Annotated in this window: 50 protein-coding genes and 2 tRNA genes (2 of these 52 running past the window's edge); 20 read left to right on the top strand and 32 right to left on the bottom strand. The window is 73.6% G+C overall.

All coding sequences use genetic code 11. The features are described from left to right. A protein-coding gene (gene macS, locus OG559_RS16695) for a MacS family sensor histidine kinase (protein WP_405104860.1) crosses the window boundary here: on the bottom strand, positions 1-905 show its 5' portion. 223 nt of this gene lie to the left of the window's left edge; the window shows 905 of its 1128 coding nt (coding positions 1-905); it begins with the start codon at positions 903-905; its stop codon lies off the left edge, out of view. Between the two features lie 121 nt (positions 906-1026). Between macS and OG559_RS16690 the strand changes: the two genes are divergently transcribed. Then, a complete protein-coding gene (locus OG559_RS16690; RefSeq protein ID WP_405104858.1) occupies positions 1027-1482 on the top strand; it encodes an ATP-binding protein in 456 nt (151 codons plus the stop codon). Positions 1483-1494: 12 nt separating this feature from the next. On the opposite strand, the gene OG559_RS16685 is transcribed toward OG559_RS16690, so the two are convergent. Beyond that, complete coding sequence (locus tag OG559_RS16685; RefSeq protein WP_405104856.1) at positions 1495-2433, bottom strand: ribose-phosphate diphosphokinase; 939 nt, start codon at positions 2431-2433, stop codon at positions 1495-1497. A gap of 63 nt (positions 2434-2496) precedes the next feature. Between OG559_RS16685 and glpK the strand changes: the two genes are divergently transcribed. Further along, the gene (gene glpK, locus OG559_RS16680; protein WP_405104854.1) at positions 2497-3981 is read left to right on the top strand and encodes a glycerol kinase GlpK; all 1485 of its coding nucleotides are present in this window, start codon (positions 2497-2499) and stop codon (positions 3979-3981) included. 37 nt (positions 3982-4018) lie between these two features. Here the strand turns inward: glpK and OG559_RS16675 are convergent, their stop codons facing one another. Then, positions 4019-4852, bottom strand: coding sequence for a phosphoribosylaminoimidazolesuccinocarboxamide synthase (locus tag OG559_RS16675; RefSeq protein WP_405104852.1), 834 nt, complete (start codon positions 4850-4852; stop codon positions 4019-4021). A gap of 239 nt (positions 4853-5091) precedes the next feature. Here OG559_RS16675 and OG559_RS16670 point away from each other — a divergent pair, with 239 nt between their 5' ends. Continuing rightward, entirely contained in the window at positions 5092-6420 is a 1329-nt protein-coding gene (locus OG559_RS16670) for an ABC transporter substrate-binding protein (protein ID WP_405104850.1), read from the top strand. A gap of 57 nt (positions 6421-6477) precedes the next feature. On the opposite strand, the gene OG559_RS16665 is transcribed toward OG559_RS16670, so the two are convergent. The 3 genes from OG559_RS16665 to OG559_RS16655 form a co-directional block, all read right to left on the bottom strand. Further along, a complete protein-coding gene (locus OG559_RS16665; protein WP_405104848.1) occupies positions 6478-6726 on the bottom strand; it encodes a hypothetical protein in 249 nt (82 codons plus the stop codon). 216 nt (positions 6727-6942) lie between these two features. After that, positions 6943-7016: transfer RNA gene (locus OG559_RS16660), tRNA-Met, on the bottom strand. Positions 7017-7078: 62 nt separating this feature from the next. Further along, positions 7079-7765: a TetR/AcrR family transcriptional regulator gene (locus OG559_RS16655; RefSeq protein ID WP_405104846.1), complete on the bottom strand. Its 687-nt coding sequence runs from the start codon at positions 7763-7765 to the stop codon at positions 7079-7081. A gap of 100 nt (positions 7766-7865) precedes the next feature. On the opposite strand from OG559_RS16655, the gene OG559_RS16650 reads away from it, so the two are divergent. Next, complete coding sequence (locus tag OG559_RS16650) at positions 7866-8900, top strand: NADP-dependent oxidoreductase (protein WP_405104844.1); 1035 nt, start codon at positions 7866-7868, stop codon at positions 8898-8900. Positions 8901-9050: 150 nt separating this feature from the next. Here the strand turns inward: OG559_RS16650 and OG559_RS16645 are convergent. From OG559_RS16645 to OG559_RS16635, 3 genes are all read right to left on the bottom strand, one after another. Continuing rightward, positions 9051-9124, bottom strand: a tRNA-Met gene (locus OG559_RS16645). A gap of 71 nt (positions 9125-9195) precedes the next feature. After that, positions 9196-12168, bottom strand: a complete 2973-nt coding sequence (locus OG559_RS16640) for a UPF0182 family protein (protein WP_405104842.1) — start codon at positions 12166-12168, stop codon at positions 9196-9198. A 104-nt stretch (positions 12169-12272) separates the two neighbouring features. Beyond that, positions 12273-13286 (bottom strand): PDZ domain-containing protein, encoded by a 1014-nt coding sequence (locus OG559_RS16635; protein WP_405104840.1) that lies wholly within the window; start codon positions 13284-13286, stop codon positions 12273-12275. Positions 13287-13468: 182 nt separating this feature from the next. Here OG559_RS16635 and OG559_RS16630 point away from each other — a divergent pair, with 182 nt between their 5' ends. After that, positions 13469-14701, top strand: a complete 1233-nt coding sequence (locus OG559_RS16630) for a zinc-dependent metalloprotease (protein ID WP_387015448.1) — start codon at positions 13469-13471, stop codon at positions 14699-14701. Positions 14702-14762: 61 nt separating this feature from the next. Here the strand turns inward: OG559_RS16630 and OG559_RS16625 are convergent, their stop codons facing one another. Beyond that, entirely contained in the window at positions 14763-15362 is a 600-nt protein-coding gene (locus OG559_RS16625; protein ID WP_405104839.1) for a hypothetical protein, read from the bottom strand. A gap of 67 nt (positions 15363-15429) precedes the next feature. Further along, on the bottom strand, positions 15430-15960 hold the full coding sequence (locus OG559_RS16620; protein ID WP_396670173.1) for a M48 family metallopeptidase: 531 nt from the start codon (positions 15958-15960) through the stop codon (positions 15430-15432). A 514-nt stretch (positions 15961-16474) separates the two neighbouring features. On the opposite strand from OG559_RS16620, the gene OG559_RS16615 reads away from it, so the two are divergent. From OG559_RS16615 to OG559_RS16605, 3 genes are all read left to right on the top strand, one after another. Beyond that, a complete protein-coding gene (locus OG559_RS16615; RefSeq protein ID WP_198347997.1) occupies positions 16475-16642 on the top strand; it encodes a DUF5679 domain-containing protein in 168 nt (55 codons plus the stop codon). Between the two features lie 205 nt (positions 16643-16847). Next, positions 16848-17900 (top strand): hypothetical protein, encoded by a 1053-nt coding sequence (locus OG559_RS16610; RefSeq protein ID WP_405104836.1) that lies wholly within the window; start codon positions 16848-16850, stop codon positions 17898-17900. Positions 17901-18141: 241 nt separating this feature from the next. Further along, positions 18142-19473 (top strand): ABC1 kinase family protein, encoded by a 1332-nt coding sequence (locus OG559_RS16605; protein WP_405104834.1) that lies wholly within the window; start codon positions 18142-18144, stop codon positions 19471-19473. A 369-nt stretch (positions 19474-19842) separates the two neighbouring features. Here OG559_RS16605 and OG559_RS16600 read toward each other — a convergent pair whose 3' ends face one another. The 3 genes from OG559_RS16600 to OG559_RS16590 all read right to left on the bottom strand — a co-directional run bounded on the left by OG559_RS16600 (position 19843) and on the right by OG559_RS16590 (position 22881). Further along, positions 19843-20208: a WhiB family transcriptional regulator gene (locus OG559_RS16600; protein WP_396670176.1), complete on the bottom strand. Its 366-nt coding sequence runs from the start codon at positions 20206-20208 to the stop codon at positions 19843-19845. A gap of 129 nt (positions 20209-20337) precedes the next feature. Then, on the bottom strand, positions 20338-20592 hold the full coding sequence (locus OG559_RS16595; RefSeq protein ID WP_396670177.1) for a hypothetical protein: 255 nt from the start codon (positions 20590-20592) through the stop codon (positions 20338-20340). 123 nt (positions 20593-20715) lie between these two features. Further along, a complete protein-coding gene (locus tag OG559_RS16590) occupies positions 20716-22881 on the bottom strand; it encodes an ATP-dependent DNA helicase UvrD2 (protein WP_405104832.1) in 2166 nt (721 codons plus the stop codon). A 90-nt stretch (positions 22882-22971) separates the two neighbouring features. Here OG559_RS16590 and OG559_RS16585 point away from each other — a divergent pair, with 90 nt between their 5' ends. Next, positions 22972-23214: a mycoredoxin gene (locus tag OG559_RS16585; protein WP_405104830.1), complete on the top strand. Its 243-nt coding sequence runs from the start codon at positions 22972-22974 to the stop codon at positions 23212-23214. A gap of 117 nt (positions 23215-23331) precedes the next feature. Here the strand turns inward: OG559_RS16585 and OG559_RS16580 are convergent, their stop codons facing one another. Then, complete coding sequence (locus OG559_RS16580; RefSeq protein ID WP_405104828.1) at positions 23332-24615, bottom strand: MFS transporter; 1284 nt, start codon at positions 24613-24615, stop codon at positions 23332-23334. A gap of 203 nt (positions 24616-24818) precedes the next feature. On the opposite strand from OG559_RS16580, the gene OG559_RS16575 reads away from it, so the two are divergent. The 3 genes from OG559_RS16575 (at position 24819) to OG559_RS16565 (ending at position 26627) form a co-directional block, all read left to right on the top strand. Then, positions 24819-25796: a helix-turn-helix domain-containing protein gene (locus OG559_RS16575; protein WP_405104826.1), complete on the top strand. Its 978-nt coding sequence runs from the start codon at positions 24819-24821 to the stop codon at positions 25794-25796. 76 nt (positions 25797-25872) lie between these two features. Next, positions 25873-26112 carry a DUF397 domain-containing protein gene (locus OG559_RS16570; RefSeq protein ID WP_405104824.1) on the top strand — a complete coding sequence of 80 codons (240 nt, stop codon included), beginning with the start codon at positions 25873-25875 and terminating at the stop codon, positions 26110-26112. 245 nt (positions 26113-26357) lie between these two features. Further along, complete coding sequence (locus OG559_RS16565) at positions 26358-26627, top strand: hypothetical protein (protein ID WP_396670182.1); 270 nt, start codon at positions 26358-26360, stop codon at positions 26625-26627. Positions 26628-26783: 156 nt separating this feature from the next. Here OG559_RS16565 and nudC read toward each other — a convergent pair whose 3' ends face one another. From nudC to OG559_RS16545, 4 genes are all read right to left on the bottom strand, one after another. Next, complete coding sequence (nudC, locus tag OG559_RS16560) at positions 26784-27749, bottom strand: NAD(+) diphosphatase (protein ID WP_405116708.1); 966 nt, start codon at positions 27747-27749, stop codon at positions 26784-26786. Between the two features lie 14 nt (positions 27750-27763). Further along, positions 27764-29107 (bottom strand): M16 family metallopeptidase, encoded by a 1344-nt coding sequence (locus OG559_RS16555; RefSeq protein ID WP_405104822.1) that lies wholly within the window; start codon positions 29105-29107, stop codon positions 27764-27766. 115 nt (positions 29108-29222) lie between these two features. After that, complete coding sequence (locus tag OG559_RS16550; protein ID WP_405104820.1) at positions 29223-30533, bottom strand: M16 family metallopeptidase; 1311 nt, start codon at positions 30531-30533, stop codon at positions 29223-29225. A 56-nt stretch (positions 30534-30589) separates the two neighbouring features. Next, positions 30590-31684, bottom strand: a complete 1095-nt coding sequence (locus OG559_RS16545; RefSeq protein ID WP_405104818.1) for an LLM class flavin-dependent oxidoreductase — start codon at positions 31682-31684, stop codon at positions 30590-30592. Between the two features lie 184 nt (positions 31685-31868). On the opposite strand from OG559_RS16545, the gene OG559_RS16540 reads away from it, so the two are divergent. From OG559_RS16540 to OG559_RS16525, 4 genes are read left to right on the top strand one after another with little or no spacing between them, the layout of a single operon-like run. Next, positions 31869-32933, top strand: a complete 1065-nt coding sequence (locus OG559_RS16540; RefSeq protein ID WP_405104816.1) for an ABC transporter substrate-binding protein — start codon at positions 31869-31871, stop codon at positions 32931-32933. Next, complete coding sequence (locus OG559_RS16535) at positions 32930-33709, top strand: ABC transporter ATP-binding protein (protein WP_161685524.1); 780 nt, start codon at positions 32930-32932, stop codon at positions 33707-33709. The genes OG559_RS16540 and OG559_RS16535 overlap by 4 nt, the downstream gene beginning before the upstream one ends. After that, entirely contained in the window at positions 33699-34583 is an 885-nt protein-coding gene (locus OG559_RS16530) for an ABC transporter permease (RefSeq protein ID WP_405104814.1), read from the top strand. The genes OG559_RS16535 and OG559_RS16530 overlap by 11 nt, the downstream gene beginning before the upstream one ends. A 1-nt stretch (position 34584) precedes the next feature. Further along, a complete protein-coding gene (locus OG559_RS16525; RefSeq protein ID WP_405104812.1) occupies positions 34585-35103 on the top strand; it encodes an RrF2 family transcriptional regulator in 519 nt (172 codons plus the stop codon). Positions 35104-35148: 45 nt separating this feature from the next. Here OG559_RS16525 and OG559_RS16520 read toward each other — a convergent pair whose 3' ends face one another. The 7 genes from OG559_RS16520 to OG559_RS16490 form a co-directional block, all read right to left on the bottom strand. Beyond that, a complete protein-coding gene (locus OG559_RS16520; RefSeq protein ID WP_396670190.1) occupies positions 35149-35370 on the bottom strand; it encodes a hypothetical protein in 222 nt (73 codons plus the stop codon). 167 nt (positions 35371-35537) lie between these two features. Beyond that, positions 35538-36914: a DEAD/DEAH box helicase gene (locus OG559_RS16515; RefSeq protein WP_405104810.1), complete on the bottom strand. Its 1377-nt coding sequence runs from the start codon at positions 36912-36914 to the stop codon at positions 35538-35540. Between the two features lie 230 nt (positions 36915-37144). After that, the gene (locus tag OG559_RS16510; protein ID WP_161685538.1) at positions 37145-37348 is read right to left on the bottom strand and encodes a cold-shock protein; all 204 of its coding nucleotides are present in this window, start codon (positions 37346-37348) and stop codon (positions 37145-37147) included. A 248-nt stretch (positions 37349-37596) separates the two neighbouring features. Beyond that, complete coding sequence (locus tag OG559_RS16505) at positions 37597-40977, bottom strand: UvrD-helicase domain-containing protein (protein WP_405104808.1); 3381 nt, start codon at positions 40975-40977, stop codon at positions 37597-37599. Continuing rightward, on the bottom strand, positions 40974-44708 hold the full coding sequence (locus tag OG559_RS16500) for a PD-(D/E)XK nuclease family protein (protein ID WP_405104806.1): 3735 nt from the start codon (positions 44706-44708) through the stop codon (positions 40974-40976). The genes OG559_RS16505 and OG559_RS16500 overlap by 4 nt, the downstream gene beginning before the upstream one ends. Before the next feature lie 156 nt (positions 44709-44864). Continuing rightward, positions 44865-45410, bottom strand: a complete 546-nt coding sequence (locus OG559_RS16495; RefSeq protein ID WP_405104804.1) for a TIGR00730 family Rossman fold protein — start codon at positions 45408-45410, stop codon at positions 44865-44867. Between the two features lie 4 nt (positions 45411-45414). After that, entirely contained in the window at positions 45415-46266 is an 852-nt protein-coding gene (locus OG559_RS16490) for a TIGR00730 family Rossman fold protein (protein WP_405104802.1), read from the bottom strand. A 178-nt stretch (positions 46267-46444) separates the two neighbouring features. On the opposite strand from OG559_RS16490, the gene OG559_RS16485 reads away from it, so the two are divergent. Beyond that, positions 46445-46612, top strand: coding sequence for a hypothetical protein (locus OG559_RS16485; RefSeq protein WP_387015379.1), 168 nt, complete (start codon positions 46445-46447; stop codon positions 46610-46612). A gap of 151 nt (positions 46613-46763) precedes the next feature. Here OG559_RS16485 and dapE read toward each other — a convergent pair whose 3' ends face one another. Then, a complete protein-coding gene (gene dapE / locus OG559_RS16480) occupies positions 46764-47837 on the bottom strand; it encodes a succinyl-diaminopimelate desuccinylase (RefSeq protein ID WP_405104799.1) in 1074 nt (357 codons plus the stop codon). A 24-nt stretch (positions 47838-47861) separates the two neighbouring features. Here dapE and dapD point away from each other — a divergent pair, with 24 nt between their 5' ends. Continuing rightward, the gene (gene dapD / locus OG559_RS16475) at positions 47862-48821 is read left to right on the top strand and encodes a 2,3,4,5-tetrahydropyridine-2,6-dicarboxylate N-succinyltransferase (protein ID WP_405104797.1); all 960 of its coding nucleotides are present in this window, start codon (positions 47862-47864) and stop codon (positions 48819-48821) included. A gap of 113 nt (positions 48822-48934) precedes the next feature. Here the strand turns inward: dapD and OG559_RS16470 are convergent, their stop codons facing one another. Continuing rightward, positions 48935-52309, bottom strand: coding sequence for a S8 family serine peptidase (locus OG559_RS16470; RefSeq protein WP_405104796.1), 3375 nt, complete (start codon positions 52307-52309; stop codon positions 48935-48937). 142 nt (positions 52310-52451) lie between these two features. On the opposite strand from OG559_RS16470, the gene OG559_RS16465 reads away from it, so the two are divergent. Beyond that, positions 52452-53009, top strand: coding sequence for a sugar O-acetyltransferase (locus tag OG559_RS16465; RefSeq protein WP_396670198.1), 558 nt, complete (start codon positions 52452-52454; stop codon positions 53007-53009). A 49-nt stretch (positions 53010-53058) separates the two neighbouring features. Here the strand turns inward: OG559_RS16465 and OG559_RS16460 are convergent, their stop codons facing one another. The 3 genes from OG559_RS16460 to OG559_RS16450 form a co-directional block, all read right to left on the bottom strand. Continuing rightward, a complete protein-coding gene (locus tag OG559_RS16460) occupies positions 53059-53703 on the bottom strand; it encodes a nucleoside/nucleotide kinase family protein (RefSeq protein WP_405104794.1) in 645 nt (214 codons plus the stop codon). Next, positions 53703-54347, bottom strand: a complete 645-nt coding sequence (locus OG559_RS16455; RefSeq protein WP_396670200.1) for an SIMPL domain-containing protein — start codon at positions 54345-54347, stop codon at positions 53703-53705. Before OG559_RS16455 ends, OG559_RS16460 begins: the two co-directional genes overlap by 1 nt. A 123-nt stretch (positions 54348-54470) precedes the next feature. After that, positions 54471-55490 carry a prephenate dehydrogenase gene (locus OG559_RS16450; RefSeq protein ID WP_405104791.1) on the bottom strand — a complete coding sequence of 340 codons (1020 nt, stop codon included), beginning with the start codon at positions 55488-55490 and terminating at the stop codon, positions 54471-54473. Between the two features lie 213 nt (positions 55491-55703). On the opposite strand from OG559_RS16450, the gene OG559_RS16445 reads away from it, so the two are divergent. After that, positions 55704-57581 (top strand): M48 family metallopeptidase, encoded by a 1878-nt coding sequence (locus OG559_RS16445; RefSeq protein WP_405104789.1) that lies wholly within the window; start codon positions 55704-55706, stop codon positions 57579-57581. Between the two features lie 49 nt (positions 57582-57630). Here the strand turns inward: OG559_RS16445 and dapC are convergent, their stop codons facing one another. Continuing rightward, positions 57631-57671: the 3' portion of a succinyldiaminopimelate transaminase gene (gene dapC, locus OG559_RS16440; RefSeq protein WP_405116706.1), read on the bottom strand. The gene runs 1075 nt beyond the window's last position; 41 of the gene's 1116 nt are visible here — the last part of the coding sequence; its start codon lies off the right edge, out of view; the stop codon is at positions 57631-57633.

The following is a 57671-nucleotide window of genomic DNA, read 5'->3' as shown; positions in this document are numbered from 1 at the left end:
CAGGCCCGCCCGCCGGCGTGTCGGGTCACGTTGTCCAGCGCCGCGCCGACGGCGGCTGCCAGCTCGGCGGCCACCCACCCGGGCAGCGGCACCGGGGTGGCCGGCGCGGAGACCGCGACCGTCGCCGAGGCGTACCGGTCGAGCATGGCCCGCAGGTCGCGGGTGTTCCCGTCCCCGGCCGGAGCGACGATGCCCGCCCGCCCGATCAGGGCACGCAGGGCGGCCTCCTGCTCCCCGGCCAGCCGGGCCAGCTCACCGGCCTCCCCGTCGAGATGGGCGCCGCGCCGCTGCACCAGCGCGAGCACCTGGAGCACCGAGTCGTGGATGTCCCGGGCCAGTCGCTCCCGTTCCCGGGTGGCCGCCTCCAGCTCCACCGCCCGGTGCAGCCGCTGCTCGGCCGTCACCGCGAGCCGGGCGACGTGGCCGACCACCGCGCCGGCCAGCAGCAGCAGGATCACCCCGGTGAAGGTGGACTGGCCGATCCGGTCCCGGGTCGCCAGGTCGACCCCGCCGACCAGCAGCGCGGCCACCGTGCCCCGGCGCCGGCCGCCGGAGACCGCCCAGGCGAGCACCGGCCCGGCCAGCCAGACCACCGCGAGGATGGGCGCGCCGGTGGCGAGCGCCGACCGCCCCTGCACCCACGGGCTGACCAGCAGGACCCCGAGCACGACCGCGAGGTCGGCCACCAGCAGCGGCCAGCGCCGCCGGGCCGGGCGGGCGTAGCCGTACGCGGTGGTCACCGTCCAGCCGAGCATCGCGAGCAGGACCACCCCGGCCGGCACCGGGTGGGCGTACCGGTCGGCGTCGCGCAGGGCCAGCAGGCCGACGTACGCCAGGGCCGCGAACCGGAACACCGCTACGGCCCGCCAGAGCGGGACCTCGAATCCACCGGGCGGCGACGGCACGCCCGTCACGATGCCACAGCCGGGTACGGGGCCCGCAGGGGTGGCGGATGCGCGACCACCAATCCTGGCGTACGGTGGAAAAGCCGCAAATCAGGTCCGCGACCCACCCCCGGACGGGGCCATGACGAACGTAGAACTGCCCGCACCGCGTACGGTTGTGCCCATCGACACTTCCCCCCTGATCGCCGAGGCCTTCGAGCAGGCACAGGTGACCGAGCTGCGTCACTCGGTCACCTCCTGCGCGCACGCGGCCGGCCTGGACGGGCAGCGCCTCGACGACTTCGTGCTGGCGGTCAACGAGCTGATCACCAACGCGGTACGCCACGGCGGCGGGCAGGGCTGGCTGCGGATGTGGCGCCATCCGGGGCGGCTGGTCTGCGAGGTCGCCGACCACGGGCGGGGGATCAGCGTCCGCCGGCTCGACGATCGCGACCGCCCCGCGCCCGACACCGCCGGGGGCTGGGGCCTCTGGCTGGCCCGCGAGCTGAGCGACGCCATGGAGGTCGAGACCGGCACGGCCGGCACCACGGTCCGGATCAGCGCCACCCTCGGCGCCCTCCGGCGCGCCGAGGGCTGACCCCGCGCCGACTCAGCCGAAGAGGGCGCTGACCGACTCCCCGTTGTGAATCCGACGCATCGCCTCGGCCAGCGCCGGCGCGACCGAGAGCACCTCCAGCTTGGGCACCCGCTTCTCCGCCGGGATCGGCACCGTGTTCGTGCAGACGATCTCCAGCACCCCGTCCTGCCCGCTGAGCCGGTCCAGGGCGCCGCTGGAGAAGAGGCCGTGGGTGCAGGCCAGCCGGATCGAGCGGACCTTCAGCTCGCGCAGGTGGGCCATCAGCTCGATCACCGTGCTGCCCTTGGCGATCTCGTCGTCGAGCACGATCACGTCCCGGTCGGCCACCTCACCGATCACGGTGCTGATCTTGACCAGGTCGTCGCTGAACCGCTGCTTCGCGCCGGCCGCGACCGGAGTGCCGAGCATCCGGGCGAAGGCGGCGGCCTCCTTGGCGTTGCCCAGGTCGGGCGAGACCACCACGGTGTTGCTCAGGTCGTACCGCTGGAAGTGGCCGGCCAGCTCGCGCAGCGCGTGCAGGTGGTCCACCGGGACGCTGAAGAACCCGTGCACCTGCGGCGAGTGCAGGGTCATCGCCAGCACCCGGTTCGCGCCGGCCGAGGTGAGCAGGTCCGCGACCAGCCGGCCGCCGATCGAGATGCGCGGCGCGTCCTTCTTGTCCGACCGGGCGTACGCGTAGTGCGGCAGCACCACCGTGATCCGGCCGGCCGACGCGCCCCGGGCCGCGTCGATCATGAGCAGCAGCTCGACCAGGTTCTCCTGCACCGGCGGCACCAGCGGCTGGATCAGGAAGACGTCCCGCTCCCGGCAGTTCGCCTGCAACTGCACCTCCAGGCAGTCGTTGGCGAACCGGGACACCCGCACGGGGTGCAGCGGCACCCCGAGATGAGCGCAGATCTCGGCGGCGAGGTCGGGATGGGCGGTTCCACTGAAAACGGCGATGTCGCGCACGTTGACCAATCGTACGGCCGTCGGCGGACGACGGACGCGGGGCCGGCCGGGTACGGTGCTGCCGTGACCGGAGAGTACGTCGCCGCCATCGACCAGGGCACCACCTCCTCGCGGTGCATCGTGTTCGACCGGGCCGGGGAGATCGTCGCCGTGGCCCAGCGCGAGCACCGGCAGATCTTCCCCCGGCCCGGTTGGGTCGAGCACGACGCCGAGGAGATCTGGGACAACGTCCAGCTCGTGGTGCGGGAGGCGCTGGACGCCGCCGGCACCGGCCCGGAAGGGCTGGCGGCGGTCGGCATCACCAACCAGCGGGAGACCACCGTGGTCTGGGACCGGGCCACCGGCCGTCCGGTCGCGCACGCCGTGGTCTGGCAGGACACCCGCACCGGGCCGCAGCTGCGCGCGCTGGCCGACGCGTACGGCGAGGAGCGGCTGCGCGCCCGCACCGGGCTCACCCTGGCCACCTACTTCGCCGGCCCGAAGCTGCGCTGGCTGCTCGACCACGTCGACGGGCTGCGCGAGCGCGCCGAGCGGGGCGAGGTGCTGTTCGGCACCATGGACAGCTGGCTGATCTGGAAGCTGACCGGCCGGCACGTCACCGACGTGACCAATGCGAGCCGGACCATGCTGATGGACCTGGAGACCCTCGACTGGGACCCGGAGCTGCTCGACGCGCTCGGCGTGCCGGCGGCGATGCTGCCGGAGATCCGCTCCTCGGCCGAGGTGTACGGCACCGCCGACGGGCTGCTCGCCGGGGTGCCGGTGGCCAGCGCCCTCGGCGACCAGCAGGCCGCCCTGTTCGGGCAGACCTGCTTCCAGCCGGGCGAGGCGAAGTGCACCTACGGCACCGGCAGCTTCCTGCTGCTGAACACCGGGGCCAGCCCGGTCACCTCGACGCACGGCCTGCTGACCACGGTGGCGTACCGGATCGACGGCCAGCCGGCCGCGTACGCCCTGGAGGGGGCGATCGCGGTCACCGGCTCGCTGGTGCAGTGGCTGCGGGACAACCTCGGGCTGATCTCCTCCGCCCCGGAGGTGGAGGACCTGGCCCGCACGGTCGACGACAACGGCGGCTGCTACGTGGTGCCGGCGTTCTCCGGGCTGTTCGCCCCGCACTGGCGCAGCGACGCGCGCGGGGTGATCGCCGGGCTGACCGGCTACATCACCAAGGGGCACCTGGCCCGGGCGGCGCTGGAGGCGTCCGCCTGGCAGACCCGCGAGGTGGTCGACGCGATGAACGCCGACTCGGACGTGGCGCTGCGCCGGCTGCGGGTGGACGGCGGCATGACCGCGAACGGCCTGCTGATGCAGTTCCTCGCCGACGTGCTGGACGTGCCGGTGGTCCGCTCCCGGATCACCGAGACCACCTGCCTCGGCGCCGCGTACGCGGCCGGGCTCGCCGTCGGATTCTGGCCGGACCTGGCCACCCTGCGCGCCCAGTGGCGCTCCGACGCCCAGTGGACCTCCGCCATGGATGCGGAGCACCGCGAGCGGGAGCTGCGCCAGTGGCGCAAGGCCGTACAGCGCACCCTCGACTGGGAAGACTGATCGAGCAGGAGCGGCGGAACGCGGTTACGGGTCGCGTTCAGGCCCAGGTGTCGCCGGTGAGCTTCTCGTAGACCTCGACGTAGCGGGCCCGGGTCGCCTCGATCACCTCGGCGGGCACCTCGGGGGCCGGCGGCTGCCTGTCCCAGCCGCCGCCGGTCGCCCAGTCCCGGACGTACTGCTTGTCGTAGGAGAACTGCGCCCGGCCCGGCTGGTAGGACTCGGCCGGCCAGAACCGGGACGAGTCGGAGGTGAGCACCTCGTCGCCGAGAACCAGCGTGCCGTCCGCCGCCCAGCCCAGCTCGATCTTGGTGTCGGCGACCAGGATGCCCCGCTCGGCGGCGAGCTCGGCACCACGGCAGTAGACGTCGATGGTGATCTGCCGCAGCCGCCCGGCGGTCTCCGCGCCGACCTTGTCCGCCACCTGCTGGTAGGTGATCGGCTCGTCGTGCTCGCCCTTGGGCGCCTTCGTCGAAGGGGTGAAGATCGGCTCGGGCAGGATCGACGCCTCGACCAGCCCGCGGGGCAGCTCGACGCCGGAGACCGCGCCGGTGCGCTCGTACTCGGTGAGGCCGCCGCCGGTGAGGTACCCCCGGGCGACGCACTCGACCGGGACCATCTCCAACCGCCGGCAGCGGATCGCCCGGCCGGCGAACTCCGCCGGCACGTCGGTGGCGGAGACGACGTGGTTCGGCACCAGGTCGGCGAGCTGCTCGAACCACCACAGCGACAGCGCGGTCAGCAACCGGCCCTTGTCCGGTACGGGGGTCGGCAGCACCACGTCGTAGATCGAGATCCGGTCCGAGGCGACCAGGATCAGGTCGTCGCCGTCGGCGTAGACGTCCCGGACCTTGCCCGAGTGCAGAAGTTCCACGCGGCCTAGTACACCACGGCCCCCGAAACGCCCGGGCCGGCCACCCGGGAGGGTCCACCGGCCGCGGCCGGCCGGCGCCCGGATCGGGACGCCGGGAGGAACGGACCGACGAGCCGCCCGGCGAGGCCGGTCGATCTCCGGGTCGCCTCGGCCCGATCCCGGCCGGACGGCCGTTGACACCCGCCCGCGCCGGCTGTGTAAATGGTCCGACCGCCCGCCGGACGACCAGGAGAAGCCCCGTGCCCACCGCCCGCCCCCCGCTCCCCCACGTCGGCGCCGACCCGGGCCGCCGGCGACTGCTGGGGGCGCTGTTCGGGGCGCCGCTCGCGGCGACCGGCCTGACCGGGTGCGGCGACGCGGAGGAGACGCCCGTCGACGACGGGCTGATCGAGCTCTCCGTCTTCTGGTACGGCAGCACGAAGCGGGCCGAGCTGACCGAGAAGGCGCTGCGGCTCTACTCCGCGCGCAACCCCCGGGTCAGCTTCCGGGTCACCTGGCAGGGCCTCGACGGCTACTACGACCGGCTGGCCACCCAGGCGGCCGGCGGAAACGTGCCCGACCTGATCCAGGTCGACGACACCGTCCTCACCGAGTACGCCCGGCGGGGCATCCTGCTCGACCTCGGCGGGTACGTCGCCGACAACCGGCTCGACCTGCGCGGGCTTTCCCCGGGCCTGGTCCGCTACGGCGAGGTCGACGGCCGCACCGTGGGCGTGGCGGCGGCCCAGACCACCGCCGCCGTGGTCTACAACCGCGCCCTGCTGCGCCGGCTGAAGGTCCCGGAGCCCCGCACCGGGATGTCCTGGCAGGAGTACGTCGACTGGGCTGCGCGGGTCACCCGGGCCGCCGACGGCCGGGTGGCCGGCACGATGGACCCGTCCGGGGACCACCGGGCGCTCTGGCTCTGGCTGCGGTCCCGGGGCGGCGAGCTGTACCAGGGCCGGCAGCTCGGCTTCACCGCGGCCGACCTGGTCGACTGGTTCGAGCTGTGGCAGACCGCCCGGACCCGTCGGGCCACCCCGAGCGCCGCCCTGGTCGACCAGGCCGACAGCGGCGAGCCGAACCGCCAGCTGGTGGTGACCGGGCACACGGCCGCCTCGTTCGCGTGGGCCCACCAGCTCCCCGAGCTTCAGCGCTACACCGACGACGAGCTGGCACTTGCCGCGTTCCCCGGCCCGCCGGGCGCGCATTGGGCGCGGGCGTCGATGTACTGGGCGGCGTTCCGTGGCACGCGTCGACCCGACGTGGTGGCGGAAGTGATCAACTTTCTCACCACGAACATGGAGGCGGGCGTGGCCCTGGGCCAGGAGCGGGGGGTCAACCCGAACCTCGCCAACCGCCGGTACGTCAAGGAGAGCGTCACCGACGCCGGACAGCAGCGGGCCGCCGCCCTCGCCGAGGCCCTCGCCGACGCCCTCGGCCCCGCGCCCAGCCCACCCCCGAAGGGGCACGCCCGGGTGCGGGCCCTGCTCGTCGCCACGGCCGAGGGGGTCCTCTCCGGCCGGTCCGGCATCCGCCCGGCGACGTCCCGGTTCATCGCCCGGGCCAACGCCGCGCTGGCCGAGTGACCCGACCCGCCGCCCTCGGGCGCGGCGGGTCGACCCCACCCGGTCAGCGCGGACCGGTCAGCGCGGCGGCCGGTTACGCCGGTTGCGCATCAGCATCAGCACCAGTAGGACGATCCCGCCGACGACGACGAGGCAGCAGAGCAGCCCCAGGAAGCCGAAGCCGCCGCCCCGGCGCCGCTTGGCGGCCTCGACCACCAGCTCGCCGGGACCGGTGGACGCCCAGGCCGCGACCGGGACGAAGACCGACAACACGACCGCACCGAGGACCGTGCTCAGCCGGCCCCACCACTTGTTCAACGAAGACATGCCCCTCATCCTCGCCGAGCGGCGCAACAGCGGCACCCGGGACGGATGGGATTTCACCGACGCGCTCCGGGCGGACCGCCCACCGTGGCGAGGAAAGCCCGGTCGGGGACATGAAACCGAAGACCTGGACAGGGGCGGCACGCCGAGCCCGGCCACGGTCAGCGCGGACGGGACATGCGAAATGGCCCGGAGTTTCCTCCGGGCCATTTCGGTTCGTAGCGGGGACAGGATTTGAACCTGCGACCTCTGGGTTATGAGCCCAGCGAGCTACCGAGCTGCTCCACCCCGCGTCGACTTCTAGAGACTAGCGCATCCCCGGAACGGAGATCAGCCGGCCCCCCGAGTTGGGTCGTCAGACGGCGCCCTGCCGCTGAGGCGAAGCATGGTCAGCCCTGCTCCGAGCCTTGGGCTGGGACAGGCCGGAGGCGTTGCGGGCGGCGGCGGTGAAGTCGCCGGTCGTGGGGGCAGCGACCGGAATCTCGCGCGCGCACTCCGGGCGCAGCCCGTCGAAGATCAGATACAGGTAGCGCCGCCACAGGCCGGGCACCGTGTCGCCGAGTGGTGCCGCAGCCTGGACGGCGGCGTTGAAGAGCAGCACGATGTCGTGGCCGGTGACGTCCGCTCGGATCACGCCGGCATCGCGGGCCCGCCCGGTCAACGCCTCGGCAATCTGCGCCAGGCGCTCGCTCGCGGCGCGCACCCTGGGGTCGGCCCGTGAGATCGCGGTGGCTGCCTCGCAGAACGAGCGATCGTTGGCCTGCAACTCGATGCCGGCGGTCATGAACCGCAGTAGCGCGGACTCCGGGTCGACTTCTTCCCGTAGCTGCTCCCCGAGCGCAACCAGACCGGCGACGCGGTCGCCGAAGATCTCCGCGACCAGGTCTTCCTTCGTGGGGAAGTGGTTGAAGACCGTTCCCTTCGCCACGCCGGCCCGGGCCGCGATCCGGGCGATGGAAACCTCCAGGCCGTGCGCGGCGAGTTCCGCCGAGGCGGCGTCCAGCAATGACTGTCGGTTGCGAGTGGCATCGGCGCGGGGCACCTACCCAGCCTAACTCAACTTGACCATGCGGTCACCTTCTCTGCTACGGTCGAGACAATATGACCCTGCGGTCAGGTTGCTGGATGCATGGAGGCTGGCGATGAAGGCAGTGGTTGCCCGGGAATACGGCGGCCCCGAGGTGCTGGCGGTCGAGGAGATTCCCGTTCCCCGGCCGGGACCCGGTCAGTTCCAGGTACGGATACGCGCGGCCGGGCTCAACCCCGCCGATCTGCGGACCCTCAGCGGAGTGCTGCACCGCCTGACCCCACTGGAGTTCCCGTACGTGCTCGGCAGCGATTTCGCCGGCACGGTCACCGAGGTCGGTCCGGACGTTGCCCGGTTCGCGGTTGGCGAGGAGGTGTTCGGGGTCGGGCTGCCGCGTGCGACGGGAGAGATGGCCACGATGCTGTCCACTCCGCCGTCCCTGACCACCGGCACCATGGCGGAGTACGCGGTGTTCGCGGCGGACACGCCGGCCATCGCCCGACGCCCGGAGAAGCTCGACGCGGAGCAGGCCGCCACCCTGCCGATCGCCGGGCTGACCGCGCTGTCGCTGCTACGCGCCGGCGGCTTCGACCCGGCCGACGGGCAGACCCCGCTCACGGGCGGCGGCAGGGCACTGGTCACGGGCGCGGCGGGCGGGGTCGGTGGCGTGGTGGTCCCGCTGCTCGTAGCCGCAGGACTAGAGGTGATCGCCACGGCAATTCCCGACGATGAGCAGTACGTGCGCGACCTGGGCGCCGCCGACGTGATCGATTACCGCAGCGTCGACACCATCACCGAGACACTGCGGCGCCATCCCCGTGGCGTCGACACCCTGATCAACCTCGCGCTCCCAGGGCCCGCACTGATCGAGGCGAGCCGCGTGCTCCGACCCGGAGGCCACCTGCTCAACGCGGCCTTCCCGAGCCCCGACCCGTCGGCGTTCGACGGTGCCGATCTGACCGTGAAGACGGCCTACAGCACTGCCCGCCCCGGCGACCTGGACCGGCTCGCCGCATACGCTCTCGACGGGACGCTGACCTCCACCATCAGCCGGCGGTACGCCCTGACACAGGCGCCCTGCGCGTACGCCGACCTGGTGCACACGCACGTACGCGGCAAGCTCCTCGTCACCGTCGCACCCACGGCCTGACCCGGTGACGCGGCGGGCATTGAGCCCGCTGCTACCAGACACCGATCTACCCACAGACCATGTTCCGTCTGCCCGGACCATGCCCGGAAGGAGATCAAAAGCCCGGCCCCCACAATCTGGGGGCCGGGCTTTGCCTTGCACTTTCATTTGTAGCGGGGACAGGATTTGAACCTGCGACCTCTGGGTTATGAGCCCAGCGAGCTACCGAGCTGCTCCACCCCGCGTCGACTTGTAAAGACTAGCGCACCGCCCGGGCGGACCGCAAAACGGCCCCACCCGGGCGGCTCTGCGCAGGTCAGCCGCCCGCCGAGGGCGACGGGGCGGGACTGCCACTCGGCGAGGCACCCGGCGTCGGCGAGGCCGGCGAGGCCGCCCGCTGCGCCTGCTGGAACGCCGTCATCGCGTCGTCCAGGGCCTTGAGCGCCCGGCCGTACCGCTCGAAGTCACCGGACGTCTGCGCGGCCTTGACCTCGACGATGGCCGCCTGCACCTTGCCCGCGGCCTCGGCCAGCTCGCCCGTCAGCGGCGGCGCATTGGTCCCGCCGCCGGGCGGCGGCGTGCCTCCGGACGGCGGGGTGCCACCCTGGGCGGCCTCCTTGCCCTGCTCGACGAGCTGCTTGATGCCGTCGGTGATGTTGTTGGCCAGCACCACGTACGAACCGCCGTCGCCGTACGACAGCAGCACCTTCTGCAGCAGCGGGTACGCGTCCTGCTGGTTGCTCTTCACGTACACCGGCTCGACGTAGAGCATCCCGTTGCCGAACGGCAGCGAGAGCAGGTTGCCGTACTGCACCTGGGCCTGGTTCGAGGAGAGCAGGTTGAGCTGCTGCCGGATGTTGGCGTTGTTTGTCATCTGCTGGTGCACCTGCACCGGGCCGGAGATCCGGGTCTGGTCCGGCAGCTCCAGCACCTCCAGCTGCGGCTTGCCGTCCACGTACGAGCCGGAGATCAGCGCGGCGAGGTTCTGCCGGCCGTTCGGGGTGACCGCCGAGGTGAGCTGGAAGCGCGGCGCGTCCTGGCCGGGGAACTGGGTCCACAGGTAGAACGGCGGCTGCTTCTGCCCGCCGTCCGGGTTGTCCGGCACGTTCGGCACCTGCCAGAAGTCCTGCGCCGAGTAGAAGTCGCCCGGGGCGGTGACGTGGAACTTGGTCAGCAGGTTGCGCTGCACCTTGAACAGGTCGGCCGGGTAGCGGAGGTGCTCCCGCAGCTCGGCCGGGATCTTGTCGTTGGGCAGCACCAGGTCCCCGCCGAACGCCTTGTTCCACGCCTTCAGCACCGGGTCCGTCTGGTCGAACTCGTACAGCCGGACCGTGCCGTCGTACGCGTCGACCGTGGCCTTGACCGAGTTGCGGATGTAGTTGACGTTCTCCCGGGCGAGCTGGAACGTGCCCCGTCCGGTCAGCTCGTCGGTCGTCTCGGCCTGGAGGTTCACCCGCTCGGCGTACGGGTAGGTCGCGGCCGTCGTGTAGCCGTCGACGATCCACTGCACCCGGCCACCGACCACCGCCGGGTACGGGTCGCCGTCGACGGTGAGGAACGGCGCGACCTTCTCCACCCGGTCCCGGGGGTTGCGCACGTAGAGCAGCTTCGAGTTGTCGTTGACCGCCTCGGAGAGCAGGAAGTTCGACTCCTGCTGCTTGATCGCGTACAGCAGCCGGCGGGTGAACGAGCCGATCTCGACGCCACCCTCACCGGTGTAGGTGTAGTACTGCTCGCCGCCGGTCTGGGTCGGCCGGTCGAACTCCGCGTTCCGCTCCGGGTTCGCCTGCCCGACGATCGCGTAGTCGTCCGGGCCCATCCGCTCGCCGTAGTAGATGCGCGGCTGGCTGGCCGGGATCTGCTCGACCTGCGAGGAGCACGCCTCCTGGGTCTTCTCGCCGAGGAAGCCCGAGACGAAGTACGGCTGACCGCCGCAGACCACCTGGTTGGCCGGCGCGGCGACCAGGCCGTAGCCGTGGGTGTAGACGGTGTGCCGGTTGATCCAGGTGTTCTGCTGGTCGGTCAGCTCGTTGTAGTTGACCTCCCGGACCCCGACCACGTAGTCGGAGGTCTTGCCGGACACGGCGTACCGGTCGATGTCCAGCTTGGGGCCGAAGTCGTAGAAGCCCCGGACCTGCTGGAGCTGGGTGTACGTCTCGGAGACGAGCTGCGGGTCGAGCAGCCGCACGTTCGGCACCACGGAGGTGTCGGTGGCCAGGCTCCCCGGTGGAGCGAGGTTGCTCGCCGCGTACGGCGAGGTCTTCGTGTCGGCCAGCCCGAACGACGACCGGGTGGCCCCGATGGCGCGCTCGATGTACCGGGCCTCCTTGTCCTTGGCGCTCGGCTTGACCTCGAAGGTCTGCACCGCCCAGGGGTAGATGCCGCCGATGGCGACCGCGGAGACGCCGAGCAGAGCCAGCGAGATGCCCGGCCAGACCAGGTTCCGCATCACCGCGTTGGAGAACACGATGATCGCGATGGCCACCACGACCGAGATGTAGGCGAGGATCTCCTTGGCCGGCAGCAGGGCGTTGATGTCGGCGTACCCGGCGCCGTAGAGCTTCGCACCCTCGTTGTAGTCCAGCAGCATGGAGCGCCGGTCCAGCACGTACGCGACGGCCTTGAGCAGGACGAAGACGGCCACGAGCGTGCTCAGGTGGGCCCGCGCGGCGTTGGTCATCCGATCCCCGACGCCCTGCAGCCGCACGCCGCCGAAGATGTAGTGCACGGCCAGCGCGCCGAGCAGGGCGAGCACGACGGCGGTGAAGCCGATGCCGAGCAGGTAGCGCCAGAACGGCAACTGGAAGACGTAGAAGCCGATGTCGATGCCGAACTCGGGGTCCTTGACGCCGAAGTCGCCACCGTTGCGGAACAGCAGCCACTGGTTCCACCGGCTCTGCGCCGAGAGCCCGGCGAAGAGCCCGACCACCACGGCGACCAGGCTGATCCACAGGCCGAGCCGCGGGCCGAGCACCATCCGGTACCGCTCCAGGGTGGCCTGCTCCAGCGAGTGCGGGCGCAGCCGGGGCCGCAGCCGGTGGGCCAGCCACAGGTTGCCGCCGACGATCACCGCCATGGCGAGGCCGACGACGAGGAAGAGCAGCACCCGGGTGGTGAGCACCCCGGTGAACACCTTGGTGTAGCGGACCTCGTCGAACCAGAGCCAGTCGGTCCAGGCCTGCACCCCCCAGCCCAGCAGGGTGAAGAGCACGAACACCCCGATCAGCACCCCGATCGTGACGCGTCCGCGTCGGCTCATCCTCGGCAGGGGGCTGCTACGCATGACCACTCTTGGCTCCGCACGCTCGATGTGATCGGCTCCGACCAGGCACCCAGCGTACGGGGTGTTCCTGAAAGCGACGGCCCACGGTCACGCCGGCAGCGGCCGGTCGGTCAGCAGCGGGTCGGCTCACCGCCCTCGCGCAGCGCCGCCAGGGCCGTCAGCGCGTCGTCGATCGTGCCCACCTTGAGCAGCGGAAGGCCGGGCTGCGGGTTGCGGACCGCCTCGGCGCAGTTGGCCTCCGGCACCAGGAACACCTTGGCCCCGGCCTGCTTCGCGCCGACCAACTTCTGGGCAATCCCGCCGATCGGGCCGACCCGCCCCTCGTCGTCGATCGTGCCGGTGCCGGCGATGATCTTCCCGCCGGTCAGGTCGGCCGGCTCCAGCTTGTCCACGATCCCCAGGGCGAACATCAGGCCGGCGCTCGGGCCGCCGATGTCGTTCAGGTCGATGGAGAGGGTGAACGGGTGCGGCTGCTGCTGGTCGATCTCGACCCCGATACGCGGCCGACCGTCCTGCTCCCGGCTGGTGACCTGCGCCGTGGCGGCAGCGCCGTCGCGGGTGTAGCCGATGGTCAGCGCGGTGCCCGCCGGCTTGGCCCGGATCAGCTCGGTGAGCCGGCCGGCGCTGGTCACCGGCGTGCCGTCGACCGAGGTGACGACGTCGCCGACCCGCAGCGCCCCGGCCGACGGGCCGCCCGCCGTCACGGTCTTCACCTGCACCCGGACCGGGTACCCCAGCTTTCGCAGGGCCGCCGTCTCGGCGCTGGTCTGGGAGTTGCGGAAGTCCTCCTCGTTGCGCTGCTCCACCTCCTGCTGGCTCTCCCCCGGCGGGTAGACCAGCTCGCGCGGCACCACCGCCTCGTCGGAGGAGAACCAGCCGGACAGCGCCGAGCGCAGCCGGACGGTGGGCTGCACGCCGACCGTGGTCAGCCGGAGCTGGCCGGCGGAGGTGGACGTCGCCCGCCCGGACACCTGGATGACCTCCTTGCCGTCCGCGGTGCCCAGCGTGTTCACCGTCGGCCCGGGGCCGAGCACCACGTACGGGATGGGCGCGTTGAGCACACCGAAGCTCAGCAGGGTGGTCAGCAGGGCACCCAGGAGGACGGTCACGCCGCGACGTCTCATGGCGCAGAGCGTACCGACCGGTCCGGCGAGGCCCCGGACGGTGACGACGACTTCGCCCTCAGCGCAACGCCGGTGGCGGCTACCTGGGGCGCAGCCCGCGTACCGTAGACGTCGTGCCTGATATTCCGTTCGGTTTCGCGCTTCCGGGTGGGCAACCACCAGATCCCAACGATCCCGCGCAGATGCAGCAGTTCATGTCGCAGCTGCAGCACCTGCTCTCCGCGCCGGGCAGCGGGCCGGTCAACTGGGACCTGGCCCGGCAGGTGGCCGCCAGCCAGCTCGCCGCAGCGGGCGACCCGGCGGTCTCGCCGCACGAGCGGCACTCGGTCGAGGAGGCGCTACGCCTCGCCGACCTCTGGCTTGAGCCGGTCACCGCCTGGCCGACGGGCATCCGCACCTCGCTGGCGTGGAACCGCAACGAGTGGATCTACAAGACCCTGGACGTCTGGCGCAAGCTCTGCGACCCGGTGGCCAGCCGGATGGTCGGCGCGATGGGTGACCTGGTGCCGCCGGAGGCGCGGGCCCAGCTCGGCCCGATGCAGTCGATGATGGCCACCCTCGGCGGCGCGCTGTTCGGCGGGCAGCTCGGGCAGGCCCTCGGCTCGCTCGCCGCGGAGGTGCTCTCCGCCGGCGACATCGGGCTCCCGCTCGGCCCGGCCGGCACCGCCGCGCTGATCCCGGCCAACATCCGGGCGTACGGACAGGGCCTGGAGCTGCCCGAGGACGAGGTGCGCCTCTACGTCGCCCTGCGCGAGGCGGCCCACCAGCGGCTCTTCGAGCACGTGCCGTGGCTGCGCGGGCACGTGTTCAACGCCGTCGAGACGTACGCGTCGGGCATCCGGGTCAACCGGGAGGCGATCGAGGAGGCCATGGGGCGGGTCGACCCGACCGACCCGGAGTCCATGCAGGCGATCGCCCTGGAGGGCATCTTCACCCCGGAGGACACTCCGGCGCAGAAGGCGTCGCTGGCGCGGCTGGAGACCGCGCTCGCACTGGTGGAGGGCTGGGTCTGCCACGTGGTCGACAACGCCGCCGGCGAGCGGCTGCCCAACGTCGTCCGCCTCGGCGAGGCGTTCCGGCGGCGGCGGGCGGCCGGCGGGCCGGCCGAGCAGACGTTCGCGGCGCTGGTCGGGCTGGAACTACGCCCGCGCCGGCTTCGCGAGGCGGCGGCCCTGTGGGCGGCGCTGACCGAGCACCGGGGCATCTCCGGCCGGGACGCCGTCTGGGGCCACCCGGACCTGCTGCCCTCCGACGACGACTTCGCCGACCCGGCGGCGTTCGCCACAGCCCGGCTCGACCTCGACGACGAGCTGGCCAACTTCGACTTCAGCGCGCCGGGCGGCCCGGAGGAGCAGGCCCCGGGCTCCCCCCGTCCGCGCCCCGAGGGCACCGGGGACGACGCCGAGGAGTCCTGACCCACGTTCTCCCGAGCACGCCCGGGGGCCGCCGACGCGCCGCGTCGGCGGCCCCCGTCCGTCAGCGGCGGCCGGAGAGCAGGGCGCGGGTCGTCTCCCAGCCCTCGACGGCGGGGTCGAGGGTGGCCAGGTCGGCTGGGCCGCGCAGCCGCCGCCAGGCGGCGGTGACAGCCACGTCCCCGGGTTGCGGGGCGACCCGCCGCACGTCCGCCGGGAGCGCGGTGTCCAGGTCGACCTCCGGCATCCATCCCGGCACGGGCAGCCTGGACGCGACGCCGAGCAGGCCGGGGCCGGCCCCCTCGGCGGGGGCCACCGCCACCGACCGGGTGGTCAGCGGGCGGAGCAGCTTGCCGACGGTCAGGCCGGGCAGGTCCGGGGCGTCGGCGGCGACGACGGCCGCCTGGTCGTAGCCGGTCAGCGCGGCCAGGACGGCGGTGACGGTGGCCTCGGGCACCTCGTACACGGCCATCCCCGGCCAGACGATGGCCTCGGCCAGCGACCTGTCCTGCGGGGTGGCCGCGATCGCCGTCTCCACCTCCTGGAGCGTGGCGAGCAGGTCCACCACGTCCTCGGCTAGCGCGGCCCGCCAAGCCACCGGGTCGATCCCCGGCGGCGCCCACGCCACCGGTCCGAGCAACGCCACCACCACACGTCGGGCCACGCCCCGACCCTAGGCCGTCGGCCACACCACCGCGCGCCCGGTGCCGGGCCGTGGCTAACCGACGCGGTCAGTCCGTCAGCGGGCCGCCGGAGGCGGCGGCGACGCCCTCCAGGTACCCACGGGCCCGCTCGGCCTTGGGACAGCGCCCGACCAGCGCCCAGAACCGGGCGTTGTGGCTGGGCACGATGAGGTGGGCCAACTCGTGCAGCAGGACGTAGTCGATCACCCAGTCGGGCATGTCCTGGATCCGGTGCGAGAGGCGGATGGTCCGGTCGGCCGGGGTGCAGGAGCCCCAGCGGCCGTTCTGGTTGGTCACCCAGCGGACGCTCGACGGCACCGCCCGGTCGCCGTACTCGGCGAGGTAGAGGCTGCGCAACCGGGTGGCGCGGCCGAAGAGCTCGTCGTCGGAGCGGGCGAGGCGCCCTTCCCGGGCCTCCAGCCGGGCCAGCATCCGGTCGACCCACTCGGTCTCCTCGGCCCGGGAGAACTGGTCGGGGATGAGCACCACGACTCGTTCACCATCGCGGTAGGCGGACACTGTGCGTCGCCGGCGCTGGCTGCGCCGTACTTCGACGACCGGCTTCCGCACCCCTGCCATCAGTGGGCCGCGCAGCCTCGTTTTGCTGTCACGAAGGAAAGCTAATGGGTACTGACCAGGGGTCCGCAAGAGTCAACACCACGACACGCGCCTGAAAAGTCATGGTTGGTGGTCAGAAGTCCCGAAAAAAAACCTTGCAGACTGTCACGAAGACGCTCCGTCACGGTCCAGAGGACCGTGTCGGGCTGCCCGAGGGCTCGATCCCCACCGTAGGTGATCACCGTCCCGACCGCCTCCCCAGGGCCGCCCCGTGGGGCATCTGGGTGCTTTCACCCGGCGTGTCCCCGCCAAACTGACTTATCCGACCTTATTCGGCATGCACACTCTCGACGTCGACTTGCTCACAGTGTCGAAGCACAGCTGACATGGAACCGCCCGCACCTGGGTAGGGTCCGCGGACCAGCGGTCACGAGGGTGGCCGCGGAGAAAGACCCAGCGTCGGCGCCCCGCGTGGCCCGCCGCCGGGCAACCGCCGGAGCCAGATCGACCGGCGGACGAGACGAGGAGGGCACCCGTGGCCGACAAGGCCCAGACCTACAACGGTTACTGCGTCAAGTGCAAGGAGAAGCGGGACTTCGAGGGGCACGTCGAGGTCTCGAAGACCGGGATGAACATGGCCAAGGGCAAGTGTCCGGTATGCGGCACAACAGTGAACCGCATCCTGGGCAAGGCGAAGGTCTGACCTGTACGGGTCCGGCACGGGGGAGGGCGGCTGCGGCCGCCCTCCCCCGTACCGTTTCGGCGCCCGCCCGGGTGTCGGCTGGCCGACACGGTTACCGACCGGTTGTGGATAACCCGGCCTTTTCTGTGGACAACCCCGGGCAGGGCGATGCGCACCTGTGGACAACGATCGACGGACAGCAGGGACTCGGTAACGATTCGTCGTCATGAGCCGTCCCGCGCTGCCCCGGCCCGTTCTGCTTCCCGGCCTGACCCGCCTGTGGCGGGACCGGCACACCCTCCAGCTCGGGCTGGGGTCGAGCCGCGCCGTCCTCGTCGAGGTGGCCAACCCCCGCGCCGTTCGGTTGCTCGACCTGCTCGACGGCTCCCGCAGCGAACGGCTCGTCCTGGCGGACGCCGCCGGCGTCGACGTGCGCCAGGACGAGGCGCGCGGGCTGCTCGACGCGCTGCGCGACGCCGGGCTCGTCGTACCAGCGCACACGCTGCTCCCCCGCGACCTCGCCGGCCCGGCGCGGCACCGCCTCGCCGCGGAGGCCGGGGCGCTGGCCCTGGCCGCGCCCGACCTGCCCGGCACGCCGGCCCAGGTGCTGCGGCGACGCCGGGCCGCGCGGGTGCTGGTGACCGGCGGTGGCCGGCTCGGCGCCCCCGTCGCCGTCGCGCTCGCCCAGGCCGGGGTGGGACACGTACACGCGAACCTCTCCGGGTCGGTGCGCCCCGCCGACCTGGTCGGCACCGGGCTGGCCGCCACCGACCTGGGGCACCCGCTCGCCCCTGCGGTACGCGCCGCGGTGGACCGGGCCGCCCCCGGCACCGCCACCTGGCCGCTGCCCCGTAACCGGCCCGACCTCGTGCTCCAGCTCGGCATCGACCGGCCGGCAGCCCTGCTCGCGGCCGGGTTCGCCCAGCGTCGCCAGCCGCACCTGCTGCTCACCCTGCGCGAGGGGGTGCCGACGATCGGCCCGCTCGTCCGTCCGCCCGTCGGGCCCTGCCTGCGCTGCGTCGACCTGTACCGCACCGAGCGGGACCCGGGCTGGCCGGCGCTCGCGGCCCAGCTCGCCGCCGATGCCTCGGACCAGTCCTGCGGCACGGCCACCCTGCTCTCCGCAGTCGGGTACGCCGTCGCCGAGGCGCTGGCCCACCTCGACGGCGGCACGCCGGAGACCCTGGGCTGCGCCGTGGAGGTGACCAGCCCCGGCCGGCTGCGCCGGCGCACCTGGCCGCCCCACCCGTCCTGCCGCTGTGCCGGACGGGGCCGCTGACAGGCCGCGACGGCTCCCCCCGGGGGTCGACGGGCGAGGTCGGGGGGACCGGCCGTCGGTCCGGCACGACCGCCGGGCAGGGACCGCCGGGCAGGAACCCTGGATCGAAGGCCGGGCGGGCCGACGGGCAGGGCATTGCGGGCCGACCGGCAGGGCACGGCGGCCACCGATCCGGGGGGTCGGGCGACCCGGCCCGGCCACGGAGCAGCCGCGAGGCCGCCGAGTCGGTAACAATGGCCGAGTGACCGACATCCCGCGCCGGGCCGTGTCCCGGACCGCCAAGCTCGCCGCTCTGCCGCTCGGCTTCGCCGGCCGGACCGTCCTCGGCATGGGTAAGCGCGTCACCGGGCTGGCCTCCGAGGTGATCTCCGCCGAGATCCAGCAACGCACGGCCGAGCAGCTGTTCAGCGTCCTCGGGCAGCTCAAGGGCGGGGCGATGAAGTTCGGCCAGGCGCTGTCGGTGTTCGAGGCGGCCCTGCCCGAGGAGGTCGCCGCCCCCTACCGGCAGGCCCTCACCAAGCTCCAGGAGGCGGCGCCGCCGCTGCCCGCGGCCACCGTGCACAAGGTGCTCGCCGAGCAGCTCGGCCCGGCCTGGCGGGAGCACTTCGACAGGTTCGACGACACCCCGGCCGCCGCGGCCAGCATCGGGCAGGTGCACCGGGCCGTGTGGCGGGACCCGGACGGTGGAGCGTCCCGCGACGCGGCCGTCAAGATCCAGTACCCGGGGGCCGGCGACGCGCTGCTCACCGATCTCAAGCAGCTCTCCCGCCTCGGCGGGATGTTCCGGGCGATCCAGCCGGGGCTGGACGTCAAGCCGCTGCTGGTCGAGCTGCGCGAGCGGATCACCGAGGAACTGGACTACGAGCTGGAGGCCGAGTCACAGCGCGCCTTCGCCGCCGCGTACACGGACGACAGGGAGATCTTCATCCCGGCGGTGCTCGCGGCCACCCCTCGGGTTCTGGTCACCGAGTGGATCGAGGGCACCCCGCTGGCCGAGATCATCCGAGCGGGCACGGAGGAGCAGCGCGACGAGGCCGGCCGGCTGATGGCCATCCTGCACCTGTCCGCGCCGGCCCGGGCCGGCCTGCTGCACGCCGACCCGCACCCGGGCAACTTCCGGCTGCTGCCGGACGGCCGGCTCGGCGTGATCGACTTCGGGGCGGTGGCCCGGATGCCGGAGGGCACGCCCGAGCCGATCGGCCGGCTCGCCGGGCTGGCCCTACGCGGCGAGGCCGCCGGCGTGGTCGAAGGGCTGCGCGAGGAGGGCTTCGTCAGCCCCACCGAGCCGATCGACGCCCAAGCCGTACTGGACTTCATCCGGCCCATGCTGACCCCGGTCGCGGAGGAGGAGTTCCGGTTCACCCGGGCCTGGCTGCGGGCCGAGGCGACCCGGCTGGCCAGCCCCCGCTCACCGGCGTACCAGCTCAGCCGGCAGCTCAACCTGCCCCCGTCGTACCTGCTGATCCACCGGGTGACGCTCGGCTCGATCGGGGTGCTCTGCCAACTCGAGGCCAAGGCGCCGTACCGGTCGATCCTGGAACGCTGGCTGCCGGGCTTCGCCCCGGTGGCCTGAACCGGCCGCTCGAACGAGCGGCCGGCACCGGCGGCGCGAACCACAGGCCGGAACCCGCGGGCCGGACCGCCGACGACGCGGGGGCGTGTCGGCCGGTCGGCCGACACGCCCCCGCGTGTGTCGTGTTCGGTTACAGAACGCCCAGGTCGCGAGCCGACTGGCTGCGGCTGCTGATCGCGACGGTACGGGCGGATCGGGTTGCCTCAGTGCTCGTGGTGGTACGACCGGCCTGAGGCCGGGGCATTCGGGCCCGGGACAACGCTTCGTGGAGTAGTTGCATCTCGACGGCTCCAATGGACAGGTGCATCATGCGTCTCGACTCTCTCGTGGCCGGTGTGGCACCGGCGGGGATGGTGCGGATCGGGTGTGTCAGGCAGCAAGCCGGACGGTGTTGCGCGACGAGGACAGCCCACTGGCCGCCAGGCGCGCCTCGGCCTCGACCTTCAGCGCGGCGTCACGGGCGACATCCTCCTTGCGCGGGCGGCCCCGGGGCCGCTTGCGCGGAACGACCGCGCCACGCTCGAAGATCTCGCCGCCCCAGACGCCCCAGGGCTCGGCCCGCTCCACCGCCCCGGCGAGGCACTCGACGCGCAGCGGGCAGTCCCCGCAGAGCGACTTGGCCAGCTCGAGCTCGGTGGGCGAGTCGGAAAACCACAGGTCAGGGTCGAACTTCCGGCAGGACAGGTTCGCCTCCATTTCGACGTTCACGTCGACGGGGGCCAACGCCAGACTCATCTCCCGGTCACCTCTCTCTCACATCGATCTCGTGGATCAGACTTCCGACATACTTTGGCGGGCAAAAAACTGAGGCCGCGGATCCCAGTAGCGGGTTCCGCGGCCTCGAGGTGAGCCGGAGTCTGAGGATCAGACCGGTCTACCTCGAGGTGGAACGCCGCGGACATCCGTGCGCTTCTTAGCGCCATCGATATCCATGCCCGTGAAGCCACTGGCCCCCTCAACTCCGGTCAGCGGCGCGACGGTCAGATTCAGCTCGGCCTGAACCCGGACCTGGTGCGCTTGCGGAGCCGACGGTCGAGCGGCGAGGGCCACCCGGACAGCCGACAGCGGAGTAACGGTTGCGGGCATCCCCGCCGGGGGCTCATAGGTGAAGATCTCCATTGGTGACACCTCCCTCACGTTCCTCGAAGTCGACTGGTCTCTACCCCCTGAGCAGCCGGAATGGCGCTGCTCGCGAGGTGTGTCCCGAGGCTATTCCTCGCCCGGGGGCGAGGGCAAACGAATTTACGGCTTGATTTCGAAAGTTTTCTCAGAGCAGACGTCGTCGACCGCCGCACCCTCCACGAGGGCCAGCACCGGCTCGCCGTACAGGCCGAGTTTGCGGGGGCCGATGCCGGCGATCGCGATCAGCTCCTCGGGCCGGCCTGGTCGCCGTTCCGCCAACGCGACGAGGGTGGCGTCGGTGAACACCACGTACGCCGGGACCTTCTGCGCCCCGGCCACCCGCGCCCGCCAGTCGTGCAGCCGCTCGTACAGGCCCTGGTCGATGTCGGACGGGCAGCTCGGGCAGCGGCCGAGCTTGCGGTCCGGGCCGGCGAGCAGGGCCGCGCCGCAGATCCGGCAGGGGACCATCTGGGGACGGCGGCGCTCGACCCGCCGGGTCGCCGGGCCGGCCCCGGCCCGCTCGGTCCCGCCGCCGGAGCGGTCGAGCTGGGGCAGGAACCGCGACGGCCGCCGGGCCCGCCCACCGGGCGAGCGGGCCACCGCGTACGACAGCCAGAGCCACTCGCGGGCCCGGGTGATCCCGACGTAGAGCAGGCGGCGCTCCTCCTCGACCTGCTCGGCGGTGCGGGCATACGTGGTGGGCAGGGTGCCCTCGGAGAGTCCGACCAGGAAGACCGCATCCCACTCCAGGCCCTTGGCCGAGTGCAGGGACGCCAGGGTCACCCCCTCCACCGTCGGCACGTGCTGCTGGGCGACCCGGCGGGCCAGCTCGTCGTTGAAGTCGGCCAGCGTCACCGGGCGCTCCACGGCGGCGGCCTCGCCGATCGGCAGCACCGGCGGGCTGGCCCCGTACTCCTCGGCGAGCTGGACCAGCGCTGCCAGGGCCTCCCACCGCTCCCGCGCCGCGCCCCCGGCCGGGGCGGCGTCCGGGGCCCAGCCGACCGCCGACAGGCCCTCCACCACGGCGTCACGCAGCGGGGTGTCGCCGGGGATCGAGCGGGTCGCGGCCCGCAGCGCCACCATCGCCTGGCGCACCTCGGGCCGCTCGAAGAACCGCTCGGCGCCCTGCACCACGTACGGCACCTCGGCGTCGGTGAGCGCCTTCTCGTACGCCTCGGACTGGGCGTTGGTGCGGAACAGCACGGCGATCTCCCGGGCCGGGGTGCCGGCGTCGACCAGCGCCCGACAGCGGGTCGCCACGGCGGCGGCCTCGGCCGGCTCGTCGGTGAAGATCCGCAGCTCCGGTTCGGGCCCGGTCGGGCGCTGCCCACGCAGCTCCAACCGCAGCCGGGCCTCGGCGCCCCGGGCCTGGGAGATGACGGCGTTGGCCAGCCCGACCACCTGCGGGGTGGAACGGTAGTCCCGGACCAACCGGACCACGGTGGCGCCGCGGTGCCGGCGGGGGAAATCGACCAGGTACGCCGAGGTGGCCCCGGTGAACGAGTAGATCGTCTGGCTGGCGTCGCCGACCACGGTCAGGTCGTCCCGGCCGCCGAGCCACGTCTCCAGCAGCCGCTGCTGCAAGGGGTTGACGTCCTGGTACTCGTCGACCACGAAGTGCCGGTACTGGCCGCGAACCTGCTCGGCCACGTCCGGATGCTCCTCGATGCCCCACACGGCGGCGCGCAGCATGTCCTCGAAGTCGATCACCCCGTTGGACCGCTTGAGCCTCTCGTACGCGGCAAACACCTCGGCCACCCTCGCCGGCTCGTGTGGCGTGTCGCGCAGCGCCTTGGCCGCCGCGACGACGTACTCCCCTGGCTCGACCAGGGACGACTTGGCCCACTCGATCTCGCCGGCCAGGTCCCGGGCGGCGGCCCGGTCGGTCCGCAGGCCGACCCGGGCGGCGGCGAGCGTGACCACCCGGGCCTTGCTGTCCAGCAGCTCGGGCATCGCCCGGCCCGCCAGTAGCCGGGGGGCGAAGTAGCGCACCTGGCGCAGCGCGGCAGCGTGGAAGGTGCGCGCCTGCACGCCCTGCGCCCCGAGGGCGGTGAGCCGGGCCCGCATCTCGGCGGCGGCGCGGGCGGTGAAGGTGACCGCGAGCACGTGCCGAGGTGACACCTCGCCGGTCAGCGCCCGGTGGGCGATGCGGGAGGTGACCGCCCGGGTCTTGCCGGTGCCGGCGCCGGCCAGGACGCAGACCGGGCCGGCGGGGGCGGTCACCGCGGCGCGCTGCTCCGGGTCCAGCCCGGCGAGCACCAGTTCCGACGCTGAGTGAACCCCCACAGCGAGGAATCATCTCAGCTCCATCTGATGTTGCAACGGTTAGCCTGGCCTGACCGGACGGGCGGAACGGACCTTGGAGGACACCCGATCATGTTGACGATGTACTCGACCCCGTGGTGCGGCTACTGTCACCGGCTCAGGTCGCAGCTCGACCGGGAGGGCATCGCGTACCAGGTGGTCGACATCGAGCAGGACACGAAGGCCGCCGAGTTCGTGATGAAGGTCAACGGTGGCAACCAGACCGTCCCGACGCTGCACTTCGCCGACGGCAGTGCCCTCACCAACCCGTCCATCACCCAGGTGAAGCAGCACCTGGCCGCCCTACCCACCTGACCATCACACCGCGCCCCCTCCCTGTGGGGCGCGTGCACTTTCACGGAAAGAGTGGCCATTCCAGGAGGAATGGCCACTCTTTCCGTGTATTTGCAGGGCGGATGGGGTGGGTGGGGGTCAGGGAGTGAGGCGGGGGTCGGGGGTGGCTGGCGCGGGCGGGCGGCGTTGGTGCGGGATGCGGACCGCAGGGGCAGGGGCGGGGGCGGGGGTGGGGGTGGGGGTGGGGGTGGAGAGGCGGCGGCCCTGCCACAGGAAGACGCCGGCGGCCGTGGTGGTCAGGCCGACCAGCGCGAACAGCAGCCGGTAGTCGAACACGCCGACGAGCAGCGCGCCGGTGCCGATGGAGACCGCCTGAGGGCCGCTGACCAGGGCCTCCGACGCCGCCGAGACCCGACCGAGCAGGCCCGTCGGGGTACGCCGTTGGATGAGCGTGTTCAGCCCAACCGTGATCAGCGGAAGCGCGGCTCCGGCCAGCAGTAGCGCCGCGCAGCCCAGCCAGAGGGTCGGGTACGCCAGGGCCAACGCGGCCGGGCCGAACAGGGTCACCCCGGCGGCCAGCGTGCCCACCTCGCCCGCACGGCGTACCACGGCGGCGGAGAACAGGCCACCGACCAGCCCGCCGATGCCCTGCACGGTGACCAGCACGCCGACGAACGCGGCGTCGCGGCGCAGCCCGTGGTCGACGTACGCGAAGATCAGTGACTCGGTGAAGCCCATCACCAGCGAACCGAGGCCGTAGCCGAGCAGCGCCCGACGCAGCGCCGGCTCGCCGGCCAGGTGGCGCAGCCCGGCGCCCAGCTCGGCCGACCACCGCAGCTCACCGCCGGCCGCCGGCGTCTCGGGCACCCGGAGCAGGACGACCACGGCGGCGGCCACGACGAACCCGGTCATCGCCAGCGCGGTCAGCAGCCAGCCGCCGACGGCGGCGTAGAGCGCGGCCCCGGCGAGCGGCCCGATCAGCCGCAGCCCCTGGCGCACGGTCTGCAGCACGCCGTTGGCGTCGGCGAGCAGCTCGACGGGGACCAGTTGCCGGATCAGGCCGCTGACCAGCGCGCTCAGCGTCAGGTACGACAGCCCGTACAGGGCCGCCACCACGTAGATGATCCGGACGTCGGCGCTCTCGGAGACGGTGAACAGCGGGGTGAGCAGGGCGGCGGTGGCGAGGTTCGCGACGATGAAGAAGGGCCGCCGGGGGTACCGGTCCACCGCCCAGCCGACCAGCGGCGCGAGCACCATCGGCGCGATGATCGCGAAGATCGTCGCCCCGGCCAGCCCGTCGGAGCCGGTCAGGTCCTTCACCCAGATGGCGAGGGCGAGCAGCAGGATCGACTCGGCTGCCATGCTGGCCAGCAACCCGCCGAACAGCAGGCGGAACTCGGGGCGGCGCAGGACGGTGCGCATCGGGTTTCCTCTCGGAGGGTGGCCGGGGGGCCACGGGGGTCGACGGCGACGTCGTCGGGATCACTCGTCTGCGGTCCTCTTTTCTGCGAGACACGCCCCCGTCGGGGCGTCCGACTCCAGTCGCGCCGTCCATACTGACCGTGGGGGGCGAGTTTCATACAGTTACCGTCGCGTCTGCGGCGGTCGACGGAAAAGAGGACACCGTGCCTCCAGCCGGACCCAGCCCGATCATGCGTCGCCGCAGGTTGGGCAATGAGCTGCGCCAACTGCGCGAGGCCACGGGCCTCACCGGGGACCAGGTCATCGCGCGAATCGGCTGGGCCTCCGCGTCCAAGCTGTCCCGCTTGGAGAACGGCCGCAGCCGTCCCGACCCCGACGACGTCCTCGCCCTGCTGGATCTCTACGGCGCCGGCGGCGAGTCACGCGCGGAGCTGCTGGGCATCGCCCGGGAGGCCGGTGACATGCGGAGCTGGCTGAAGAAGTACCCGGTGATGACACCGCAGCAGCGCACCTTCGCCGAGTTGGAGGCGGGCTGCACCGAGATCCGGGAATACAACCCTGTGCTGGTCCCGGGTTTGTTGCAGACCCAGGGGTACGCCCGGCTGCGAATCGTCTCCGCCCAGCAGGTCGAGTCCGGCGCGGGGGCCCCGGAGCCCGGCGAGGCCCCGGAGACCGAGGTGGCCGCCCGGTTGGCCCGCCAGTCGCTGTTGGACCGCACCGACGCGCCGCGCTACACGGCGGTGTTGGAGGAGGCGGCGTTGGGCCTGCGGGCCGGACCGCCGGACGTGCTGTGGGAGCAGCTCCGGCAGCTCTGCGAGCTGGCCATGCTGCCGCACGTCACCCTGCACGTGCTGCCGCGGGACACCCCGATCGGCGACTGGTACCTCCCGCCGACCGCTTTCTCGATCTACCTGTTCGCCGACCCGCTCGACCCGGAGACGCTGGCCATAGAAGGTGGCTTCACCAACGTCATGTCAACCGAGGCAAACGTCCTAAATCGCTATAAAGTGGTCTTCGAGTGGTTGCGCTCGGCCGCGCTCTCCGAATCGGACACCATCACCTGGCTCTTCGAGGCTTCGGGGCGGCTGGCCGAGGCGGTGGGCCCGTCCGCAGTCGGCCACGGGCCGGCAACGGCGCCGGCCCAGCGCCGCCGACACTCCGGACGACTGACGGAGCGGTGACCCACCGCGGGACCCGCCCCGTCCGGGCGTGCGGCGCCACTCGTCCCGTCGGAGCAGTTCCAGTCAGGAGCAGACCATGAACGACATCCGCAACACGCCGTCCGCACTCGCCGGGCAGCTGGCCGATCTGCCGTGGCGGACCAGCACCCGTAGCCAGACGTCGAACTGCGTCGAGGTGGCCCCGCTGAGCGTGGGCCCGGCCGCGGTCGCCCTACGCGACAGCAAGGACCGCGGCGGCCCGGCGCTGCTGTTCGACCGCGCCGGCTGGCGGGGGTTCATCGCCGGGACAAGGGCCGGGCAGTTCGATCTGACCTGATCCGGTGATCTGGCGGGGCCGTCGGCGGTGTGCCGGCGGCCCCGACGCGTACCCGGCGTGCCCGGCGGCCCTCGACGCGTATCCGGCATGCCACCCCTGCTGAGCAGGGTTCATCCGATCGGGCGACCCTACGGACCGATCGGCGGGTTTCACTTGCTGGGACGCCATCCGGGCGTAACATGTCGACAGAGTGACGTGGAACTTCCACGGAGTACCGTCCGTCACGGTCGCATCCGGAGTTACCCATGCGGTTCCTGATCGTTCGCACCGACATCCGCGCCGCCGCCGACATCGACATCGCCGCGGCCTGGGCCGGCGGGGGTCGGGTCCGGGACGAGACGACCAGCCCGGAGCCGCGCCGCCAGGTGGTGCACGCCGAGGACCGGGACGCCGCCCTGATGCTGGCCCGGGCCCTGTCAACGGTGGGCGCGGTCCGCTACGGCAGGCAACGGGTAAAGGTGCTTCCCCTCAACGACTCCGCTCCCCGCCGCCGCCGGCTCGACTCCGGCGGCTGACCCACCCGACGTCCGTCGTGGTCGGACCGGCTCCCCCGCCGTTTCCTCGCCTCACCCGACCAGGGCGGCCCGTGTTCCCGGCCCGAGACCCGTCGCGGCAACGGCGGTCCCGGGCCGGGACCGTGTTCGGCACCGGCCGGAGCCGGGCCGGAAGGGTCAGCAGTGACCGTCGAGCCAGCGGTGGATCAGGAAGAGCGCGATCGACGAGGGCGGGGGCAGCGCCAGCCGGTCGCCGCCGCCCACGCCCACCGGCCGCCCGGCCAGCGCCGCGCCGATCTCCCGCCGGGTGAACCAGCGGGCGTGCGTGATCTCGGCCGGGTCCAGGTGCACGGGGTGCTCCGGATCGGCCAGGGCGAGGAAGCCGAGCATCAGCGAGCCGGGGAACGGCCAGGACTGGCTGCCCGCGTACACGATTTCCTCGACCGCGACGCCGACCTCCTCGCCGACCTCGCGCAGCACGGCGGCCTCGGCCGACTCGCCCGGCTCGACGTACCCGGCGAGGCAGGAGTACCGGCGCTCGCCCGGGATACCCGCCCAGGCGGCGTTGCTGCCGAGCAGGCAGCGCCCCTGGAGCCCGTCGACCCCGTCGTGCACCAGGACGATCATCGCCGGGTCGGTACGCGGCCAGACCCGGTCGCCGTTCGGGTCGGTCCGGGACCAGCCGGCCTCGTCGACCCGGGTGGGGTGACCGGTGGCCGAGGAGTAGCCGTGCCGGACGTGCCAGTTGGTCAGCGCCAGCGCGGTGGTGAAGATGCCGGCGTCCCGGTCGAGCAGCAGGTGACCGATGTCGCGCAGGTGCGCCGCCCGGGTGCCCGGCAGCTCGGGCAGCGGGCTGTCCACGGCGAACACCGGCACCCCGTCCGGCTCGACGCCCAGGAACATCGGAACCGAGCGGGGCACCTCGGGCAGCTCGCCGGCGCCGAGCAGCACCAACTCCGGCGGGGAGGCGTCGGCCCGGACCAGGGTCCGCCCGTCGGTGGCCGAGTCGAGCACCAGCACCCGGGCCCGTTCCCATGCCTCGGCCAGCCACGCCGGGTCGGCCCGCCGGTGCGCGGCCCGATCGAGGGTGGACCGGGCCAGCGGCGGGGCGGTCTCCCCGCTCGTGCCGGAACCCCGGACCAGCCCCCGCCCGGCGGTCACGGTTTGGCCGGCTCGGTGCGCACCGGGGCGAGCGCGGACAGGGCGGGAGCGATCCGCTCGGCGTCGCCGAGCACCACGGTGACCGCCCGCGCCGGGGCCAGGTAACGCCGGGCCGCCTCGGCCACGTCGGCGACGGTGGCCTTCGCCAGTCGGGCGGCGTACTCGGTGAGGAAGTCCAGGCGCAGCCCGTTGGCCGCAAACACACTGGTCAGCGATGCCAGCCCGGCCTGGGTGGACATGCCGAGCTGGAGGGTGCCGAGGGCGTACTGGCGGGCCTGCTCCAGCTCGTCCGGCTTCGGCGGCAGGGAGGCCAGCCGACCCAACTCGTACGTCGTCTCCAACAACGCCGGACCGGTGACCTCGGTGGCCACCTCGGCGGCGGCGATCAGCACCGACCCGGCCACCGAGTGCTCGACCAGCGAGTGCGGGCCGTACGTGTAGCCCTTGTCCTCGCGGATGTTCTCCACCCAGCGGGAGGAGAAGTAGCCGCCGAAGAGCAGGTTGGCCAGTTGCAGCGCGGCGTGGTCGGGGTGGGTGCGGGGCACCGCCGGCAGGGCGATGCGCAGCGAGGACTGCACCGATCCGGGCCGGTCGACCAGCAGCAGCGGGCCGGGCTCCAGCGGCGGGGCGGGCGGCAGCTCGCCGTCGTGCCCGGCGCCGCTCCAGCCCGACAGAGCCTTGTCGGCGGCGTCCAGCGCCCGCTCCGGCTGCACGTCACCGACCAGCACCAGCACCGCGTCGGCCGGGTGCACCCGCTCGGCGTGCAGCCGACGCAGCGCCGCCGGCCGGACCGCGTGCACCTGCTCCGGCTCGGGAGTCTGCACGGCGTACGGGTGCTTGCCGTATACCCGCCGGAGCAGGGCGTTGCGGGCCAGGTGGGCCGGTTGGCTCTGGGCCACCTGGATCCGGTCGACCAGCCGGTCCCGCTCGGTGCCGACCTCCTCGCCCGGGTACGTCGCCCCGGTCAGCACCTCGGCGAGGATCTCCAGCATCCGGTCCAGCCCGGTGACCAGGCCGGCGCCGGAGAGCATCAACCTGTCCGGGTCGATGCCGGCGGAGAGCCCGCCGCCGACCGCCTGGAGTTCGGCGGCGATCTGCACACTGGTCATCGACGCCGTGCCGGAAAGCATGGTCTGCGCGAGCATCGCGCCCCGGGCCAGGGGGATCCGGCCGGCCGGCATCCACAGCCGCAGCTCGACCAGGGGGACCGACGGCCGGCGCACCGCGATGACGGTCAGGCCGTTGCCGAGCCGGCGCTCGACCTGCTTGGGCACCTTGAACCTGCGGTTCGGGCCGAGCGGCGGCAGCGTCCGCGCCCCGGCCTGGGCGATTGCCGGCACCTGACCCTCCCTCGTTCGCGACTGCGGGGCTCGCAAACCCGGCTCACTCCTCGCACTCACCGGTTCATCTCCGTTCGCGACTGCGGGGCTCGCAAACCCGGCTCACTCCTCGCACTCACCGGGCCCCTCCCGCGATGACCTCGACGGACGCGCGGCGCTCCGGCCGCAGGGCCGCGGCGGCGGCCCGGACCTGCTCGTCGGTGACCTCGCCGACCAGTCGGGGCAGCTCGTTGAGCAGGCCGGGCTCGCCGCGCTGCTGTTCCAGCACCGCCATCCGCAGCGCCCGGCCGAGCACCGCGTCGGTGTCGCGCAGCAGGTGGGTGGCCATCCGGGCCTGGGTACGGGCCAGCTCACCGTCGGTGGGACCGTCGGCGGCCAGCCGGTCCAGCTCCTCGTCGACGGTGCGCAACACCTTGTCCACGTCGCCGCCCGGTGGCAGGTGTGCCTGGAGCAGCAGCGCGGTGGGGCCACGCACGTCGAACGGGTCGCCCATGAAACCGACGTACCCGCCGAGGCTGGTCACCGCGCGGTCCCGCTGGACCAGCCGCTCGACCAGCCGGGACGCGTCGCCGTCGGTGAGCACCTCGGCGAGCACCACGTACGGCAGGTAGCCGGCGAAGTCGGTGATCGGGTCGGGCACCCGCCAGGCGGCGGCCACCGCGGGCAGCGGGGCCAGGGCGTCCGTGTACGACGAGCGCCGCTCGGCGGTCAGGTCGGGCTCGTCGAAGTCGGGGCGCTGCGGGGCGGGCCGGGCCGGCACGTCGCCGAAGTGCCGCTCGATCAGCGCGGTGGCCTCGGCCACGTCGACGTCCCCGCTGACCGCGAGCACGGCGTTGCCGCTGGCGTAGTAGCGGCGGAAGAAGTCCGCCGCGTCGGCGACGGTGGCCGACTCCAGGTCGTCGAAGGAGCCGTAGCCGTCGTGCGCGTTGGGGAAGGTGTCGAACATGACCGGCGGCAGGGTCAGCCACGGGAACCCGCCGTACGGGCGGTTGAGCACGTTGACCCGGATCTCCTCCTTGACCACGTCGACCTGGTTGCGCAGGTTCTCCTCGGTCAGCCGGGGGCCGCGCATCCGGTCGGCCTCCAGGAACAGCGCCCGTTCCAGGGCGTTGCTCGGCAGGGTCTCGTAGTAGTCGGTGTAGTCGTGATGGGTGGAGCCGTTGAAGGTGCCGCCCGCCCCCTGCACATGCCGGAAGTGGGCCAGCTTCTCCAGGTTCTCCGAGCCCTGGAACATCAGGTGCTCGAAGAGGTGGGCGAAGCCGGTACGCCCCTCGGGCTCGGACCGGATGCCGACGTCGTAGATCACCGCCACCCCGATCACCGGGGCGCTGCGATCGGGGGTGAGCACCACCCGCAGGCCGTTGTCGAGGGTGAACCGCTCGACCGGATACTTCGTCGCTGGAATTCTCGATCTCCGCGCCGCCACGGGACCGACCCTAGCGCGTTCACGCCCCCGACGGCGGCGACCTCCCGCAGGGCGGCTCAGCCCACCGGGGCCGGGGCCACGGGGACGGGCGCGGTCACCCGGGGCAGCACCTCCGCGCCGACCCGTTCCGCCTCCTCCCGGTGCGGCCAGCCGGAGAGGACGAACTCGTCGACGCCGTGCGCGGCGTACTCGTCGATCCGGGCCGCGACCTCGGCGTAGCTGCCGACGAGCGCGGTGCCGGCGCCCTCGCGGACCAGGCCGACCCCGGCCCAGAGGTTCGGCGCGACGGTGAGCCCGTCGGCGCTTCCGCCGTGCAGGGCCGCCATCCGGGACTGGCCGACCGAGTCCATCCGGCGGTACCGCGCCTGCGCGGCGGCGATCCGCTCAGGACTCATCCCGGCCAGCAGGCGGTCCGCCTCCGCCCACGCCCGCGCGGCGGTCGGGCGGGCGATGACGTGCAGCCGGATCCCGGTGCGCAGGGTCCGCCCCTCCTCGGCGGCCCGGCCGCGGACGCGGTCCACCCGGGCGGCGATCGCGGCGGGCGGCTCGCCCCACATCAGGTACGTGTCGGCCTGTCGGGCGGCCACCGCCTCGGCGACCGGGGACGCGCCGCCGAAGTAGACCGGGGGCGGGGCCACGAGCGGAGCGGCCAGCCCGCCGCCGGTCACCTGGTAGTGCTCGCCGGCGAAGTCGAACGGGCTCCCGCGCCAGGCCCGGCGGAGCACCTCGACGAACTCGCCGGTCCGCGCGTACCGGGCGTCGTGGTCCAGGAAGTCGCCGTACGCCCGCTGCTCGGCCGGGTCGCCGCCGGTGACGACGTTGAGCGCGAGGCGCCCCCCGGACACCGACTGGAACGCCTCGGCCTGCTGGGCGATCAGGGTGGGCAGCGCGAATCCGGCCCGCACGGCGACCAGCATGCCGATCCGGTCGGTGTGCTGGGCGACGGCCGCGCAGACGATCCACGGGTCGGGGCAGCCGGAGCCGACAGGGGTGAGCAGCGCGGCGAAGCCGGCCGCCTCGGCGGCCCGGGCCACCTCGGTCAGGTAGCCGACGGTGGCCGCCCGGTCGTGCCGAGCCGCGCCGGCCGCGACGGTGGCGGCGCCGACCTGGTGCCCGTCGCCGGAGGTGGGAAGGAACCAGTGGAAGGTCATGCCGACCGCCTCTCCGCCGCCCCCGCCACCCGGCCGAGGGACGCCGGAGAACCTACCAAGAAGGTAGGAAAACCGGGAATAACTTCGAGCGTGGATCCCGCGATGTGGACTGGTCTTGACGCCGCTCGGACGCTGCCCCACTCTTCCTACCAACTAAGTAGGAATACTTCGGATTGGACATACGATGAGACGGCTTCCCTTCCGTCGGATGCTCTCCCTGGCCACCCTCGCCGTGGTGGGTACGGCGACGCTGGGCGTCACCGCCGCGTGCGGCGAGGACGATGGCGCGGCCGAGGGCGGCTCCGGCCCGGTGACACTGCGGCTGGGCTACTTCCCCAACATCACCCATGCCCCGGCCGTGGTCGGGGTGGAGAAGGGCATCTTCGCCGAGAAGCTCGGCGGCGACGTCAAGCTCGACACCAAGACCTTCAACGCCGGCCCGGCGGCGATCGAGGCGATCTTCTCCGGCGCGCTCGACGCGACGTACATCGGTCCGAACCCGACGGTGAACGCCTTCTCCAAGTCCAAGGGCGAGGCGGTCCGGGTCATCTCGGGCGCGGCGTCCGGCGGCGTCGCGCTCGTCGTCAAGCCCGGGATCACCTCGGTCGAGCAGCTGCGCGGCAAGAAGATCGCCACCCCGCAGCTCGGCAACACCCAGGACGTCGCGCTGCGCTACTGGCTCAAGGAGAAGGGCCTGACCGCCACCAAGGAGGGCGGCGGCGACGTCAAGGTGGTCCCGCAGGAGAACGCCCAGACCGTGGAGACGTTCAACAGCGGGGCGATCGACGGCGCGTGGGTGCCCGAGCCCTTCGTCTCCCGGCTGGTCAACGCCGGCGGCAAGGTGCTCGTCGACGAGCGCGACCTGTGGCCGGACAAGAAGTTCGTGATCACCAATCTGATCGTCTCCACCAAGTTCCTCAAGGCCCACCCCGACGTGGTGAAGAAGCTGGTCGAGGGTCAGGTCGCAGCGAACGAGTTCGTCAACACCAGGCCCGACGAGTCGCAGCAGGCCATCTCCGAGCACATCGGCAAGATCAGCGGTAAGCCGCTGGACGTGAAGCTGATCAAGCAGGCGTGGCCGACCTTGGAGTTCACCAACGACCCGATCGCCTCGTCGCTGAAGACCGGCCTGGACCACGCGGTCGCCGTCGAGCTGACCCAACCGGTCAGCCTGGACGGCCTCTACGACCTGAAGTACCTCAACGAGGTGCTCAAGGCCCAGGGCAAGCCCGAGGTCGCCCAACCATGACGTCGACCACGACGACGCCCCGCAGCGCGACCGGCTCGGTCGCGCTGCACGGCGTCACCAAGGTGTACGGGCACGGCGAGAGCGCCGTCCTCGCCCTGGACGGGGTCTCCCTCGACGTCGCGCCCGGCGAATTCGTCTGCCTCGTCGGCGCCTCCGGTTGCGGCAAGAGCACCCTGCTCAACCTGGTCGCCGGCCTGGACCGGATCAGCGGCGGGCGGATCGAGCTCGGCGACGGGGTCAACCCGGGGCTGATGTTCCAGGAGTCCGCCCTGTTCCCCTGGCTCACCGTCGAGGGCAACGTGGAGGTGCCGCTGAAGCTGCGCGGCATGCCCCGGTCCGCGCGCCGGGAGCGGGTCGCCGAACTGCTGCGCACGGTGCACCTGGCCGACTTCGCCCGCAAGCGCCCGCACGAGCTGTCCGGCGGCATGCGGCAACGGGTGGCGCTGGCCCGCACCCTCGCGCTGGACACGCCGGTGCTGCTGATGGACGAGCCGTTCGGCGCGCTCGACGCGATGACCCGGGACCTCCTGCACGACGAGCTGGAGCGGATCTGGACCGAGCGCAAGCTCACCGTCCTCTTCGTGACCCACAACGTCCGGGAGGCCGCGCGGCTCGCCGACCGGATCATCCTGCTCTCCAGCCGGCCCGGCCGGATCATCTACTCCACCCGGGTCGACGTGCCCCGGCCGCGACGCATCGACTCCCCGGAGATCGCGTCCATCGCCGCCGAGGTCACCGACAAGCTCCGTACGGAGGTGGGCCGCCATGGCCAGTGACACGATCGCCGGCACCCCGCGCGCCGACGCGGAGATCTCCGGGCTCGACGCGCTGGAGATCGCCGGCCGGCAGAAGACGACGACCCGGGCCGCGACGATCTGGGCGTCCACCTGGCCGAAGCTGGCGGCGCTCGCCATCGCCATCGGCACCTGGCAGGCCGTGGTGTGGGCCGGGTTCTGGCCACCGTACTCGCTGCCCGGGCCGGCCGCCGTCGGGCAGGAGCTGCTCCGGCAGGTCAGCGGTCCGCAACTCTGGGAGGGGATGGCCACCACCCTGCGCCGGGCGGCCCTCGGTTACATCTTCTCCGTCGGAGTCGGCCTGCTGCTGGGGCTCGCCGTGGCCCGGTCCCGGGTGCTGCGGGCGGCCATCGGCTCGATGATCACCGCGTTGCAGACCATGCCGTCGATCGCCTGGTTCCCGCTGGCGATCCTGCTGTTCGAGCTGAGCGAGAAGGCCATCTTCTTCGTCGTGGTGCTCGGCGCGGCGCCGTCGATCGCCAACGGGGTGATCAGCGGCGTGGACTACGTCCCGCCGCTGCTGCTGCGCGCCGGGCGCAACCTCGGCGCCCGAGGGCTGAACCTCTACCGGTACGTGATCGCCCCGGCCGCCCTGCCCGCCATCGTCGCCGGGCTCAAGCAGGGCTGGGCCTTCTCCTGGCGCAGCCTGATGGCCGGCGAGCTGATCGTGGTGGGCATCTCGCAGACCTCGCTCGGCGCGCAGCTCACCTACTCACGGGAGCTGTCCGACGCGCCCTGGCTGCTCTCCACGATGATCGTGATCCTGGTCATCGGCCTGGTGGTCGACGCCGCGTTCGGGGCGGCGGACCGGACGATCCGCCGCCGCTGGGGCGTGCTGGACCAGGCCGGGCAGTGACGTGTACGTCTCCGCGCGCAGCGACTACGCGCTCCGGGCCATGCTCGCCGTCGCCGCCGCCTCGACCGGCGGCGACCGGCGGGCCGACGCCCGGGGCGGCCCTCCCGAGCCGGGCGGCGAGCTGGTCAAGGCGGCGGCCCTGGCCGAGAGCCAGGCCATCCCGCTGAGCTTCCTCCAGGGCATCCTGCTGGACCTGCGCCGGGCCGGGCTGCTGCACAGCCACCGGGGCACCGAGGGCGGCTACACGCTGGCCCGCCAGGCCGCCGAGATCAGCGTCGGGGACGTGCTCCGCGCGGCCGGCGGGTCGCTCACCTCGGTACGGGGCCTGCCTGCCGGGCACGCCGGCTACCACGGGGTGGCCACCGGGCTGCGCGACGTGTGGCTGGCGGTGGACGGGGCCATCGCCCTGGTGGTGGACCGGACCACCCTGGCCGACCTGCTCACCCGGGAAAGCCGCGCCGACGGGCCGAACCGGGACAGGACGGACGCCCTGGGGGCCCGCCCCGTCGGCGGCCACTGACCGACCTCGGTTGGCCCGGCGGTCCGCCGGCTGAGCGATGCGGGCTCAGCCGGCGGATTCGTCGGTCGTTTCAACGATGGAGGCGCTGAGGTCGCTGCCCGTTCCCCCCGGAACGTGCAGCCCCACCACCCCCGCCGGTGTCCGGCCGTTGCGGGTGGGATGCCACGGCGAGAACGCCGCGACCGTGGCGAGCGCCAGCCCCGCCCCCGCGACCGCCAGCACCACCGTCAGCTCCCGTAGCGCCCCCGACTCGGCGTTGCACGCCATGGTCAACCCCTCCCCCAGTGGGCCGACCCCGCCGACCCGCGTTCCCCCACGGCAAGCATCGACTACATCGAGGCCGCCGAACAGTCACCGATCGGATCGCACCCTGCCTGATTCCCGACTCAGGAAGGGGCGGCGCAGGCGCCGATCGGTGACCGCGGAGAAGCCGTTCAGGCCATCCGGGGACGACGCGGGCGGCGCGACCGACCCGAGGCGCGGTGCCCGTCCTCGGACGGGCGGGCGGCGCGCGGCGCACCCCCCGTCGCGGCGGTCCCTGCGGCGTGCGACTGGCCGGCGCCGCGGGACGAGCGCGGCCCCCGGCCACCGCCCGAGGCGGACCGCTCCGGAGCCGGGGCGACGATGGTCACCGGCACCCCGGACGGTTCCCGGGCCCCGGTGACCCGGGCCAACGCCCCGTCGCCCGGCCGGACCTGGGTCGACTGCGGCCGGATTCCGGCGGTCGCCATCAGCCGGGACACCTCGCGGCGCTGCTCGGGCAGGACCAGGGTGACCACGGTGCCCGACTCGCCAGCCCGCGCGGTACGCCCACCCCGGTGCAGGTAGTCCTTCGCCTCGGTCGGCGGGTCGACGTTGACCACCATGTCGAGGCCGTCCACGTGGATGCCCCGGGCCGCCACATCGGTGGCGACCAGCGCGGTCACCTGGCCGGTGCGGAACTGCTCCAGGATCCGGGTGCGCTGCGGCTGGGACTTGCCGCCGTGCAGCGCCGCCGCGCGCACCCCCTTGGACAGCAGTTGGCGGGCCAGCCGGTCGGCGCGGTGCTTGGTGCCCATGAACAGGATGGTGCGGCCCTCCCGGGCCGCGATCTGGGTCAGCGCGGCCGGCTTGTCCTCCGCGTCGACGTGCAGCACGTGGTGCGTCATCGCGGTCACCGTGGCGGTGCCGGGGTCGACTGAGTGCGAGACCGGGTTGGTGAGGAAGCGGCGGACCAGCTTGTCAACGCCGCCGTCCAGGGTTGCGGAGAAGAGCATCCGCTGGCCGTCGCCGGCCACCTGCTCCAGCAGCTTGGTGACCTGCGGCAGGAAGCCCATGTCGGCCATCTGGTCGGCCTCGTCGAGCACGGTCACGGCGACCTGGTCGAGCCGGGCGTCCCCGCGGTTGATCAGGTCGTGCAGCCGGCCGGGGGTGGCCACGACCACCTCGGCGCCGGCGCGCAGCGCGTCCGCCTGCCGCTGCAGGGACAGGCCGCCGACCACGGTGGTGACGCGCAGCCCGACCGCCCGGGCGTACGGGGCCAGCGCGGTGGTCACCTGCTGGGCCAGCTCCCGGGTCGGCACGAGCACCAGGGCCAGCGGACGCCCCGGGCGGGCCCGGCGGCCGACGGTGCGGTGCACCAGCGGCAGCCCGAACGCGAGGGTCTTGCCCGAACCGGTGCGGCCCCGGCCGAGGACGTCCCGGCCGGCCAGCGAGTCCGGCAGCGTCGCCGACTGGATCGGGAACGGCTCGGTGATGCCCTGCGCGGTCAGCTCGGCGAGCAGCTCCGGCGCGAGGCCGGTGGTGGAGAACGAGGGAATGACGGTGGTCATGCGAGAGCCTTCCTCGACGCGGCACGTGTCGAGGAGGCGCCAAAGTGGCGCTGCACCGGCGGCAGGGCCGCGGTGGTCACAAGCACGAACCGAAGGTGGGGTGCGGCCGGCCCGCGCGGGGCGGACCGGCCGCGACACCGCGCCTGAGGCGCGATGGGGTGTTCCGAAGAACGGTGGTGCCTGTTCAGATGAACAGTCGTGCCTGTTCCGAGGAACAGTGCTGCCGACGATCAGATCGGACGGATGTTCTCCGCCTGCGGGCCCTTCTGGCCCTGGGTGATCTCGAACTCGACCCGCTGGTTCTCGTCCAGGCTCCGGTAGCCGGAGGACTGGATCGCCGAGAAGTGGGCGAAGACGTCAGCGCCGCCGCCGTCCGGGGTGATGAAGCCGAAACCCTTGTCAGCGTTGAACCACTTAACGGTGCCAATTGCCATGTGTTCTGTCTCCTTGACGGAACGTTCGGCCTCGCACTTGTTGCGAGCCGAAGAGGGAGGAGCGGCCCACGCCGGTATGCGCGGACCACCTGTCGCTTCTGGTCGCCCCGCCCGGAGAGCACCGGACACAACAAAGAGCGCCTGGGGCTACAATCCGCCAGGCGCACACAGAGTCTCTGGTAACCAAAACTGCAACCCGGATACCGTACCACGAATTGGGCCCGCCGGAACCCCACCGCCGGAAATTCTCACCGCCCGGGGCGGCGGACCGCAGGCGGCACCTCCGGCACTCCCGCGATCAACGCGGTGAGCCCTTCAGCGTCGAGCAGGTCCGTCGGGCGGACCGTCGCCCCGTCCCGCACGTAGTGGAAGGCCGCGCCGACCTGGTCGACCGGCACCCGGGCCAGTTCCGCCCAGGCCAGCCGGTAGACGGCAAGCTGCACCGCCGCCGCCTCGGCCTCCTCGCCGACGGGCTGCCGCCCGGTCTTCCAGTCGACCACGTCATACCGGCCGCCGGGCCGGGCGAAGACCGCGTCCATCCGGCCGCGCACCACCACCCCGGCGACAACTGTGGCGAACGGCACTTCCACCTCCACCGGCACCCGGTCGGCCCACTCCCCGGCCAGGAAGCGCGCCTGGAGTTCGGCCAGCGCCTCGTCGGGCGCCGCGTCGGCGTCGGCCGCGCCCGGCAACTCGTCGACGTCGAGCAGCCGGTCCGCGCCGAAGCGCCGCTCCAACCAGGTGTGGAACGCGGTGCCGCGCCGGGCGTACGGGTTCGGCTCGATGGGCATCGGGCGGCGCAGGGCGCGGGCAAGCTCCTCCGGGTCGCGGCGCAGCGCCACGAGCTGGGTGACCGAGAGCTGGCCGGGCAGGGCCACCTCGACCGCCCCCGCCCCGGCGGCCAGCTCGGCCCGCTCGGCGAGCAGCAGGTCGGACTCCCGCCGCCAGCGCGCCACCTCCGGATCCTCGACCTCGGCCACCCCGACGCCGGAGGCCGGAGGATCCTCGGCGAGGAAGCGGCGAACCAGCGCGGCGGCCTCGGCCAGCGCCGGGCGGCGCCCGCCCAGCGGGTCGGCCGGCCACTCGGCGCGCAGCACCACCTCGGTGGTGGGGTTGGTGGCGTCACCGGCCGGCGCGGGGGTCCACCGGTCGACCAGGTGCCCGGCGTCGCCGTCCAGGCACACGTCGTGCACCTCGCGCAGGAACACCGACGGCCCGCGCGGGCGCTTCGTCCCCTCGCCCCACCAGTAGCCGGAGCAGAGCAGCAGCCGCCGGGGGCGGGTCACCGCCACGTACGCCAGCCGGCGCTCCTCCCGCTCGTCGTGCGCCCGCCAGTCGTCGACGAAGTCGGTCAGCGCCCGGGCCACCGCGCGCTGGTCGGCCGCCTCGGCCAGGCCCAGCTCCGGCAGCCCGTCGGCGTCCCCGCGCAGCGGGAAAGGCAGCACCCCCAGCCCGCCGAGCCAGTGGTCGGAGTTGCGCACCGGCCCCGGCCAGCCGCCCCGGGTCAGGCCGGCGACCGCGACCACGTCCCACTCCAGGCCCTTCGCGGCGTGCGCGGTGAGGATCTGCACCGCGCCGGAGACCACCTCCACCTCGCCCGGGGCGAGCCCGCGCTCCTCGTCCTCGGCCGCGGCGAGGTAGGCCAGGAACCCCGACAGGGTGGCCGCCGGGGACTCCCCGCTGAACCGGGCCGCCACGTCGCCGAGGGCGTCCAGGTGGCCCCGGGCGAGTCCGGCGTCGCCGGTGCCGTCCCGACCGGCCCGGACCGCCACCTCCACGTCCAGGCCGATGGTCCGCTCGACGTCCGCGATCAGCTCCGGCAGCGTCTGGTCCAGCCGGTAGCGGAGCAGGGCCAACTCCTCGCCGTACGCGCGCAGCCGGGCATAGCCCTGGACCGAGTACGCCTGGGCGGGCCCCAGGTCCGCCAGCGCCTCCACCAGGGTGGCCTCGTCGAGCAGGTCGACGGCGATCTGCGGCTCCTCGTCGGCGGCGAGCCGACGGCGGCCGGCAGCGATCGCCCGGGCCCGGCGGTGCAGGGCCACCAGGTCACGCGGCCCGATCCGCCAGCGCGCCCCGGTGAGCAGCCGCAGCAACGCCGCCCCGTCGGTCGGGTCGGCGAGCACCCGCAGGGTGCACACCACGTCCCGCACCTCGGGGGTGTCCAGCAGGCCACCCAGGCCCACCACCTCCACCGGCAGTCCCCGGGCCCGCAGCGCGGTCGACAGCGCCGGGATCTGGCTGCGCAGCCGGACCAGCACGGCGGTGGTGGGCCGCTGCGGCACCGGGATGTGCTCGGGCAGCGCCTCCGGCATCCGGGCCGCCCCGCGCCAGGCGGCCAGCACGCTGTCGGCGATCCAGTCCGCCTCGTCCGCGTACGTCGGCAGGAGCGCGCAGTGCACGGTGCCGGCGGCCAGGCCACCCGGCGTGCGGTGCGGGATCGGGTCGGCGACGCTCAGCGCGGCGCGCAGCTCGGGCACCCGGGCACCGGCCGCCCGCAGCGGGGTGGCCAGGGCGTTCGCCACGCCGAGGATCTCCGGCCGGTTGCGCCAGCTCGTGGTGAGGCCGAGCACCGCCGCCGGCGCGCCGTCGGGGCGGGCGAACTCGGCGGGGAAGCGGTCCAGGGTTCCGGCGCTGGCCCCGCGCCAGCCGTAGATGGACTGGCAGGGGTCGCCGACGGCGGTCACCGGGTGGCCGCCCCCGAACAGCGCGTTGAGCAGCACCACCTGCGCGTGGCTGGTGTCCTGGTACTCGTCGAGCAGCACCACCCGGTAACGGTCCCGCTCGATCGCGCCGACCGCCGGGTGATCCCGGGCCACCCGGGCCGCCCGGGCGAGCTGGTCGGCGAAGTCCATCGCCTCGAAGTCCGCCTTGCGCCGGGCGTACGCGCGGACCAGCGGCAGCAGCTTCAGCCGGGTCTGCTGGAGGGCGAGGGACTTCCGCACGTCGGCGTAGACCCGGCCGGGGCGGGACTGCACGTCGGCGAAGAACCGGCCGGTCCAGGCGGCCAGGGCGTCCGGGGCGACCAGGTGCTCGTCCAACTCGCCGGCCAGGGCCAGCACGGCGTCGGTGATGGTGCTGGGCATCCGGTCGACGCTGGTCATGTCGCCGTCGTAGTTGCGCACCAGCAGGTCGACGAGCTGCCAGCGGGACGCCTCGGTGAGCAGCCGGGTGGACGGCTCGTACCCGGCGCGCAGCCCGTGCTCGGTGACGATCCGCCCGGCGTACGAGTGGTAGGTGGACACGGTCGGCTCGCCCGCGAACGGGTCGTCGAGCGGGTCCCGCCCTCGCCGCCCGACCCGGCGCACGAGCTGGTCGAGCCGGGTACGCACCCGGTGGCCCAGCTCGCCGGCCGCCTTGCGGGTGAAGGTCAGCCCGAGGATCTGCTCCGGCCGGACGTACGCGTTGGCGACCAGCCAGACCACCCGGGCTGCCATCGTCTCGGTCTTGCCGGACCCGGCGCCCGCGACCACCAGCAGCGGCTCGACCGGCGCGGCGATGATCGCCGCCTGCTCCCGGGTGGGCGCGGGCAGGCGGAGCAACTTCGCCAGCTCGACCGGCGTGTACCGGGGGCCGGAGTCGGCGGCCCGGGGCGCCGGGGTCGCGGCGCTGAACAGGGCGGGCTGGGTCACGGGTTCTCGTTCTCCGGGCGGCGGGGGGTCGGCGGCTCGACGACCTGGCGCCCCTGCCCGGACACCGGGCAGCTCGTCCGCACCGGGCAGACCCGGCACTTCGAGTTGGCGACCGCGGCGAAGGTGGCGGCGGCCATCGTATCGGCGGTGCGCCGCACCAGCGCGGTCGCCCAGCCCGCCTCCGGCCCCTGCCCCGCTGCCGACTGGCTCTGCTCCTTGGCGTCCTTCGCGCCGGTGCCGAGCTGCACCAGGGCCGCGCCCCCGGACTCGTCGCCGAACTCCGGGAACGCCCCCGACTCCACCGCCGCCTGGTACGCCCCGAGCTGCGGATGCTCGCCGATCTCGTGCTCGGAGACGGCGGTGGACTTGCCGGTCTTCAGGTCGACCACCACCAGCCGGCCGGCGTCGTCCACCTCCAGCCGGTCCACCCGGCCGGTCAACTCGACCGGCCGGTGCGGGTCGTCGAGCCGGACCGCGAACTCGTGCTCGATGGCGAGCAGCCGGCGCGGGTTGCCGGCCAACCAGCGCAGCAGCTTGTCCACCATGGCCTCGGCCCGCTCCCGCTCCGGACCGACCATCCACCGGGCGGCCAGCTCGATCGCGTCGAACCGGGCGGCCACGTACTCCAGCAGGGCGGAACGGTCCGCGCTGGCGTCCTCGGCGAGCATCGCGGCGGCGTGCACCAGGTTGCCCACCCCCTGCGCGGCGCTGGCCGGGCCGCTGCCGCCGTGCCGCTCCAGCAGCCAGCGCAGGCTGCACCGCAGGGCGCTCTCCATCGCCGACGGGGTGACCTTCACCGGCTGCCCCTCGTCGACCAGCGGCCGGTCGTCGGAGAGGCCGCGCAGCCCCCACCAGTCATCGGGGTGCGCGCCGGGCACCCCGGCGGCGGACAGGCGGGCCAGCTCAGCCGCCGCCGCGCGCCGCCGGTGGTGCGGCGCCGCCGGGTCGGCCACGGCGGTACGCAGCTCCGCGACCAGCGCCGGCAGGGTCAGCGCCCGGGGCGGCCCGGCCATCAGCAGGGTGCTGGGCCGGTACTCGCCCCCGCCCTCCGGGTCACCGGCCTCCGGGGCTGCCGGCCCGGCATCGCCGGTCGGGCCGGCACCTGAACCGTCCACCGAGCCTCCACCGGGACCACCGGTCAGCTCGGCGGAGGCCGGATCGACCTCGGCGGAGGCCGGATCGACGTCGGCCCGGCCGGGCGGCTCGGTCGGGTCCAGCTCGTACAGGAACCGGCTGGGCTGCTCCTCGTGGTCGTCGCCGCCGACCGCGGCCGAGGCGACCGCGCTGACCAGCAGCCGGCGACGGGCCCGGGTCACCGCCACGTGGAAGAGCCGGCGCTCCTCGTCCAGCAGCGCGGACGTCTGCCCGATCAGGACCGCCCGCCCGCCGTCGCCCTGGCCACGGCCGGCAAGCACATCGACCAGCCGCTCGGAGCCGAGCAGGCTGCCGCGCAGCCGCAGGTCCGGCCAGACGCCCTCCTGCACCCCGACGATCGCCACCAGGTCCCACTCCAGCCCCTTGGCTGCGTGCGCGGTGAGCAGCCGGACGGCCTCGCCCCGGTCGGCCGTCGCGGCCAGGGTGTCCGCCGGCAGGTCCTGGCCGAGCACGTGGTCGAGGAAGACCTCGGTACGGGCACCGGGCAGCCGGTCGGCGAACCGGGCCGCCGCGTCGAAGAGCACCAGCACGGCGTCCAGGTCCCGGTCGGCGGCCTCGGCCCGCCAACGCCGTGCGGTCTCGTGCTCGCCGGTCGCCGCCTGCCCCCGGGTGATCGCCCCGGCCCAGCGCTCGGCCAGGCCGCTGGCGTTCCACACCTCCCAGAGCACGTCCTCGGCGGTCGCCCCGGGCCGCTCGGCCGTCTCCCGGGCGATGGCGAGCAGGCCGGCCACCGCCTGCGCCGGCTCCGCCCAGCGCCGGTCGATGGCCGCCAACTCCTCCGGGTCGCGCAGCGCGTCGACGATCAGCTCGCCGGAGGGACGGCGGTCCCCACCGGCCAGGGCGAGGGCGCGCAGCCCCTGGCGTAGCCGCCGCTCGGCCAGCGGATCGGCCCCGCCCAGCGGCGAGTGCAGCAGCGCCACCGCCGCCTCCTCGTCCAGCCGCTCCGGTTCGAGCGCGCAGCGCAGCAGGAGCAGCAGTGGGGCCACCGCCGGCTGTAGATGCAGCGGCAGGTCCTCGCCGTGCACCACGGTCGGCACCCCGGCGGTGTGCAGCGCCCGGCGTAGCACCGGAAGCTGCCGCGCGGTCGAGCGGACCAGCACCGCCATCGCCGACCAGGGCACGCCGCCGAGCAGGTGCGCCGCGCGCAGGGCCTGGGCCAACCAGGCGGCCTCGCTGGTGGCCGAGCGGAAGGTACGCACCTCGACCGAGCCGGCCGGGGCTGCCGGCATCGGATGCAGCCGGCGGTGGGCCGCCGGGCCGCGCAGCCGGCCGGTGAGCCGCCGGGTCGCGGTGAGCAGCCCCGCACCGGCCCGGTACGACGTACTCAGCACGACCTGCGCGGCCGGCGCCCCGGAGACGGTGCGGAACCGGTGCGGGAAGGCGCTCACCCCGGCCGGGTCCGTGCCCCGGAAGGCGTACGTGGCGGAGTCCGGGTCGGCGAAGGCGACGAGGGACTTTCCCCCGCCGGCCACCACGGCGAGCAGGTCGAGCTGGGCCGGGTCGGTGTCGGCCAGTTCGTCGACGTACACATGGGCGAGGCGGCGGCGCTCGGCCTCCAACAGCTCCGGGTCGTCGAGCAGCAGCCCGGTGGCGGCCCGGACCAGCTCCGCCGGGTCGTACGCGATCGAGCCGCGGTTGCTGACGTCACGCAGGGCGAGCACGGCGACGTACTCGCGGAGGAAGCGGGCGGCGGCCGGCCAGTCCGCGCGGCCCAGCCTCTCCCCCAGCCGGGCCAGCTCCACCGGACCCACCCCGCGCTCCGCGGCCCGCATCAGCAGGTCGCGGAGCTGGGCCGCGAACGCCCGGGTACGCAGGGCGGGGCGCAGGTCCTCCGGCCAGCCGACCGGGTCGTCGTCGGGCTCCTCGCCGATGACGTCGAGCAGCTCCCGGATGATCAGATCCTGCTCGGGGCCGGTGAGCAGCCGTGGGGACGGCTCCCCCCGCTCGGTGGCGGCCCGGCGCAGCAGCCCGTACGCGTACGCCGGGAAGGTGCGCACCAACGGCTCACGCAGCACGCGGTGCCCGTCACCGGCCACCCGGGCCTCGATCCGGCGGCGCAGGTCGGTGGCCTGCCTGCGGCCGAAGGTGAGCACCAGGACCCGCTCGGGGTCGACGCCCTCGGCCACTCGCGCGGCGACCGCCTCGACCAGCGTGCTGGTCTTCCCGGTGCCCGGCCCGCCGACGACGAGCATCGGGCCACCGGTGTGCGCCACGACCTCGGCCTGGATCGAGTCGTCCCTCCACTCCCGGCCCCGGTCAGTTCCTTCGGCAGGCTCCGCGTCCTCGGCGGGCTCAGCCCCTTCGCCCCGGTCAGCCCCTTCGGCAGGCTCAGCCTTCTCTGCCGGCACCGCAGGCGACTCCTCGGCGCGCGTCAGACCGTCGGCAGGCTGGTCGGCGTGCGTGTCGTCGCTCCCGCGGCCCTCACCAGCCTGCGCGTCATCGCCGCCCGGCCCCCCGGCCCGATGATCCCGCCCGGTCGCGCCCTCGGGCCGACCGTCCCCCCGCGCCGCCCCACCCGACCGGCGGTCCCCCCGGGCCGCCTCGGCAGGCCGACGCACCAGCCGGTACGCCTGCATCCCCCCATCCCACCACGCCCCTACGACACCCCACCCCACACCCCGCGCCCCGCCCGCCCCGCCTCCGTGGTCAAGAGGTTTGCGCCAACAACGCGCCGGATCCTGACGCGGACTTCTTGATCACCGGCGCGAGGCGTGAGCGGGGCGGGGTGGGGGTCAGGGGAGGTTGGGGGTGAGGGCGTCCAGGGCGGCGGGGATGCTGTCGACGACCGTGAGGAGGCCCAGGCCGGCCGGCTTGAGGAAGTTGCGGTCGGCGAGGCCGGTCAGCCAGTCGATCAGGGGGCGGTAGAAGCCGTCCACGTCGACCAGCACCATCGGTTTGGTGTGCAGGGCGAGGGTGGCCGTGGTCCAGACCTCGAACAGCTCGTCCAGGGTGCCCAGCCCGCCGGGCAGGGTGAGGAACGCGTCCGATTTGTCGATCATGAGAGTCTTGCGGTCGGCCATGCTGCCGGTGACCAGCAGCTCGTCCGAGGCGAGGTCGGCCACCTCCAGGTCGACCAGGGACTGCGGGATCACCCCCAGGGTGGTCCCGCCGGCGGACCGGGCCCCGTCCGCCACCGCACCCATCATCCCGACGCAGCCGCCGCCGCTGACCAGTGTGTGGCCGCGGCGGGCGATCTCCGCGCCCGCCTCGGCGGCGAGGTCGAGCCAACGCCGGTCGAGGGTACGGGACGACGCGCAGAACACGCAGATCGCCGCCACCGGCTCAGCGCTCCCGGCCCTGCTCGGCGGCGGCCTGCTGGTCCGCCGCGGTCTGGGCGACGGACTCCTCGCGGACCGCCTCCTGCTCGACGGAGAGCGCGGCCTCGGCCTCAACGATGTGCCGGACCGCCGCGTCGACGTCGTCGGTGAGGCAGATCAGCTCCAGGTCGACCGGTCCGATCTTGCCCTCGACCGCCATCGTGTCGCGCAGCCAGTCGAGCAGGCCGTGCCAGTAGTCCGTCCCCATCAGCACCACCGGGAACCGGGTGACCTTGCCGGTCTGCACCAGGGTCAGCGCCTCGAACAGCTCGTCCATGGTGCCGAAGCCGCCGGGCAGCACCACGAACGCCTGGGCGTACTTGACGAACATGGTCTTGCGGGCGAAGAAGTACCGGAAGTCGATGGCCAGGTCGACCCAGTCGTTGAGGCCCTGCTCGAACGGCAGCTCGATGCCGAGCCCGACGGAGAGCCCGCCGGCGTCGCTGGCGCCCCGGTTGGCCGCCTCCATCACGCCGGGCCCGCCGCCGGTGATCACCGCGTACCCGGCCCGGGCCAGGGCCGCGCCCAGTTCCTCGGCCATCCGGCACTCCGGGCTGTCCGGCTTGCTCCGGGCCGAGCCGAAGACGCTGACCGCCGGTGGCAGGTCGGCCAGGGTGTCGAAGCCCTCCACGAACTCCGACAGGATGCGCAGGGCCCGCCAGGCGTCCTTGGTCTTCCAGTCGCCGCGTCCCCGGGAGTCCAGCAGCCGCTGGTCGGCGGTGCTCGTCGGGATGGCCTGGCGGCGCAGCGTGACGGCGCCCCGGTGCCGTTCCCGCCCCCGCTCGCGGCCCGGGTCTCGTCCGTTGCTGTCGCTCATGGGAGCAACCGTAGTGGAGGGGCACCCCATCGGGTGTGGCACCTGTACCGGGTGGCGGAAGGACAGCGGCGGGGCGGACAGATTTTCCACGACCGGGGCAACTAATTCGGTCGCACGCACGTCTTACTATTCACATACCGGGTATGCCCCGGCACGCGCCTTCGGGGGAGGAGCCAGCGTGATCAGCAACAGCGAGATGATCCGGATCCGTCGGCAGATGCAGCGACGGATCCACGACGTGGTGGCCGAGCGCCGCCGCGCCCGGCAAATGGAAGCCACCACCGCCGACCTCACCGGCGACCCGGCCGACACCCGCGCCGAGTCGTCCCTGTCCCCGACCGCCTGACCGACCGTACGGCTGCCGACCGGGCGGCCCGCCCGCCGAACCAGGGTGGCGGGTCGCCCGGCCGGACCAGGGTGGCGGGCCGCCCGGCCGGACCACACGCCCCGGCCGGACCACGCCCCGGCCAGGCTTTCAAGCCCTGGGCGCGGCGGGTTCAGGCGGGGGTGAGCCAGCGGTGCAGGGTGGCCGCCCCGTCGCGGATCTTGCTGATCTCGACGTGCTCGTCCGGGTGGTGGGCCAGGTTGGGATCCCCCGGGCCGAAGTTCAGCGCCGGGATGCCCATCGCGGCGAACCGGGCCACATCCGTCCAGCCCAGCTTGCCGATCGGCGCGGCGCCGACCGCCGCCAGGAACTCCTTCGCCGGGGCCGCGTCCAGCCCGGGTGCAGCCCCGGCCGCCATGTCGGTCACCCGCAGCTCGAAGCCCGCGAACACCTCACGCAGGTGCGCCTCGGCCTCGGCCGGCGTCCGGTCGGGCGCGAACCGGTAGTTCACCTCGATCTCGCAGTGGTCCGGCACCACGTTGCCGGCGACCCCCCCGCCGACCCGGACCGCGTTCATGCCCTCGCGGTAGTCGCAGCCGTCGATGGTGACCCGCCGCGCCTCGTACCCGGACAGGAGGCGCAGCACCTCGCCTGCGGCGTGGATGGCGTTCACCCCGTGCCAGGAGCGCGCCGAGTGGGCCCGGACGCCGGTGGTGGTCACCACCGCACGCATGGTGCCCTGGCAGCCGGCCTCCACGATCCCGTGCGTCGGCTCCAGCAGCAGCGCGAAGTCCGCCTGGAGCCACTCCGGGTACGCCTCGGCGACCAGGAAGAGGCCGTTGTACTTCGACTCGATCTCCTCGGCCTCGTAGAAGAAGTACGTGACGTCGTACTTCGGCTCGGGCAGGGTCACCGCCAGGTGCAGCGCGTACGCCACCCCGGACTTCATGTCCGAGGTGCCGCAGCCGTACATCAGGTCGCCACGCATCGTCGACGGGAAGTTGTTGTTCAGCGGAACGGTGTCCAGGTGCCCCGCGAGCACCACCCGGGAGTCCCTCCCCAGGTCGGTACGCGCCATGACGGTGTTGCCGTGCCGGAACGTGGTCAGGTGCGGCACGGCACGCAGCACCTCCTCGACACAGTCGGCGATCACCTTCTCGTTGAGGGAGACGGACTCGATGTCGACCAGGACGCGGGTCAACGTCACCGGATCGGCGAGGACCTCAGGGGTCAGCGGGTTCTCCATGGTTCGCACGGTACCGTCACACGCGTGACGACTGCACAGCCTGCGTGGGGCATCGGCCTGGCCACCATCACCGCGGACGAGCAGGTGCTCGACACCTGGTACCCGACGGGCAAGCTGGGGCTCGGCGAGCTGCCACTGGTCCCCGGCGAGGACGAGGCGGACGTGCTCGACCTGCCGCCGGGAGCGGTCGGCGAGCGGGCGCTGCCCGGCCTTCGTACCGCCCAGGTGGTCACGGTGATCGGGGCGCTGGACGAGCCGATCAAGGACGCCGCAGACGCGTACCTGAGGTTGCACCTGCTCTCCCACCGCCTGGTGCGGCCCAACGAGCTGAACCTCGACGGCATCTTCGGCAAGCTGGCGAACGTGGCCTGGACGTCGGCCGGGCCGTGCCCGCCGGAGCGGGTGGACGAGCTGCGGGTGATCGAACGGGCCGCCGGCCGCCACCTGAGCGTGTACGGGGTGGACAAGTTCCCCCGGATGACCGACTACGTGGTCCCCGCCGGGGTGCGGATCGCCGACGCGGACCGGGTCCGGCTCGGTGCCCACCTCGCCGCCGGCACCACCGTGATGCACGAGGGCTTCGTCAACTTCAACGCCGGCACGCTCGGCACCTCGATGGTCGAGGGACGCATCGTGCAGGGCGTGCTGGTCGGCGACGGCTCCGACATCGGCGGCGGCGCGTCGATCATGGGCACCCTGTCCGGCGGCGGCACCGAGAAGATCAGCATCGGCGAGCGCAGCCTGATCGGCGCGAACGCCGGCGTCGGCATCTCCCTCGGCGACGACTGCGTGGTCGAGGCCGGCTGCTACATCACCGCCGCCTCGAAGATCACCCTCCCGGACGGCCGGGTGGTCAAGGCCCGCGACCTGTCCGGCGTCGACGGCCTGCTGTTCTGGCGCAACTCGGTCACCGGCGCGCTGGAGGCCCGCCCCCGCACCGGCCGTGGCATCGAGCTGAACGCCGCCCTGCACGCCAACGACTGACGGCCGAGGCACGACGCGGCCCCCGGGTCACCGAGGCCGGGCGGCGGCACCGCCGACGGAGGACGACACGGGTCCGGGCCCGGCGGGACGTGCCGCCGGGCCCGGATGCCGGTTCAGCGCAGCCGGTACGCCTGGATGATCCGCGTGGTCACCGTGTTTCCGGCGGTGTCCTTCGCGGTGGCCCGCAGCGAGACGTGACCGACGCCGGCCGGGTGCCTGAGCGTGGCCGCCCAGCCGGAGCCCTGGCGGCGCAGCTCCGCCTTGTGCCAGGTCTTCCCGCCGTCGTAGGAGGCGTCGACGGTCAGCGCGGCGACCTTGGCCGCCGGTGCTCCGGCCTGCCGCTCCACCCGCACCGGAACGGTGAAGGACCGCCCGGCGGGGGCGCTGTTGTCGACGCGCAGCGCCGGGGCGAAGCGCACTGCCATCGCCGGCAGCGACGCGAAGCCGTCACCGGAGACGTGCTTCGACCGGAACGTCCAGGCGCTGGTGACCTCGGTGCTCAGGTCGGTGAAGCTGCGCTTCGCCGAGGTCTCCAGCCGGTAGTTCGCCGCGCCCGCCGGCACCTCGAACTCCCCGTACCCCGGGTATTCGCTCTCCCCGACCAGCTTGCCGCCGCGATACAGCCTGGTCCACTCGGTGTCGTTGAGCGACCCGCCGGCGTGCCCGCCCGCGTCGCTGTGCACGGGCAGGTCGGCCACGATGGTGTCGCCCGTGCGGGTGATCCCCTCGTGCCCCCAGCGCCGCACCGGGAAGGACGGCGCGAACGGGGCCTCGCCCCAGGTCTCGTGGGACGTCCGGCCGCCCCGGTACGCCGTCGTCGGCGTGCGCAGCATCGCCTGCGTCTCCAGCCAGCCCTCGGGGTCGCGGGTGCCGAAGTCCAGCTCGCTCTCCCACCGCACGTGGTTGGTGCTGTAGTGCTCGACCCGGCGGCCGGGCGTCGCGGTGCGCAGGATCAGGGCGGAGCCGCCCGTGTTGTACTCCGGCTCGCCCATGACCATCCGCTCGGCCTCCAGCCCCGGGTAGGCGTCCCGGAAGGTGTGCACGACGGTGGCCAGGTCCCGGCTGCGGTAGTGCTTGACGAAGCCGGTCGGCATCCGGCCGGGGAACGCCTCCAGCAGCGCGTACAGGTACGGGCTGCTGGCCGCCTGCCTGTCGGCCCACTGGCTGCCGATCGTGGCGACGAACCGCTCGGGAGTGCTGGCCGGGCCGACCTGCCCGCTGGTCAGCCCCTCGAAGCCGTCGCTCCACAGGCTGAACGAGTAGGTGCTCTCGTCGGCGCCGAAGAAGATCGCACTGACGTCCACCAGCAGCGGGGTCGCGCCGCGCTGCGGCACGGTGTTCAGCACCGGCTTGGCGGTGCGGGCGTCGAGGGTGAGCCGGAGCGCCCGGTCGACGACCAGCTCGGGCCGGGCGAGCATGGTGGCCCCGGCGGGCTCACCGTTCGCGTCGCTGGCGAACAGGTAGCTGGACAGCCCGTACCGCCCCTTCGGGACGCGCACGGTCGCCGTGCCGTCGGCGTCGTAGACGTCCGTGTAGGCGAAGGAGTTCAGGCCGACCAGGGTGGTGCCGTACTCGCTGATGGGCTGGCCGTCCCGGCCGACGTGGGCGATGGTGACCTCGTAGCTCTCCACCTCGCGGTGCACCGCGATCGGGGTGACCGCCACCGTCGCGCCGGATCGGGCGACGAGCCGGCCGGTGTAGTACCCGTCCGCGCCCTGGACCCGGGTGTCGGCGGTGACGGTGGCCTGCGCCTGGCCGCCGGCCGGCACGGTGACCTGTGACGCGTCGAGCCGGAACAGGCCGGCCGGGGCCGGCTCGCCGTCCGGGCCGGTGGCCTCGACCGTGAGGTCGAGGGTGACCGGGGCCGACCCGGAGTTGCGCCAGGTCACCGTGCGGGCGACCGTGGGGTCGTCGCCGTGCGGCCACTCGGCGCGGCCGAACGACACGCTCGCCGGGTCGCTGGTGACCTGCTGGCCGATCGCGCGGGCCACGTCGACCCGGCCCGCGCCCTGCTGGTACGCGGTCTGCCCGGGATGCGGCTTCGCCGAGGCCATCAGGGTCGACTTGAGCGCGCCGGCCCGCCAGTCGGGGTGCCGCTGGGCGAGCAGCGCCGCCGAGCCGGCGACGTGCGGGGTGGCCATCGACGTGCCGGAGAGCGTCATGTACTTCTCGCCGACCGGCTCGCCGAGGTCGCTGCCGGCGGCCCGAGCCGCGACGATCTCCACGCCGGGGGCGGTGATGTCCGGCTTGAGGCCGTCGTCGCCGACCCGGGGGCCCCGGCTGGAGAAGTTGGCCAGTTCGTCGTCCCGATCGACCGCGCCGACCGCCAGGGCGGCGTCCGCGCTGGCCGGGGAGCCGACCGAGCCGTCGGAGCCGTCGTTGCCGGCGGCGATGACGAAGAGGGTGCCGGTCTGCGCGGTGAGGGTCTGCACCGCCTGCTCCAGCGGATCCACCTCGGGGGTGTCCATTCCGCCGAGGCTCAGGTTGACCACGGTGGCGTGCTTCTCCGCCGCCGCCCACTGCATGCCGGCGAGGATCGCCGAGTCGGTGCATCTGGTGCTCTCGCAGACCTTGCCGGAGAGCAGCGTGGCGTCCGGGGCCACCCCCCGGTACTTCCCGCCGGAGGCGGCGCCGCTGCCCGCGATGATCGAGGCGACGTGGGTGCCGTGGCCGACCGTGTCGCCCGACTCGGGCGCCTCGCTGAAGTTGCGCGACTCGGCGAGCCGGCCGGCGAAGTCGGGGTGGTCGGGGTCGACGCCGGTGTCCAGCACCGCGACGGTGACGCCCTTGCCGGTGAGCCCGGCCGCGTGGGCGACGGGCGCACCGATCTGGGGCACGCTGTGGTCAAGGGTCACCTTGCGCCGGCCGTCCAGCCAGAGCCGGTCGACACCCTCCGCCGTGTCGACCCGGGCGGATGCCCGGCCCGTGGTCATCGCGCCCCACACCGCGCCGGCGCGGGCCTTCTCGGCCGTCACCGCCGCGCCGCCGATCGCGGGCAGGTCGCGGGTCACCCGGGTGCCGGCGATGCCGGCGACGGCCCGGCGGGCCTCACCCGAGCGGTACGAGACCAGCAGCGGGAGGCTGTCCCGGTGGGCGTCGTCGTAGCCGGCCTCGATCAGCCCGGTGACGTCGAAGAGCCGCCGGTCCACCTTGCCCGAGCGGAGCAGTGGCAGCGCGTCCTGGGGCAGCACGGTGACGTGGCCCCGGTCCCGCTGGACCAGGAACCGCAGGTCGTCGCGGCCGGAGCCGGGCCGGACGGACACCGCGCCGGAGGCCGCGACGGTGACCCGGTCACCGGTGACCAGCGTGACCGTGGCCGGGCGTCCGGCGGCCCGGCCGGCCGGCGCGGCACCGGCGGTCGCGGAGGCGGGGGTGGCGGAGGCGGGGGAGGCGGAGGCGGGGGACGTGGCCGGGGTGGTCAGCGGTGCGGCGAGCACCAGACCCAGGGCCAGCGCCAGGCCGGCCGATTTTCTTCCTGTTCGATGCAACGGATTCCTCCTTGTGAGGCGTCATCACTGACAGAGGTCGCACAGGCACAGAAAAGAATCGCATACCTGGTATGCATAGGAGAAGTCAGGAAAGTGACAAACTTGGCACTGAGTGGAGGCCCGACCGGGAGATGATCGGCCGATGACCTCCATGAAGGACCGCATGCTCGCCGGCGAGTTGTACCGCGCCGAGGACCCGGAGATCCTGGCCGACCTGGACCGGGCCACCCGCCTCAACGAGGCGTTCAACCGCAGCTCGGCGGCCGACCCCGAGGAGCGGCTGGCCGCGCTACGCGAGCTGCTCGGTTCGGTCGGCGAGGGCGCCTGGGTCCGCCCGCCGTTCCACTGCGACTACGGCTGGAACATCCACCTGGGGCCGCGCGGATTCGTCAACTTCAACGCGGTCTTCCTCGACGTCGCCCGGATCACCATCGGCGCGGACGTCCAGATGGGACCGAACGTGCAACTCCTGACGGCCACCCACCCGGTCGACCCGGAGCCCCGGCGGGAGAAGTGGGAGGCGGCGCAGCCGATCACGATCGGGGACAACGTCTGGCTCGGCGGTGGGGTGATCGTGCTGGCCGGGGTGAGCATCGGCGACAACACGGTGGTCGGTGCGGGCGCCGTGGTGAACCGCGACCTGCCGGCGAACGTCGTCGCGGTGGGCAACCCCGCCCGGGTCGTACGCGAGATCGCCTGACCCGTCGACCCGGATCGCGGCCCGGGGCACCGCCGCCGGCCCCCGTCCCTCAGGCGGGCGGGTCGGCCAGCCGGACCACCAGATCGGCGCGCGCGGCGGTGCCTGCCACCAGAGCCGCGTTGGCCTCATCGCTGCCCAGCGCCCAGGCCCGCGCCTGCTCGGGCGACCGCCCGTACGACTCGTGCCGGGCGGTTAGCCGGCGGTGCCGCAGCTCGGCGTCCAGGTCGAGGAACCACACCTCGTGCAGCAACTGCCGCACCTCGTCCCACAGGTCCCCGGACAGCAGCAGGTAGTTGCCCTCGGTCACCACCAACCGTACCTCGGGCGGCACCTCGACCGCCCCGGCGACCGGCTCCTCCAGGTCCCGACGGAACCCCGGGGCCCAGACCGAGATCGGCTCCAGCCGGTGCAACCGGCGCAGCAGCGCGACGTACCCACCGACGTCGAAGGTGTCCACCGCGCCCTTTCGCGCGTCGCGGCCGAGCCGGCGCAGCTCCGCCTGGGCCAGGTGGAAGCCGTCCATCGGCACCAGCCGGGCGGTCGCACCCACCTCGGCGACGACCCGCTCGGCCAGGGTGGACTTGCCCGCCCCCGGCGCTCCGGCGATGCCGAGGAGCTGACGGGGCCCGGCCCCGGCCAGGGCCCGGGCGCGGGCCACCAGCTCTCCGAGGGAAAGGACCCGGGCGTCCGGCATCAGCCGAGGACCGGCGCGGTGATCGTGAACCGGGCCTCCACCGCCGCGTGCACGCTCTGCGGCTGCGGGTCCAGTTCCAGCTCCGGCGGGGCGTCCGGGGGCCCGCCGGACTTGAACGCGGCGCGGGTCATCATCGGCTGCGGGGTCAGCCCGTTGTCGGCCAGCTCCAGCAGCGCGGTCACCCGGGAGCCCAGCGCCTCGGCGTACTCCCGGGCGCGGGCCAGCGCGTCGGCGATGGCGGCGTGCCGAGCCTCCCGGTACGCCGGGCTGTCCGGCCGCAGCGACCACCACGGGCCGGCGACCTCGACCTGGTCCTGATCGGCCAGGCGGAGCATCAGCTCGCCCAGCGCGGTGAAGTCGGTGACGGTGACAGTCGTGGCGACGCTGCCGTGCCAGGCCACCACCCGCTCGCCGGAGCGCTTCGTCTCCGGCCAGACCCGCAGGTCGCCGGTCTCCCGGCGGTCCACGGCCGGGTCGGCGGCGTCGAGCAGCACCCGCACGGCGGCGGCCCGCTCGGCGAGCCGGGCCAGAACGGCCTCCCGGTCCCGGTCCCGCGCCGTCGCGGTCACCGTGAACCGGGCCAGCTCGGGAGCCACTTCCCGGTACGCCTCGCCGCGTACCGCCACGATTGGTCCGTCCACCATGCCCTCACCCTAGAGGAAGGAAAGGGCACCTCATCAACGCCTGCGTGATGCGGGACCCTTGTCGGCACCCGCGCGGGAGGACCGGACGGCGCAACGGTGCGGGCACAGGCGGGCGGCCGGGGCTCAGGCCGGGGCGGTCGGGAGGTGGCCGGTGTAGGTCACCGTCCCCGCCGCCACCCGGCAACCGGTCAGGTGCCCGCCGGCAGCGCCGAGCGACAGCAGGTACGCCAGTTCGCCGTCGACATCCCCACCCAGCGAGAAGTCACGGACGACCGGGGGCAGCTCGCGGTCGAGCAGGGCCAGCCTCAGCCCTCGCGCCCGCTCGTAGTGCCCCACGAGGGCCGCCGCGTCGCCGGACCGCAGCGCGGCGGCGAGCCGGTCGAGGAACCCGGTCACCAGGCCGAGCTGGGCGAGCACCTGGTCGCGGTTGTTCAGCAGCATGTCCGCCGTCCGGGCAGCCGGGGTGCCGGCGACCCGGGTGCCGTCCCGGAAGCTGCCGGCGGCCAGGCCCAGCACGGCGTCCCGCAGGTCGGCGTCCGCCACCGCGCCGGCCAGGCTGCCGGCCAGCAGGTGGGGAATGTGCGACGCGAGGGCCGCCGCCGCGTCGTGCGCGCCCGGCGCCATCGGGACGACCCGCGCGTCGAAGGCGTCGATGATCAGGGTGGCGAGCGTACGGAACCGCTCGATGCCCTCCGCCGTGGGGCAGAGCACCCAGGCCGCGCCGTCGAACAACTCGGGGACGGCGGCGGTCAGCCCGGCGCGCTCGGCCCCGGCCATCGGGTGCCCCGGTACGAACCGACCGCTCAACCCCTGCGCCGCTGCGAACCCGGCGACCCCGCCCTTGGTGCTGCCCACGTCGGTGAGCACGCAGTCGGGACCGGTGTGCCTGGCGACGATGAGCAGGGTTTCCGGCAGGCTCGACAGCGGGCCGCAGAGGAACACCGCGTCCCGGTCGCGGACGGCGTCGGCCAGTTCGTCAGGGAAGGTAATGCCCCGGGCGCGTCCCTCCGCGCGGGTAGCGGTGTCCGGGTCCCAGCCGGTGACGTCGGTCCCGCGCTCGTGCAGGCGGAGCAGGACCGAGCCGCCGATGAGCCCGGTGCCCACCACCGCGGCCCGCGGGTTGCCACCGGGCCTGTCCACCATCACCCACCTCGGCGTCTCGGTCGGTACGCGTCGAGGTCACCTCGGCCCGTTCGGCCCCGAGGATATCGCCCGCCCGACCCCGGCCCCCTCGTGTGCCCGCCTCCCGGGACGAGCGCCCGGCGTCCTGGATCTCAGGCCGCCCGGCGCTGACCGGACGGGGGATGCTCAACGAAGATCGACGAAGTACGGTCCCTCCCGCCGGATACCACATCGGTGTCCGTACGGGGAAAGGGCAACATCATGTCCGCCGCGACGTACCGGGCTCTCGCCTCGGTGCTCATGCTGATCGGCTTCTACGTCGTCGCGCTGCTCCAGCTCGCCGCCGTCGTCGCATTCGGCTTCTGGATCCACCAGTGGGCCAGCGGTCTCGCCACCGCCAAGCTCATAATCCCGCTCCTGTTGGCGCTCGGCGCCGTACTGGTCGGGCTCTGGCGAGCCGTCCGCACCAAGAGCGAGCCCGCGCCGGGCCTGGTCCTCGACGAGCGGACCGCCCCTGCGCTCTGGGCCGCCGTGCGTGAGCTGGCCGCCGAGGTCGGCACCCGCGCCCCGGACGAGATCCGGCTGGTGCCCGAGGTGAACGCGGCCGTCGCCGAACAGAGCAGCATGCTCGGACTGGTGGGCGGCCGGCGAACCATGTACGTCGGGTTGCCGCTGCTCCAGGCGATGCGGGTCGACCAGTTCCGCGCGGTGCTGGCACACGAGCTGGGCCACTACTCGGGCCGGCACACCCGGCTCGGCGCAGTGGCGTACCGGGGGCGGCTGGCGATCGCCGAGACCATCGGTCGGATCGGCGGGCGCAACCCGATCGGCTGGGTCTTCCGGGGGTACGCGAAGCTCTACCTGCTGGTGGACAACGCCGCGTCGCGCCGCCAGGAGCTGGAGGCCGACCGCTCCGCGGTGCGGCTGGCCGGCCGGGACGCAGCCACGTCCGCGCTGCGCACCCTGCCGGCGCTGGGCACCGCCTGGTCGTTCTACATGGGCCGGTACGTCGAGCCGGGCTGGTCGGCGGGGCTCGCCCCGGACGACCTGTTCGGCGGCTTCGGCCAGCTGCTCGCCGCCCGCCGGGACGAGATCACCGCGCTGCGGGAGAACGCGCCCGACGAGAAGCCGTCCCGCTGGGACACCCACCCGCCCGTCGGTATTCGGGTGGCCGCGATGGCCGACGCGCCGGCCGACGCGCCCGCGCCCGCGCCGGACGAGCGGCCGGCCGCCGGCCTGCTGGCCGATATCGGGGCGGCGGGTCTGGCGTTGCAGGCGGACGTGATCGCGCACGAGGGACGGCAGGTCCTGGCCTGGCCCGAGTTCATCGCGGCGACGATCGCCGCCGGCGGGCAGCGCGAGGCCGACGCCGTCTACCGGGCTGCGGGCCGGTTCACCGGCGCGGCGGAGCCCGGCCTGCCCACGGTGCTGGGCCTGGTCCGCGCGGGTCGGCTCGGCGAGTTCGCCGAGCAGTTCTACTCGGACTCCTCCCGCGAGGAGGCCGCCGCCCGCTTCGCCGGCCCGATGAATTCGCTGCTGGTCAACGCCGCGATTCGCGCCGGCCAGGCGCACTGGCAGCTGTCCTGGTCCGCCCCCGCCCGGCTGGTCGGCCCGGACGGCGAGCCGTGGGACCTGACCGAGGTCGCCAAGCTCGCGGTCGACCCCGAGACCCTGGACGAGGCGCTGGCCCGCCTCGCCGAGGCCGGCGTCGACCCGGACTGCGCGACGGTGGTGCAGCGGCGGGTCTCCGGACAGGACGCCGACCTCGTCGGTGCGTTGGCCAACATCAAGGTCGACGGCGCCGAGCACGACGTGCTGGTCCTGGACCGTGGGCTGGTGCTGATCGCCGACCCGGGCAAGGCGAGCAAGGGCGAGGAGCGGCTGCGGGCGCTGCTCGGATCGGTGCCGGTGGCCGAGCTCGCGGCCCGACACACCTTCCTGCCGTACGAGGAGATGACCTCGGTCGCGGTGAAGCGGGAGGTGCCGCTGAAGGCCGAGCTGACCCTGCACGGCGGGCGGACGGTGGAGATGCGGGAGCTGTTCTCCAGCGAGCTGCTGGGGAAGCACAGCCGGGACGCGCTGCTGACGGTGTTCCGCCGGATCGGCGGGTGACCTCCGCCGGTGCCCCGGCCGGGCCGGGGCACCGGTGCACCCGCTCGACTCAGGGCAGGGCGAGGCGCGCGGCGACCGCCGCGATGTGCT

It is taken from the genome of Micromonospora sp. NBC_01405, from assembly GCF_045040155.1.
Classification (GTDB): domain Bacteria; phylum Actinomycetota; class Actinomycetes; order Mycobacteriales; family Micromonosporaceae; genus Micromonospora.
The sequence above is the reverse complement of the archived record's forward strand: the minus strand, read 5'-3'. Positions and strand labels throughout refer to the sequence as shown.

Bases quoted from the DNA above. Each gene is read 5' to 3' on its own strand.
- OG559_RS16690 (WP_405104858.1), top strand. From the start codon at position 1,027: ATGACGAACGTAGAACTGCCCGCACCGCGTACGGTTGTGCCCATCGAC.
- OG559_RS16665 (WP_405104848.1), bottom strand. From the start codon at position 6,726: ATGTCTTCGTTGAACAAGTGGTGGGGCCGGCTGAGCACGGTCCTCGGT.
- OG559_RS16650 (WP_405104844.1), top strand. From the start codon at position 7,866: ATGAAGGCAGTGGTTGCCCGGGAATACGGCGGCCCCGAGGTGCTGGCG.
- OG559_RS16635 (WP_405104840.1), bottom strand. From the start codon at position 13,286: ATGAGACGTCGCGGCGTGACCGTCCTCCTGGGTGCCCTGCTGACCACC.
- OG559_RS16630 (WP_387015448.1), top strand. From the start codon at position 13,469: ATGCAGCAGTTCATGTCGCAGCTGCAGCACCTGCTCTCCGCGCCGGGC.
- OG559_RS16620 (WP_396670173.1), bottom strand. From the start codon at position 15,960: ATGGCAGGGGTGCGGAAGCCGGTCGTCGAAGTACGGCGCAGCCAGCGC.
- OG559_RS16610 (WP_405104836.1), top strand. From the start codon at position 16,848: ATGAGCCGTCCCGCGCTGCCCCGGCCCGTTCTGCTTCCCGGCCTGACC.
- OG559_RS16600 (WP_396670176.1), bottom strand. From the start codon at position 20,208: ATGAGTCTGGCGTTGGCCCCCGTCGACGTGAACGTCGAAATGGAGGCG.
- OG559_RS16595 (WP_396670177.1), bottom strand. From the start codon at position 20,592: ATGGAGATCTTCACCTATGAGCCCCCGGCGGGGATGCCCGCAACCGTT.
- OG559_RS16585 (WP_405104830.1), top strand. From the start codon at position 22,972: ATGTTGACGATGTACTCGACCCCGTGGTGCGGCTACTGTCACCGGCTC.
- OG559_RS16580 (WP_405104828.1), bottom strand. From the start codon at position 24,615: ATGCGCACCGTCCTGCGCCGCCCCGAGTTCCGCCTGCTGTTCGGCGGG.
- OG559_RS16570 (WP_405104824.1), top strand. From the start codon at position 25,873: ATGAACGACATCCGCAACACGCCGTCCGCACTCGCCGGGCAGCTGGCC.
- OG559_RS16565 (WP_396670182.1), top strand. From the start codon at position 26,358: ATGCGGTTCCTGATCGTTCGCACCGACATCCGCGCCGCCGCCGACATC.
- OG559_RS16545 (WP_405104818.1), bottom strand. From the start codon at position 31,684: ATGACCTTCCACTGGTTCCTTCCCACCTCCGGCGACGGGCACCAGGTC.
- OG559_RS16540 (WP_405104816.1), top strand. From the start codon at position 31,869: ATGAGACGGCTTCCCTTCCGTCGGATGCTCTCCCTGGCCACCCTCGCC.
- OG559_RS16535 (WP_161685524.1), top strand. From the start codon at position 32,930: ATGACGTCGACCACGACGACGCCCCGCAGCGCGACCGGCTCGGTCGCG.
- OG559_RS16530 (WP_405104814.1), top strand. From the start codon at position 33,699: ATGGCCAGTGACACGATCGCCGGCACCCCGCGCGCCGACGCGGAGATC.
- OG559_RS16520 (WP_396670190.1), bottom strand. From the start codon at position 35,370: ATGGCGTGCAACGCCGAGTCGGGGGCGCTACGGGAGCTGACGGTGGTG.
- OG559_RS16515 (WP_405104810.1), bottom strand. From the start codon at position 36,914: ATGACCACCGTCATTCCCTCGTTCTCCACCACCGGCCTCGCGCCGGAG.
- OG559_RS16510 (WP_161685538.1), bottom strand. From the start codon at position 37,348: ATGGCAATTGGCACCGTTAAGTGGTTCAACGCTGACAAGGGTTTCGGC.
- OG559_RS16500 (WP_405104806.1), bottom strand. From the start codon at position 44,708: ATGCAGGCGTACCGGCTGGTGCGTCGGCCTGCCGAGGCGGCCCGGGGG.
- OG559_RS16490 (WP_405104802.1), bottom strand. From the start codon at position 46,266: ATGAGCGACAGCAACGGACGAGACCCGGGCCGCGAGCGGGGGCGGGAA.
- dapE (WP_405104799.1), bottom strand. From the start codon at position 47,837: ATGGAGAACCCGCTGACCCCTGAGGTCCTCGCCGATCCGGTGACGTTG.
- OG559_RS16465 (WP_396670198.1), top strand. From the start codon at position 52,452: ATGACCTCCATGAAGGACCGCATGCTCGCCGGCGAGTTGTACCGCGCC.
- OG559_RS16460 (WP_405104794.1), bottom strand. From the start codon at position 53,703: ATGCCGGACGCCCGGGTCCTTTCCCTCGGAGAGCTGGTGGCCCGCGCC.
- OG559_RS16455 (WP_396670200.1), bottom strand. From the start codon at position 54,347: ATGGTGGACGGACCAATCGTGGCGGTACGCGGCGAGGCGTACCGGGAA.
- OG559_RS16450 (WP_405104791.1), bottom strand. From the start codon at position 55,490: ATGGTGGACAGGCCCGGTGGCAACCCGCGGGCCGCGGTGGTGGGCACC.